Below are 56,613 nucleotides of genomic sequence, written 5' to 3' on the forward strand. Positions count from 1 at the left end.
CGCGTGCGGTCTTGCCGATCACGATCACCAGTTCGACTTCGTAGTCGAACTGCCTGTCGACCTTGCTCGGCAGCTTCACCGTCGAGCGATGGCCGGTCAGCGCGTTGTTGAACTTGTTGAAGAGCAGCGGCACCGGCGGAATCGCACTGCCGGTTTCGGCTGCGTGCTGGCGGTAGTTCAGGCCGACGCAGATGATCTTCTCCGGGTTGGGCACAGCCGGGCCGAACTTCGCCTTCGCCTCGCTGACCAGCACCGACTTGCCACGCGCGTCGCTGGTGGCCTTCTCGACCAGCTTCACCAGCGGCGCGCAGTCGGCACCCTCCATCACCTGGTGGATCGTCGTGGGCGCCTTGACGCGGAACAGTTCCGCCGCCTTCGCCACGTCGAGGATGCCCTTGCCGGTGCGCACGCCCAGGGTCATGCCGTCGCGGCCGGCCAGCGTGCAGAATGTCATGCCCTTCGGACCGACCTTGCGGGCAGTTGCGGTTTTCTTCACCGCAGCCTTCTTCACCACGGACTTGCTGGTACCGGTTGCTGATTTGTTCGCCATTACTGGTTTCTCCATGCTGGGACAGGCGCGATCGTAGCAGAGGCGGCGCGGCCTGCTGCGCCAGTCGTGGGCCGAGGGCTGCGGACGACCAAGGCGGGCGAGGCGCTCAATCCACCTTGGTACCCGACACCTGGATCACCTTGGCCCAGCGCGCAATGTCGCTTCGCACCAGCTGTTCGAACTGGGCCGGCGTGGTCGGGGCCGGTTCTGCGCCCTGCTGCAGCATGCGCTCGCGCACATCGGGTGCCTTCAGCATCTTCACGACTTCTGCGTTCAGCGCGGCGACGATGTCTTTCGGGGTGCCAGCCGGTGCGAACAGGCCGAACCACGATCCGGAATCGAATCCGGGCAGTGCCTGCTCGGCCACGGTGGACGTGTCGGGCAGCGCCACGGAGCGCTGCGCGGTGGTCACCGCGATCGCGCGTACCTTGCCCGACTTGATCATCGGCAGCGCCGAATTCATGTTGTCGGCCATCACCTGTACCTGGCCGCCGACCAGCGCGGCAAGGCCCGGTGCCCCGCCGGAGAATGGCACATGGACCATCTTGGTGCCGCTCATCATCTGGAACAGTTCCAGCCCGAGGTGGCCCGGCGTGCCGGTGCCGGCCGAACTGTAGTTGAGCGCGCCCGGCTTGCCCTTGGCATAGGCGATCAGTTCCTTGACATCCTTCACCGGCAGCGAGGGGTGGACCATCAGCGCCTGCGGCACGTTGGCCACCAGCGTGATCGGCGCGAAATCCTTCAGCGGCGAGTACGGAAGCTTCGGGTACAGGCTGGGCGCGATCGCATGCGAGGCGTTGGTACCCATCACCAGCGTGTAGCCATCCGGGTTCGACTTTGCGGCGATCGCCGCCCCGATCGTGCCGCCGGCACCGGGGCGGTTGTCGATGACCACCGTCTGCCCCCAGACCTCGGTCAGCCGCGCACCGGTGATCCGGGCAAGGATGTCGGTTGCGCCACCGGGCGCGAACGGCACCACCATCCGGATCGCACGGTTCGGATAGCCGCCCGGGCCGGAGGGTGCGGCCGCCATGACGGTTCCGGTGCCGGCGGCGAAGCCGACGGCGAGACCTTGGAAAACGAGGAAGCGCACGGCAGTGGCGGGCGATCGGGGGAACGACGGACGACGGATCATGCAAGGCTCCTGCACCAGTTACGACAGCGACAGTTACGACAGCGACGGCTACTACAGCAACCGGACCGGACCGTGCAACGGATCGGCTCAGCCCGGTGGCGGCAACTCGAACTCGGCACCATTGTAATCTTGCGGCAGGGTGCAGCGCCCCTGCACGAGCGCAGCCGCGTGCGCAGCGACGGCGGCGCCATGCGCCGCCTGCAACCGCAGCGCGATGACCAGCCGCACCACCGACGGGTCGGCGAGACCGACGCGCACATGGGTGCCCGCGGGAAAGCGTCCGGTACGCCAGTCGTCGACCGCGCGTGCGATGCCCCAGCCGCTGTCGGCGATCGCCGACGCGATGCAGACTTGCGGCTCACGCAGCGTCCAGTCTTCGACGTTGCCGATCAGCGCGGTGCCGCGCTCGCGGCAGGCATCGATCGCACCGGGACGGCCGCCATCGAGCATCGTGAACAGGATGTCCGCGCCTGCATCGAACATCGCACTGGCCCACCTATGGGCCAGCGCCGGCTCGTGCTGGTGGCCGCAGAAGGCGGTCAGCACCGGCATGCCGGGTGCCTCCGCCTGCACGCCGGCGACGAACGCCGCGCGCCCGAGCAGGCCGGGACGCACGCGCTCTCCCGACAGATGCGCCACGATCCCGGTTCGCGTCGCGCGCGCGGCGAGCACGCCGGCCAGGAACGCGGATTCCTCCTGCCTGACCTCGTAGCTGGCGACGTTCGCGCCGGTGACCGAGCCCTGGGTGACCGCGAAGCGCACGGCCGGATGCAGCGGCGCGAGGCGGGCGACCGGCGCATCGCCCTGCCCCCCGTGCACCACCACCAGCGGCGGCCCGTCGGCCAGCACGTCAGCGATCGCGGCAATGCGTTCCGGCACATCGAAGGCCTGCCGCCAGCAGGGGACGATCGCAATGCCCTCGGCGGCGAGCGGCTCGCGCAACCGATCGACCGCCGCGGCCGCCGAAGCATTGAAGCTGCCGCGCCCCGGCCATCCGAACATGAATACCGGTACCCGCTGCACCGGCTCGCCACAGGTACTCATTCAGTGCGAATCCCGGCAGCCTTCAGTACCGGCTGCCAGGCCCCCACTTCCGCCGCGACGAATGCCGCGAAGCCCACGGCAGTCATCGGCCGGCGCACGATGCCCAGTTCGTCCATGCGTGCGGACACCTGCGGCAGGCCGATCACTTCGCCCACCGTGCGGTGCAGTGCCTCGACCACCGGTGCCGGGATACCGGTCGGACCGGATAGCCCGAGCCAGTTCTCCGCCACCAGCGACGGGTAGCCGAGTTCTCCGACCGCGGGGATTTCCGGCGCCGCGCCGACCCGCTTAGCCGAGGTCACCGCCAGGATGCGCAGCGCCCCGCGCTGGGCATGCGGCAGGCTCTGCGGCAGGGTATCGAACGCGAGTGGAATCTGGTTGGCGAGCAGATCGACCAGCATCGGCGCCGCGCCCTTGTACGGCACATGGGTCATCGTCACCTTGAACTGCCGCTGGAACAGTTCGCCGACGACATGCCCGACCGAACCGGCGCCGCTCGACCCGTAGTTGAGCGTCCGGCCGCTGCGTGCAACCGCGACCAGATCGGCGACGTTCTTCACGCCGAGCGCATTGGACACCGCGATCACGTTCGGAACCGCACCGATCGATGCGATGTGCGTGAAACCCTTCACCGGGTCATAGCGCACGGACGGATAGATGAACGGCGACACCGAGAACGGGGCCGTGTTCGATAGCACTAGCGTATGGCCGTCCGGCTGGGCCTGCGCGGTGATCGTGGCGCCCAGCGTGCCGCCGGCACCGGGCCGGTTGTCGACCACCACCGTCTGCCCGACGCGCTCGGCCATCTGGCTCGAAATCAGCCGTGCGACAATGTCGCTGGCACCGCCGGGCGGGAAAGTCACCACGATGCGAATCGGGCGGGCCGGCCAGGGCGCGGCGGCATGCGCGAAGCTCAGTGCCGACGCTGCAAGGGTAGCGGCCAGGCTGGCGGAAAGACCGGCCACGCAGCCCCGGGACAACCAGAACCCATCCGCGCGAGCGGGGAGGAGCGAACGATGTACCGACTGTTTCATGGCGCCACCTTCCTTCTGTTTCTGTTCTGGTTCGCACTGGCCGGCAGCACGTTCGCGCAGGGCCAGGCACAGCCCAGACTGCCGACCCTGCCCCTCTCGATCGGCCGGCATACGCTGGTCGCCGAGGTGGCGGCGAGCCCGGATACCCGCGAACGCGGCCTGATGTTCCGATACGACCTCAAGGACAACGAAGGGATGCTGTTCGTGTTTCCCGCGGCGCAGCGGCAGTCCTTCTGGATGAAGAATACCCCGCTCCCGCTGTCGATCGCCTTCGTCGACGCAAAGGGTACGATCCTCAACATCCGCGACATGATGCCGTTCACGACCGACGGCCATCCGTCGGACGGCGAGGCTCTTTACGCACTCGAGATGAATCGCGGCTGGTTCGCGCAGCGGGGCATCAAGGCCGGCGACCGGATCCTGGGGCTGGACAAGGCAGGGAAGGGCCGTTGAGCCCGCCCTGGTGACGCGGCGGTGGCGCCGGTCTGCCGACCGCCACTGCCGCGCCTGTCACGCTCAGCTCGCGGTAAAGCGCAACCTGCGCTGGTCGATGCCGAAGCGGTCGCACAGCCAGTCGAGCATCAGTTCCTGGCCGATCGTCGGGTTGTCGTGCTGGCAATGCTCGGCGCCGGTCTCGTCCGCGGTGACCAGCCGCAGCGTCGCATCGATACCCTTCGACCGCGCGTAGTCGTACACGGTGCGCGCGTTCTCGACGCCGAGCACGTCGTGCCCGCCATGGATGACCAGGTAGGGACAGCGCATGGAATCGAGCACGCCTTCGAGCACGAACGCGCGCACGTACTCGGTCGCCTCGGCCATCGACCGGGTGCCGGTGATCCATTTCATGTGGCCCGCCAGCCCGTGGTCTTCCCCGCGCTCGCCGAACCGCTGGTGGACACTCCAGATGGCGTTGTGGGAAATCGCCGCGGCGAGGCGCGGCTCCTTCGCGCCGGCGCGGGCGGCATAGTAGCCACCGAGGCTGGAACCACTGACCGCGATGCGCGACGGGTCGATGTCGCTGCGCCCTTCCAGCCAGTCGATGCACTTGCCGACCGGCACTTCATAGTCGTGCCGGGTGCGCAGGCCGTGGCGGCGAAGCGCCCCACCCTGGCCCGGACCATCGACCAGCAGCACCGAGATGCCGCGCTGCAGGGCGCCGTGGCCGGTCATGAACCACAGTTCGTCCTTGAACGAGTCGATGCCCCCGAACGAGATCAGTACCGGCTGCTTCGCGGCACCGTGCGGCGAACGGATGAAGTAGGCCGGCAGCGGCTTGCCCGGCTCGTACGGGATGTCCACCACTTCGCCGGGCGGGTCGAGGTGGCGCAGGAACTGGTGCGAGCAGCGTTCGCCCTCGGTGAAGGTCTGCAGGCGGCGCGGATCCTCCCCCGCCAGCCAGAACTCGGCCTGCCGATAGTAGTTCGCCGCGCGCAGCCAGCAGTTCATCGCGGTGCGCACATGCCCGTTCGCAGCCGCCTCGTCGCCGCGCACATGGTTGCGCTTCGCGGTGATCGTCCACTCTGCGAACCAGCTCTCGGGGTCGAGCGGCTTGATCCGGCTCGCGGTCTGGAAGCATTCGCTGACCGCACCGCCGCCTTCCTGGGTCTCGCCGAGTCCGCGCCGGAACTGGTACGAAAACCAGAAGTCCTCCGGCCACTGGTGCCAGCCGAACGGTTCATAGTGAGGACCTGCCTTCATGCCTGCTGTGCTCATCGATCGCCTTTCACGGACAGTCGCAAGGGGAGCGCAAGCGTAACATCGTGCCTGACCGTTACCTGCCTCGGTCAGCCACCTCAGGCAGCCATATCAGGCAGCGACGAGGCTGCCCGCCTCGACCGCCACCAGCGCCTTCGCCTGGTTCATGTCGGAGGTGTATCCGGTCGCGTAGAGGCAGCAGGCCAGCTGGTTGATCAGCGGCATCGGCAGCGGCACCTTGCCGGCAAGCGCAGCCCGGATCCACTGCGCGGTGACCGCCGGGGCGGAGGACCGCGGCACGCTGCCGAGCGATCGCGTCGGTTCGGCCTCGGCCTCGAACAGCACGTTGCACATGCCCCCATCGTACAGTTCGATGCGCGGGCGCCGGTGCGGGTTGGCGAACGGCTCGCCACCCATGCCCTCGAGCAGCATCGCCACTTCACCGGACGCGAGGAAGTACTGCTGCAGCTTCGAGAGATAGCCGGGATGGCTGGCGCCGATCACGCGCAGGCAGCCATCGGGAAACGGCGACACCAGCTTGGCCATCAGGTGGGCGACGCTGCGCACGCCGAGCCGGGCCTGCAGGGACATCAGCGTCGCCAGCCCGGGGGCAAGCGCACCGCCAGGCATGAACGCGATGCCGCGCGTGGCGAGTTCCGCCTGCGCCTGTTCGGCACCGATGCTGGGCATGATGCCGAGTTCACGCAGCACGTACGCGGCCGACACGCTGCCCTCCCGGTTCAGCGTGCCGTGGATCAGCACGGGCACATTGAACCGTTGCAACAGCAGCGCCAGCAGCGGCAGCAGGTTGGGTTCTTCGCTGGAACCGCTGTAGCTCGGCAGCACCACCGGCAGCACCGACTCATGCACGCGCTCGAGCCGCACGACGCGCTGGGCCAGCGCACGGCCGAAGCCCAGCATTTCGCTCGCCGACTCGCCTTTCTGGTGCAGCATGGCGAGCATCGCGCCCAGTTCGAGTTCCGGCACGCCGCCATCGAGCATCGCAGCGAAGACCGTCTCGGCTTCCCAATCCGCCATGTCCCGTGGCAGGTCGGCTTCACCAGCCATCTGCTTCAAGCATTCGCTGTAGTTCATGTCGACCACTTCATCAGTCACTCCGAAAAGCCCGACGTGCTTCTCCTCCGGGTTCGTTTGCCCTGCTGCTTGCAAACCCCATGCCAAGGCACCGTCCTTGCCGTTGAAGGCGTCCATGCCGCGCGTGCTGCGCAGCGCGCTGCCGCGCTTCCCACGCGAAACGTCAAGGCACCATTCGATGCATGCCGGTGGTGCGGCCCGCGCCCACCGCGCCCGTTGACGGTGCGCCCGGTCAGCGAGGCAACAGCCGATCGTCGTTGTACCGCCCCTTCGAGTCAGGGGACGGTCAGAAGCGCTCCGGGCTGTACGGGGCAGGATCGATGCACGGTGGTCGTCCGGCGACCAGGTCGGCCATCAGCCGGCCAGTCGGCGCGCCGCCGCACAATCCGGTGTGACCATGACCGAAGGCAAAGTAGACATTGCCGAATTGCCGCGAGCGCCCGATAACCGGCAGCGAATCAGGGGTGCAGGGCCGATGGCCCATCCAGGTGCTCATGCCGTCCAGCCGCGCGCCCGGGTACATCCGCTTCGTATGGCGTACCAGCGCGTCGATGCGGGCCTGCGTCGGCGGCGCAGCGAGGCCGGCGATCTCGACCGTGCCGGCATTGCGCAGACCATCGACCATCGGCGTGGTGAAGAACTTGAATTCGCCGGACATCACGGGGGTCCGCGGCGAGATGCCGGGCTCCGGGAAGTGGACGTGGTAGCCACGCTGCGATTCCAGCGGCACATGCGTGCCGAGCCGGGCCGCCAGCCGTGCCGAGAACACACCGGCCGCCAGCACGACGCGGTCGACCGGAAGCGGGCCGCTGGTGGTCGCCAGTGCCGCCACCCGTCCTCCGGACAGGTCGAAGCCCGACACATCACGCTGCAGGTAATCGCCCCCGGACGCGATGAAATGGTCGAACAGCCGCCGGGTCAGCCACAGCGGATTCGCGACATGGCCCTGCTCTGGCAGCAGCACGCCGCGCACGTAGATCGGCGCCAGGTCGGGGTCGTGCTCGCGGATCTGCGCTGCGTCGAGTTCGATCACCTTCACACCGCGGTCGCGCCGCAGTTGCCATGCAAGCGCATCGGCCCGGTAGGCGGCATCGGTCTCGTACACCGCGATGTAGCCCGACTGGTTGATCAGGTCGGTGCAGCCGGCTGCGTGCGTCAGCGTACGGTATGCCTCGAAAGTGCCTCCCAGCAGCGGGCGCAGCGCATCGGCAATCTCCTCGACGCGTTCACGCCGGCTGGAACGGATGAAGCGCCACAGCCACGGCGCCGCCTGCGGCAGGTAACCCCATTTGACGGAAAGCGGGGCCGCCGGGTCGGTGAGCCACTGGGGCACCTTCTTCAGCACGCCCGGCATGCCGACCGGCACCACCGAGCCCGGACTGAGGATACCGGCGTTGCCCATCGACGTGAACTCGCCCGGGGGGCCACGATCGACCAGCGTGACCGCGTGGCCGTCGCGCCGCAGGTAGCTCGCCACCGCAACGCCGACGATGCCCGCGCCGATCACCGTGATACCCGGCACGCTCAATGAAGGTCTCCGGGCGCGCTGGCGACCCGATGGTCGTCCTCCGGCGCGATATCCGCGCCGCAACTCCAGCAGCAGCCGAAATTCGACGGGCTATCCTCGCCGCACGCGCCGCAATGAACGCTGCCGATGGCGGCTCGCCGTGCCGCGTGCGCAGCGACGACCGCGCGCGCGCGCGCGAGGTCTCGCTCGTCGGCGATCCAGACTTCCGGCCACGTCTCGCCGAACGGCAGGTCACCCATCGCGCCGACCGCGCTGGCGTTGAAGAGGTGCGTCTGGATCTGCACGTCGGCAAGCGCATCGGCGAGCAACCGTGCATCGACGATGTCGCCGGCCGAGTACACCCGCCTCACCTGGGCAGCCTGCACGATGCCACGGCCGGGACGGACATCAGGCGGCCACGGCAGTCGATGCCGTCCGTTGCAGGTCGAACGCCTCGGCGATCAGTTCATAAGAACGGCGCCGGGTGGCATAGTCGCCGGTAATGGTGAGGATCATCAGTTCATCGGCACAGAACGTGTCGGCCAGAGCCAGCATTTCGCGCCGAAGCCGCTGCGGAGAGCCGATCAGGGTACGGGCACGGTTGCGCGCAACCACGGCACGCTCGGGTGCGCTGTAGGCATAGCCGTCCGCCTCGGCCTGTGAGGGCACCGGCAGGTTGATGCCCTGCTGCATGCGCAGCCGGCGCAGGTCGATCGACCCGGCGAGGCGGTCGGCCTCGGCATCGGTCGGGGCACAGACCGCGAAAACGGTGAGCATCGCGTGCGGCGCGGCCTCGCGCGGCGACGCGCGATAACGTTCGCGGTAGGCGTTCATCACCGCCTCACCGCCATGCGCGCTGATGAAGTGCGCGAAAGAGAATCGCAGCCCGAGGTGCGCGGCCAGCGCACCGCTGTAATCGGAGGAACCGAGCAGCCAAACCTCCGGCGAGCCCTCGCCCGCAGGCTGGGCGGTGACGCGCGCGAACGGATGCTCGGCGGGCAGCGTGCGGTCCAGGAAACCGACCAGGTCGACCACCTGCTGCGGGAATTCCTCGGCGGTGGGATAGCGCCCGCCACCGACCGCGATCGCCGTGCGCTGGTCGCTGCCGGGCGCACGCCCGATGCCCAGGTCGATCCGCCCGGGGAACAACGCCTCGAGCATCCGGAACTGCTCGGCCACCTTCAGCGCGCTGTAGTAGGGCAGCAGCACCCCGCCAGTGCCGACGCGGATCGTCGAGGTCGCCGCCGCCACCCGCCCGACCAGTATCTCGGGGCAGGGATCGGCGAGCGCCTGGGTAGAATGATGTTCGGCCAGCCAGTATCGAGAATAGCCCAGCGACTCCGCCGCCCGGGCAAGAGCGATCGTCTCGGCAATGGCCTGCGCCGGCGTGCAGCCGCTGATGATCGGGGACTGGTCGAGGACGGAGAGCTTCATCTGCTCATTGTAATGCCAGCCCGTGCTGCCGAGGCCCGCCAGGCCCGGCGACCCGCGCAGCCACTGCGCCCGGCCATCCCGTCGGACACGCTCACGGCCGGCCGAGGTAAAGGTAGAAAGAGCTGTTGCCGTCGCGCGCCCGCCCCCACGCCAGGTACACCGGACCGAGCACGGTATCCATCGCGACGAACAGCGAGCCGGAGACGAGCAGGCCGGACGGCGACTCCGCGAACTGCGCCCCGCGAATCTTTCCGGCTTCGAGCGATGCACCGACATAGGCACCTTCGAGCAGCCCGCGCTTGATCAGCTGGTTGAGGTAGGTGACGCGCCCGTAGTCGAGCCCCTGGCCGAGCAGCTGCCCGGCACTATATCCCGACTGCTGCTGGAAGCCGCCCCATTGCACCAGGTCGTTCAGCGGCAGCGGCGAGCTGCCGACTGCCCCGCTGCTGCGCAGGCCCAGCTGGAAAGTATGTGCGCCGCCCGAGGCCGCACCGAGCAGGTCGACATCGAATCGCGTGTAGCCAGCATCGGCGCCGAGCGCGGTACGCGAGCCGAAAAGGTTCAGCGCCGCGCTGTAGCCACTGCGCGTGAAGCGCGCGCTGTCCAGCCGGTCGACCAGGACGCGGCCAGTGAACGCGCCTTCATTGAACGTGCTCAGCGACGGCGGCAGCAGGATCGCACCGGTGTCCACGGCCAGCCGCTTCTGCCCGGCCAGCACGCCGATCCGGGCTTCCGCGTGGCGGCTGAACTGGCTGCCGACGTCCAGCGCCACGCGCTCCACCGACTCGTCGAGGCGTCCGACGCGGATGTCGCCGCGGAACAGCGGCATCGGCCGCCGGATGACCTCCACCCGCGGCGCGACGAACAGCCACTGCTCGACGGTCAGCGGCTGGTAGAACTCGGACACGAAGCGGTTGTCGTGGCCCAGCTGGACATCGGTACGCCATTCCGCACCGAGCGCGTTGATCCATTCCCGACGGTAGCTGCCGAGCAGGTTGAAATAGCTTTCGCCCTGAAGATCGCTGGACAGGCCCAGGCCGAAGCGCAGGTACTGCGGCCCCCATGACCGCTCCGGCGCGCGGATCGACAGCACCCGCCGGCCGGGCTCGTCCAGCAGGCTGTAGCGGACGTGCTCGAACTCGCCCCGTCCGAACACGCGCCGCAGGTCGGCGTCGAGCACCGCCTGGTCGACCGGACGACCCACCTTGGTATCGAGCGCATTGGCGACCACCACCGGGTTCACGCGCGACAGGCCCTCGATCCGGATCTCGTCGATCGGCCGGCGGTCGACCAGCACCTGCGTCGACTGCGCCCTGCGCAGCGCGGCATAGGCCTGCGGCGACAGTGCCAGTTCCTGCAGGCGTGCCGCCGCAAGGCGTGCCGCAGCCACGCCGATCGGCACCGTCTTCTCCATGTTGTCGAAGTCGCCGGCCGAGTAGTCCCCGAGTTGGGGCTCGATCAATATGTCCTGCGGGCGCAGTTCCGCCAGCGAGGCGCGTACGTTCTGTTCGGTCAGGATGCCCAGCATCTGCACGCTGACACCCAGCAGCCCATCGAGCTGGTCCCGGCGCAGCAGCGGCGTGCCCAGGTTGACCGCGATCACGATGTCGGCACCCATCGCCCGAACGACATCGACCGGAAGGTTGCGCGTGAGTCCGCCGTCGATCAGCAGGCGCCCGCCGATCTCGGCCGGGGCGACCAGCCCCGGCACGGCCATGCTCGCCCGCATGGCACCGGCCAGTTCGCCGCTGGACAGCACCACGCGCTCGCCGTTCTCGATGTCGGTGGCGATCGCACGGAACGGGATCGGCAGCCGGTCGAACTGGTCGATGCCACGCGCCCGGACCAGGCGGCGAAGCACGGCTTCCAGGGCCACGCCGGACACCGCACCACGCGGCAGGCGCAGCGAACCGCCCCGGACGCCGAACTCGGGGCCGATGTACGGCGCGAAGTCGTCCCGGCGGCGCCGGATCGGCTGGTCGATACGATCCGGGCTGTCGACCATCAGCGCAGCGGTGCTCAGCTTGCCCAGCACCGCCTCCATCTCGGCCACTGGGGTGCCCGAGGCGTAGGCACCGCCGACGATCGAGCCCATGCTGGTGCCAGCGATGTAGTCGATCGGAATACGCAGTTCCTCCAGCACCTTCAGTACTCCGACATGCGCGGCCCCGCGTGCGCCGCCGCCGGAAAGCACCAGCCCGATCTTCGGGCGCGCCGCAACGGGTGCAACCGCTTCGGCTGCCTGCGGCGCGCCGGGCGCTGCGCCAGCCGGGGCCTGGGCGCTGGCGCCCGCCTGCAACGCGCACAGCAGGAATCCTGATGCCAGGCACGTCGCGAAACCCGACCGAGCCGCGCCGGGCCGCCTCATTCGCCGCCTCATTCGCCGTGTCCGCGCAGGCGGTCTGTCTCGCGCCGGTCGCGCTTGGTGGGCCGGCCGGTGCGCCCGGCCCATTCACCGGAGAGCATCGCCTTGCGGTCCGCGACCAGCGCGGCGCGGCGCGCGATGCTGTCGGGCGTTTCCGTGTAAAGGCTACGCGCGAGGTCGGCCGAGCCACGCTTGTCGGCGAGGGCGGTCACCTGCACCGACCAATCGTACTCACCGATCCGGATCTCGATCGCATCGCCCTGCTTCACGTCCTTGGCCGGCTTGACCCGGTCGCCGTTCATCCGGATTCGGCCACCGGCCACCGCATCCTGCGCCAGCGTACGGGTCTTGAAGAAGCGCGCGGCCCAGAGCCACTTGTCGATGCGCACACTCATCTGGGGTCCGTCGGAATACCGCAGGATGAATCGGAGGCGCGGAGCATAGCAAATCCGTGCGGTGCAGTAGCCAGCACCCGCGGTACGCGCTACAGTCTCGCGCTATGCGAGAGCAGACCAATCAGGGCCGGCCTCCGCCCGCCAGGGCCAAGCCTGCCGGTCGACAAGAGACCTTTCTGTCGCGAGCAGTGCGCCGGGCATGCCATCCATGAGTTGCCGCATGTTCCGCCGTCCCTCGGCATGGAAGCTGCCGCCCGCCCGTTGCGCGTGTCCGTGCCAATGACGCCCGCCACCCGCCGCACACTGCTCTGGCTGGCCTGCGCGGCCGTCGCCTCGCCTGCCCATGCCTGGCCGGACAAGCCGATCCGCATGGTTGCGGTGTCAGCCCCCGGCGGCAGCACCGACCTGCTGGCACGGCTGTACGCGTCGAGGCTCGGACCGCTGCTCGGCCAGCAGATCCTGATCGACAACCGCGCCGGCGGCGGCGGCATGATCGCCTCCGAACTGGTCGCACGCTCGCCTGCGGATGGCCACACGCTGCTGTTCACGCACACCAGCCATTCGGTGCTGCCGAGCATGCACAGCCGCCTGCCCTACGATCCGTTCGACGATTTCTCGCCGATCGGACTGGTCGCGCTGACGCACAGCGTGCTGCTGGTGGCCCCGGGCGTGCAGGCGCGGTCGGTGAAGGAGCTGATCGAGCAGGCACGCGCCCGGCCCGGACAGATGAACTACGGCGCCGGCTCGACCGGGGCCTCGGCGCACCTGGCCGGAGAACTGTTCAAGCTGATGGCCAAGGTCGACATCGTCCACGTGCCCTACAAGGGCACCGGTGCCCAGCTTGCAGCCCTGCTCGGCAACGAGATCCAGATGAGTTTCTCGACCGTGCCGGCGGCGATGCCGCACATCCAGGCCGGCCGCCTGCGTGCACTGGGCATCGGCAGCCCGAGCCGCGCAGCGGCGCTGCCGGACGTACCGACGGTCGCAGAAGCCGGTCTGCCGGGCTTCGACGTCAGCGCCTGGAACGGCGTGCTGGCGCCGGCGCGCACGCCGCCGGCGATCGTCAACCGCGTCAACCGAGAACTGGCCGAGATCGCGAAGCAGCCCGAAACGCGAGAGAAGGCAGCCGCCCAGGGCACGGACCTGGTCAGCGGCACGCCGCAGGAGTTCGCTGCCTACATCAAGTCGCAGATCGCCAAGTGGTCGAAGGTGGTCCGGGCGGCCGGCATACAGCCCGACTAGCGGCCCGCGCTCAGATCGGCGACTGCAGGGTCGCCGGCGACTGCAGTGCCGTGCGCACCCAGGATGCGAAGCGGTGGCAGTCGAACTCCTGCGGCATGAACACGCCCTGTTCGAACGGGCGTGCGCACAGGCCGCGCTGCTGCCATTCGCAGTTGCGCGCGTCCTGCCGGTTGGTGGTCCGCCACAGCGCCACATAGTGCTCCAGGTCGAACGCCGGGTCGGCCAGCGCCCGAGGCTCGAACAGCCAGTCGTAGACGATGCGCACCGAGCCCGGCCCGGTCGGGAACATCAGGTGCGAATTCACGTAGTCCGGATGCACGTTCAGGAACAGGTTCGGCGGCAGCAGCGCAGGGGTGTACAACGCGGCGCGCTGTGCCTCGTCGAGCCCTGCGAACGGTGGCACCCGTGCCGTGCCGTCGAGGGTGAGCGTGCGTGCGCCCGGCATGTACTCCGGCGCCGGCTCGGCGATCGGCCGCCCCCCGGCTTCGCGGCGAAGCCCCCAGGCGCCGCCGTCCCGGTAGGCAGGCACCACCCGGCACAACTCCGGATGCACCGGAGGGCAGTGGAAGCATTCGCAGAAGTTCTCGCACACCAGCTTCCAGTTCGCCTGCACGTCGACCACCAGGCGATGGCCGCTGACCAGGCCGTCGAGACGATGGTTCGCGAAGGACGACGGAAGCCAGCCCAGGGCGCCGGTCAGCGGCTGTACCGGTACATTGCCCAGGTGGACGAACACGAAGCCACCCCATTCATCGACGGCCACCGGGAACAGGCCGAAGACGGCAGGGTCGAAATCGGCGGTCGGCATCCGGCGCGGCGTCGCCTGCAGCCGGCCGTCGAGGTCGTAGGTCCACGCATGGTAGGGACAGACGATCCGCCCGCCGCGCAACCGCCCCTGCGCTTCGGTGCACAGGATCGATCCGCGATGGCGGCAGGTGTTGTGGAACGCCCGCCACTGGCCGCCGTCGTTGCGGGTCAGCAGGATCGACTGGTCGCCGAGGTCGACGACCCGGAAATCGCCCGATGCCGGCACCTCATCGCACCGGGCAACGGCGATCCAGCTGCCGTACCAGATCCGTTCGAGTTCCTGCCGGTAGTGCGCCTCGTCCCGGTACCACGCCGCCGGCAGGCCCGGTTCGATCGTCGACAGGGGCTCGCGGGCGGCTGCCGGACGCAGGGCAGGACGGGGAGCGGACTCGGGATGGCCGGACATGCCCAAAGTGTATGCGAACACGGGATTGGGCTATATTTCCCTCACCATGACGACATCCACCCCCCCCGCGAAACCCGGCCGCTGCGGCTACCACGACATCGGCGGGCTCACCGCCGGCGAGATCGATCCCGCCGAGGAACCGATCCAGTTCTGGCACAAGCAGAACGAGGCGATGCGCGGGCTGCTCGGCGACCCGGTGCGCCGCATGGTGACGGTCGACGAGATGCGCCGCGCGTTCGAGAGCTTCGGAGAGGCGAAGTACAACACCCTGTCCTTCTACGAACGCCGGCTCGAGGCGATGCTCGACATCCTCACCGAGAAGGGCCTGATCGACCGCGAGCAGTTCATGGCACGCGTCGATGCGGCCCTGAAGCAGCGCGCCGCCGCGTCCGCCGGATAAGGAAGCCAGCCGATGAACACGACCCCTGCCCCGGGCGCCGGCCAGCGGTTCTCCGCCGGAGACCGTGTCCGCGTGCTCGACCTGCCGAAGTCCGGGCATGTCCGCACCCCCTGGTACATCCGCGAGAAGGTCGGCATCGTCACCGAGTGGACGGGCAAGGTGCTCAACCCGGAAGACCTCGCTTACGGCCGCTGCGGCGGGCCGGCGGTGAACGGCTACCGCGTGGTGTTCGACCAGCGCCACATCTGGCCCGACTACCAGGGCCCTGAACACGACAAGCTGCACATCGAGGTCTACGAGCACTGGCTCGAGAAAGCGTGAACGACATGCCGCACGATCATCCGCACGGACACGATCACGACCACGGCCACGGCCACGGGCATCCGGAAGGCTTCGACCCGCATGCACCGGCACCCGATTTCGGCGATGAGCGCTCGCGCTGGTTCGAGGTCGCCTCCGACGTGATGCGCGACATGCTGATCGAGCAGAACGTCATCGCCGCGCGCGAAGTACGCAAGCAGATCGAGCTGATGGAGAGCAAGACCATCCAGCTCGGCGGCAGGCTGGTCGCCCGCGCCTGGGTCGACCCGGCGTTCCGCGAGACCCTGCTGAAGGACGGCAAGGCAGCGGCCGCCTCGCTCGGCATCCCGGTCACCGAGGCCTCGCTGACCGTGGTCGAAGACACCCCGGCGGTGCGCAACGTGATCGTCTGCACGCTGTGCTCATGCTACCCGCGCTCGCTGCTCGGCCAGCCGCCGGCCTGGTACCGCAACAAGGCCTACCGGTCGCGCGTGGTGCGCGAGCCGCGAAAGGTGCTGGCCGAGTTCGGCTCGGTCGTGCCCGACGACGTCGAGGTGCATGTGCACGATTCGAACGCAGACCTTCGTTTCATCGTGCTGCCGATGCGCCCGGCCGGCACCGAGCACCTGGACGAGGCGGAACTCGCCGCGATGGTCACCCGCGACAGCCTGATCGGCGTCGCGCCGCCTCGGGCGGCCTGAACCCGCGTCGCCGCCCCGGTTCGGTGCACCCGGGCGGCGACGGCGCACGACGGGGAAGCTCCCGGGCTACCACCGCGCGCGCCTGCGCGGAGCATCGGTCGTGGCACGGGACTTGCAGCGGGGGGTAATGATCCATTGCCCTTCGGCCTGCCCTTACCCGATGCCCCGACCGTTTCCAGAACCGCGGCCCGAATGCAGTTCCCGCCTGCTGCTGCGCCCTGGCCGCGCCGCCTGTGCGGCGCTGCTCCTCGCCGCCGCAGGGCATGCGTCAGCGTCCTACCCTGAACGCCCGCTGCGCTTCGTCATCCCGTTCCCGGCCGGCGGCGTGTCGGACATCATCGGCCGCTCGATCGCGGCGCGCCTGGGTGAATCGCTGAAGCAGACGGTGATCGTCGACAACCGGGTCGGCGCTGGCGGCACCATCGGCGCAGACGTGGTGTCGAAGGCGACGCCGGACGGCTACACCCTGCTGCTGGGCAGCCTGTCCACCCATGCGATCGCACCGCACGTGTTCCGCAAGCTGCCCTACGACCCGGTCACCGGCTTCGCGCCGGTCGGCACGGTGGTGGTGGCACCGAACCTCGTCGGTGCCAGCGTGAAGCTCGACGTGCGTTCGGTGAAGGACGTGATCGCGCTGGCAAAGGCGAAGCCGGGCAGCCTGAGCTATGCCTCGTCTGGCATCGGTGCGGTGTTCCACCTGTCGGGCGAACTGTTCAACCTGCTGGCCGGCATCGACACCGTGCATGTGCCGTTCAAGGGACTGGCCGCGGCCTACCCCGAGGTGGCCTCCGGGCAGATCGGGCTGGTCTACGACAGCGTGATCTCGGCGATGCCGCACATCAAGGCCGGGCGCGTCCGGCCGCTGGCGATGCTCGGCGCCCGCCGCAGTGCGCTGCTGCCCGACGTGCCGACGATGGCCGAGGCCGGCGTGCCCGGCTACGACGTGACGTTCTGGCAGGCGCTGTTCGCGCCGCCTGCCACGCCTGCGCCGCTGGTCGCGCGCATCAACGACGAGGTGAATCGCAGCCTGACGCTGCCGGAGGTGCGCGAGACCTTCGCCGCCCAGGGAGCCGAGGTGTTCCCGGGCAGCCCGACCCGGCTGGCGGCGCTGCTGAAGAGCGACATCGCACTGATGGGCAGGCTGGTCCGCCAGGCCAGGGTGCAGCCTGACTGAACCGCAGCACGGCGCCGCGGTGCATCCGCGGCGCACTCGACGATGGACACCAGGAGCAACCAACCGTGAAATCCAGGAATCATCCCGCAATGGCATCGAGCGCACTGATCGGCCGCCTCGCCGGCCTGGCGCTGGCGGCCGCCCTCCCGCATGCGTCCGCGCAGGATTTCCCGACCCGGCCGGTGCGCCTCGTCGTGCCGTTCGGTGCCGGCGGTGTGTCCGACATCATCGGCCGCACCCTGGCCGGCCGGATGCAGGAGAGCCTGGGGCAGCCGATCATCATCGACAACCGCGGCGGTGCCGGCGGCTCGATCGGCAGCGACATCGTCGCCAAGGCGCAGCCCGATGGCCACACCATCCTGCTTGGCAGCAACGGCACGCATGCCATCGTGCCCTACCTCTACAAGAAGCTGCCGTACGACCCGCTGAAGGACTTCACGCCGATCGGCATGGTCGCGATCACCCCGACCGTGCTGGCGGTGAACCCCGAACTGCCGGTGAAGTCGATCAAGGAACTGATCGCCTACGGCAAGGCGAAACCGGGCGCACTGTCGTTCGGCTCATCCGGCATCGGCAGCACGTCGCACCTGGCTGGCGAGATGCTCGGTGCACTCGGCGGCGTGTCGCTCACCCACGTGCCGTACAAGAGCGCATCGGCGGCCTATCCCGACGTGTTCGGTGGCCGGGTGCCGATGATCTTCGACAGCGTGCTGTCGATGACCCCGCACCTGAAGGCCGGCAAGCTGCGCCCGCTGGCGGTCACCACGCCGAAGCGGGTGGCTACCCTGCCCGACCTGCCGACGATGGCCGAAGCCGGGCTGCCCGGCTATGCGATCACGCTGTGGATCGCGGTGTTCGGGCCAGCCGGCATGCCGCCTGCGGTCACCGCGCGCCTGAACAAGGAGATCAACCGCGTGCTGATGCTGCCCGAGGTACGCGACCAGATGGCCGCACAGGGCTCGGAGGTTGCGCCCGGCGCGCCGGCCGACCTGCTGGCCGCAGTGAAGACAGACCTGAAGCGGATGGGCGAGATCGTCAAGACCGCGAAGATCCAGCCCGAATGAAGTCCACTGACCTCTTCGCAGTCGCTTTCACTTTCGGTGTCGCGGTCGCCGCGACGCTGTCCCCCGTGCTCGCACATGCGCAGGCCGATACCTTCCCCAACCGGCCGCTCCGCTTCATCGTGCCGTTCGCACCGGCCGGCGTGTCGGACATCGTCGCGCGCACCATCGGCGCCCGCCTCCAGGAGACGCTCGGCCAGCCGGTGATGTTCGACAATCGCGGCGGTGCCGGCGGCACCATCGGCACGGACCTTGTCGCCAGGGCGAACCCGGACGGTCACACGATCAGCATCGGCAACCTTTCCACGCACACCATCGCGCCGAGCGTGTATCGCAAGCTGCCCTACGATCCGCTGAAGGACTTTTCGCCGATCAGCATGGTCGCCACCGCGCCGAACGTGATGGCTGCTACCGCCGCACTGCCGGTCAAGTCGCTGAAGGACGTGATCGCGCTGTCGAAGACGCGTTCATTGTCATTCGCGTCCTCCGGCGTGGGTACGGTGTTCCACCTGGCGGGTGAGATGGTCAACACCATGGCCGGCATCGACATGGTCCATGTCCCCTACAAGGGCGTCGCTGCGGCCTACCCCGAGGTGATCGCGGGAAGCGTGCCGCTGATCTTCGACAGCCTGATTTCCGCCTCGGGCCACATCAAGGCCGGCCGCATCCGGCCGCTGGCGCAGACCGGCAGTGTCCGCTCGCCGGTGCTGCCCGACGTACCGACGATGGTCGAGGCCGGCCTGCCGGGCTTCGAACTGAATTTCTGGATCGGCATCTTCGCGCCCGCGAACACGCCTGCCTCCGTCGTTGGGCGCCTCAACACCGATACGCGCAGGGCATTGAATACGACGGAGGTGCGCGAGCAGTTCGCCGCCCAGGGCGCCGACGTGGTCGGCACCTCGCCGAAGGAACTGCAGGAACTGATCCGCAGCGGCATCCCGCGGATGGCAAAGCTGGTCAAGGCGGCGCGTATCGAGCCCGAGTGACGCTCGAGGTTGCACGCGGGACCGGAAAAGTAGTAGCTTCAGCACATATCGTATAGCCCCGCAAGAGGGTTCCCGGTGCAGGTCGGCGCCCGCCGCCCACCGGCTGCGAATGCCTGAGCGGGGAGAATAATGGCCGATCATCCGGTGTCCCAATCGTTCTCGCGCAGCAGGCCGGTTCGTGTGTTCGCCGCCGCCGTCCTCGTCTCGCTGGTGATCGCGGCCTGCGCGACCGGCGGCGGACGCAACGACCGCCTGTCACAGCTGCCGCCCCCGCCAAGCCCCGAGAACAATCCGACGACTCCGGCCAAGGTTGCACTCGGCAAGCAGTTGTTCTTCGACAGCCGGCTTTCCGGCAGCGGCCAGAACAGCTGCGAGTCCTGCCATTACCGCGACCTGGGATGGACCGATGCGAACCCGCTGTCGCGCCGGGACGATGGCGCGCTCAACACCCGGCACACGCCGACGCTGTACAACGTTGCCTACCTGAAGAGCTGGTACTGGGATGGCCGTTCGGCGACGCTGGAAGCACAGATCCTGGCGGCCTGGCGTAACCAGATGAGCGGCGACCCGGTCAAGGTGGCGGCGCAGCTGGCCAGCATTCCCGCCTACGCCGCGCAGTTCAGGCAGGTGTTCGATGCCGCACCCTCGGGCGACACCATCGTGCAAGCGCTCGCCGCGTATCTGCGCACCAAGAACAGCGGCGATTCCACCTGGGACCGGCACGAGAAGGGCGAACCCGCCGCCGTGTCGGCCGATGCAATCGCGGGCTTCAACGTGTTCATGGGCAAGGGCCGCTGCGCCGTCTGCCATACTCCGCCGCTCTACTCGGACAGCAGCTTCCACAACACCGGCCTCGAGGCTGGCAAGGCCAAGCCTGACCCCGGCCGCTTCGGAGTGACCAAGCAGCCGCAGGACATGTCGGCGTTCAAGACACCGACACTGCGCTCGGTTGCGATCTCCGGGCCCTACTTCCATGACGGCAGCGTGAGTTCGCTGGAGGCCGCGGTGCGCTACATGGCCAGTGGTGGCCGCGCCGATCCGAACAAGTCGCCGCTGTTGATCGATACCCAGTTGACCGACACGGAAGTGCGGCAGGTGGTGGCGTTCCTCCGTACGCTGACCAGCCATGAGCCGCTGGTGCGACCGGCGCTCCCGTAGCGCAGCGCCGCCGCAGCTTCAACCGGCCGGGCGTGGCTCGAACGCGATGCGCAGGGCCAGTGCCATCAGCACGCCGCCCATCACCCAGCGCTGCGCCGCCAGCCACGCCGGGTTGCGGGCGAACCAGCGCGCAATCGCTGCGGCCGTGCAGATCATCCAGACATCGAACAGTATGCTGATGACGATCTGCACTCCGCCCAGCGCGACCGACTGCAGCAGCACCGACCCGCGAGCCGGATCGACGAACTGCGGGAACAGCGCCAGGTAGAACATCGCGACCTTCGGGTTGAGCAGGTTGGTCAGGAAGCCCTTCACGAACAGCGCCCGCGGCGACTCCGCCGGCAAGGCGCGCGGCTCGAGCGGCGAGCGGGCGCCGGGCCGCACCGTGTCCCAGGCCATCCACAGGAGGTAGAGCGCGCCGGCGAACTTCACCGCATCGAAGGCGACCGGCACCGCGACCAGCAGCGCCGACAGGCCGACCGCCGCGCACAGCATGTGCACGACGAACCCGGCCAGCACGCCGGCCAGCGAGACCATGCCGGCCGCGCGCCCCTGGCAGATCGCCCGCGACAGCAGGTAGAGCATGTTCGGGCCGGGCGTCACCACCAGCACGACGCAGGCGGCGACGAACAGCAGCAGGTCGGGCAGCGGGATGGCAGGGATGGCTGGGATGGCGATCACGGGGATGGACACAGGCGACAGCCACGATACCCTACCGTGTCGCCGCGATGAAGCCGGCCGACGTACCCAGGGAGGAACACCGATGACCGCACCCGACACCCGCCGCCGCGTCGCCCTCGGAACGATGCTGGGCGCGCCGCTGGCACTGGCTGCCGCCGGTTCCAGCCTGCCGTCGAGCGCCGCGGCCGCCGAGGCCGCCACTGGCGCGAAGGCGCCGCGCGCCCGTGGCCCCGAGGTGTACATGGGCCTGGACCAGCGCGAACTCGACGACGCCTACGACCAGCGGGTCTGGGCGCCGAACCGCGACACGGTGACGCGGCGCATGGACAATACCTGCGACGAGGCACGCCGGCGCCTGGGCGAGCCGCTGCGCCGCGCCTACGGCGACAAGCCGGTCGAGGGCCTCGACCTCTTCCGCACCGACCGCCCGAACGCACCGATCCAGCTCTACATCCACGGCGGCGCCTGGCGCAGCAACACCGCACGCGACCATGCCTACCCGGCCGAGACGGTGGTTCGTGCCGGCGCGCACTTCATCGCGATCGACTTCGACAACGTGAACGGCACCGGCGGCAGCCTGTTTCCGATGGTCGACCAGGTGCGCCGCGCGATCGCATGGACATACCGCAATGCGAAGGGCTTCGGCGGCGACCCGGACCGGCTGTACGTGTCCGGCCGCTCCTCGGGCTCGCACCTGGGCGCCTGCGCGGCGATCACCGACTGGCAGGCCTTCGGCCTGCCCGCCGATGCAGTGAAGGGCTATGTACTCCAGAGCGGCATGTACGACCTGCGCGGCCCGCGGCTGTCACAGCGCAGCAGCTACGTGAAGTTCACCGACGCGATGGAACACGAGCTGTCGCCGCAGCGCCACCTCGCCCGCATCGGTGCGCCGCTGGTGGTGCTCTGGGGATCGGACGACTCGCCCGAGTTCCAGCGCCAGGGGCGGGACTTCACCGCGGCACTGCAGAAGGCCGGCAGGCCGGCACAGGGCATCCTGTGCACCGGCTACAACCACTACGAGATGGCCGAGAGCTTCGCCAACCCGTACGGGCCGGTCGGCCGCGCAGCGCTCGAACAGATGAAGCTCGCTCGCGCCTGAAGCGCGTCGCCCGGCCTATGCTTCGAGCCGGAACACGGTCGTCGTCTCGAGGTCTTCGCCGAACCAGGCGATGATCCGTGCATCGCGCTTGCCCAGGTACTCGGTGCGCCCGTCGACCTGGATCATCGGCACGTCGTGACCCGGCACCAGCACGCTGCCCTTCTTCTTCTGCCAGTAGCCCCAGATAGACTCGATCGAGGCCGCCGACTGCGCGGCGTTGAAGGTCATGTCGGTGCCGCGCGAGAGCATCTCGGCACGGTTCTTCGCGGCATCGCCGGTGAACACGATGTCGCGTTCGCGGCCGTGCAGCACGTAGACCATGCAGCCGGGCGTATGGCCGGGCGCGAGATGCGCGGTCATGCCGGGGAACACGGTGTCGCCGTCGGCTGCGGTGGCGAGCGTCGGCCAGGTCTTCAGCGCACGCACGTACAGCTCCGGCACCGGCGACTCGCCCCAGGGCTGCTCCGCTGCCCAGCCGAGTTCGTCCGCACCGATCACGATGCGCGCATTCGGGAACAGCGTGAAGTTCACCGAGTGGTCGTAGTGCGAATGGGTCAGGATCACGTCGGTGACATCGGCCGGCTTCACGCCATGGTCGGCCAGCCGCTCGCGCAGCAGGCGGCGCATGCCGAAGGACCCGGTATCGACCAGCGCCACGCGGCCTTCACCGCGGATCAGCACCACCGAACTCCAGCCCATGCCACCGTGGCAGACCGCCTTGCCGGGGAATCCCTGGACGACGATCTCGATGTCGTAATTGTCGAATTTCATGCCAGTTCCGTTCTTCCGTTCGAATATCCCTGCATGTGCCGCAAGGGTCAGGGAGAGGCGGGCTTGCAGTCGCCGAGCCGCTTGCCGCTCAGTTCGTTGTTCATCTGCATCGACTTGCCGTCCGCGCCGGTCATTACCAACGATGACTGCATCGCGTAGCTGTCGGCGGTGAGCGTGACCGATCCGTCGCCGGCCATCTTCACGCGGCCGGTGCATTCGAGCTTCCAGCGGGTGGTGCTGCCCTGGGTGCGCTGGTCGAACACCTTGCACTGCTCGGAGCCCGGCGGCCGGCTGGCCCTGGCCTGCAGGTCCTGTATCTCCTGGGCGCTGATGCATTTCTTGAGCACGATCGGCGGCATCGGCTTGGCTCCGGGAACGTCCGCGCGGACGGTCATCTCCCACAGGCCTTCGCGGAAGTTGCCGGCGATCGGCGGCACGGCGGCCTCGGCCGGCACGGCCGCCGTGGCCAGCAGCCACAGTACGCCTGCGCCCGCGGCAACCACCGCAGCCCGTACCGCGCACATCGGGGGAACTTCGCCTGTCCTGCTCATCGTCGGGCTCCTGTGGCATCGCCGCATCGGGTCGTCGCGTCCGAACGTTCAGCCAAGCAGCGCCATCGCGCTGCGTCCGTGGATCCATTCCCGTTCCTCGTCGCTCAGGCGCGGAACCCGCTCGAGGCTGGCGATCGGATCGAAATCGGCCATGTCGAACGGGCAGTCGGTGCCGATCACGACACGGTCGGCACCCATCGTGTCGATCAGGTGCCGCACCGACTGCGGCAGGTGCGCCAGCGAGTCGTACCAGAAACGGCGCCGGTACTCGGTCGGGGGGTGCGCGATGTGCTGCTGCGCCTCGGCGCGCACCTCGAAGCCATGGTCGAAGCGGCCGATCTGGTAGGGCACGAAGCCGCCGGCATGGGGCAGCACGATCTTCAGGCCCGGGCAGTCGTCGAGTGCGCCACTGAAGATGAGGTGCGCCACCATGATCGTGGTGTCGAGCGGATAGCCGATGAAATTGCGCAGGTAGTAGTCGTCCATGCCGCCCTTCGCCACGCACTGGTAGGGATGCGTGAAGAGCGACATGCCGAGCTGCTCGATGGTGCGCAGCACCGGACGGAACTTCATCGAAGCCAGCAGTTCGCCCTCGATCGAGGTGCCGGTCTCGACCATCCGGAAGCCGTATTCCTTCTTCGTGCGTTCGAGCTCCGCGATCGCCGCATCGGGATCCTGCATCGGCAGCGTCGCCATCCCCTGCAGCCGGGACGGATGGCTGGCGACCATCTGCGCGATGCCCTCGTTCACCAGCTGCGCTGCCGCCAGGCCGGCGTCGGCCGGCAGCCAGTAGCAATAGGCGGGCGGCCCGGCGGAGATGACCGATACGTCGAGGCCGAGCCGGTCCATCTTCTCGACCTTCGCATCGGCATCGTGGAACGCGACATCGAGCGGTACCGCGTGGCTGCCGCGCACGATGAAGCGCCGCTCGCCGCGCTGCTCCACGGTCGCATGGAAGCGCGCCGGATCGGCCTCGATGGCGTCGAGGAACGGCTGCGGGATCACATGGGAATGCAGGTCGATGCGCTGCGCCATCGGGATGGGTCCGGTCGTGAGTGTCGCCCGCATTATCCCCGGATCGGCGCGGTGCCGGCGCGTACGGCGCTCGACCGTACGCGCCGGCCTTCGTCAGCCGGACTCGCCGAGCAGCGTGTATGCCGTCCTGCAGCAGATCTGCTCACGCTCCTGCGGCGTGAGCCGGGGCACCGCGTCGAGGTTGGCGATCGGCGTCTCGTCGCCCATGTCGTACGGCGAGTCGGTCCCGAGCACGCAATGGTCGGCGCCGACGCTGTCGATCAGGTGCCGGGTCGACTGCGGGTTGTGGGTCAGGCAGTCGAAGTAGAACTTCTTGAAGTGGTCGACCGGCGAGGTGGTCGACAGCGCACGCGCTTCCGGGCGCACCGAGTGGCCGTGGCGGAAGCGGCCGATCTGGTAGGGCACGTAGCCGCCACCGTGCGCGAGCAGGAAGCGCAGCTTCGGCACCTCGTCGAGGGCGCCACTGAACATCATGTTGGCGGTGAAGATGGTGGTCTCGAGCGGGTTGCCGATCATGTTGATCAGGTAGTACTTGTCGAGGCCCATGTCGGTGCACCACCAGTTCGGATGCACGAACACGAACACGCCGAGCTGCTCGGCGGTCTTGAACAGCGGCCGGTACTTCGGATCGGCCAGCTGCTGGTTGTTCACCATCGCCTGCATCTCGACCGCCTTGAACTTGTACTCGCGTACCGCGCGCTCGAGTTCGGCGATCGACGCATCGACGTCCTGCAGCGGCAGGCTCGCCATGCCGCGCAGCCGGTCGGGCCGCTTCGCCACCATCGCGGCAATGCCGTCGTTGTGCAGCTTTGCGATCTTCAGGCCGATCTCCGGCTTCGTCCAGTAATAGAACGTCGGCGGCGCAGCCGAGATCATCGAGATGTCGATGCCCTTCTTCTCCATCGCCTCGACCTTGGCGTCGGCGTCGTAGTACTCCGGCACCAGCGGGAAGCTGTTCTCCTTGCGCACCACGCGGCGCTTGTCGCCCTCGCCTTCGATGCGGGTCTCGAAGGTCGCCTGGTCGGCGATTACGGCATCGATGACCCCCTGCGGGATCACGTGGTTGTGCAGGTCGATTCGTTTCATCGAAGCTCCATCGGTATCGGTACGGTCGGTGCCGGGGTTCGCATGCAGGCCGGCGAGCGCGGAGTATAAGGGGCCGGCCCGCGCAGCCGTGCCAGTTTATACTGGCCACAGGCATACCCGAACCGCAAGCCGGAGGAGCAATACCAATGAGCAACACCCACCAAACGATGCTGGTCGTCGGCGGCGGCATCATGGGCGCAGGCATCGCCACGTCCTTCGCGTCGGCCGGCTGGACCGTGCACGTGATGAGCCCGTCGAAGAAGACCCGCGACGGCCTGCCCGCCAGCATCCGCACCGGCCTGTCGAAGCTGCAGGTCGACGAGTCGCTGGCCGACAAGGTCGGCATCCACGAATCGCTCGATACGGTGCCCTGGCCTGCGCTCGCGCTGGTCGTCGAATCGGTGACCGAAGACCTGCCGCTGAAACAGCGGCTGTTCCCCGACATCGCGGCGCGCAGCACGCCGCAGACCATCCTCGCCACCAACACGTCCAGCTTCCCGATCGGCGACATCGCGAAGGCGGTGCCGGAAGCCGACCGCGCACGCGTCGCCGGCCTGCACTACTTCATGCCGGCGCACCTGGTGCCGCTGGTCGAGATCGTGCGTTCCGAATTCACGGCCGACTGGGTCGTCGACCGGCTCGAGGGCTGGATGCGCGATGCGCGCAAGGCACCGATCCGGGTGAACAAGGACATCTGCGGCTTCATCGGCAACCGCCTGCAGGCGGCGCTGATCCGCGAGGCGCTCTACCTCGTGGAATCGGGCGTGACCACCGCGCAGGGCATCGACGACGCGGTGCGCTTCGGTTTCGGCTTCCGCTTCCTCGCCTGCGGCCCCATGAAGCAGAAAGAGTTCTCGGGCTGGGACACCAATCTCGCGGCCGGAAACGTGATCTACCCGACGCTGTGCAACAACGCGAAGCACGGGGACATGCTGCACGGGATGGTTGCCGCCGGCCACATCGGCATGAAGACGAAGCAGGGCTTCTGGGAATACACCGACGAGAAGATCGCGGCCGAGAAGGCCGCGTACGAGAAGAAGCTGCGCCAGGCATTCGAACTGCTGCAGTCGGAACTCGGCGGCTGAATCCCGGGCCGGATCTCGCGCCCGATCGCAGCGCGTAACGCGGATACCGACGGCGCGGTACCCGCGTTGCGTCCCGCGGCGATTACTTCGCCGCGATGACCATGATCTCGATCAGGGTCGTCGGGTTGCCGAGGCCGACCTGCACGGTCGCGCGCGAGGGCAGGTTGTTCGGATCGACCCAGGCGAGCCAGGCCTCGTCCATGCCGGGCTTGTTGCGCATGTCGGAGATGTAGCAGGTGGCGGAAAGGATCTTCGACTTGTTCGTGCCACAGAGCGCGAGCGCACGGTCGATGTCGGCCAGCACCTGTTCGGTCTGCCCCTTGGTGTCGAGGGTCTCGTCGGATGCGACCATGCCGGCGAGATAGCACACGCCGTTGTACTCGACGGCGTCGCTGAGTTTCGGGCCGGAAGGATGACGGACGATCGTGCTCATGGGTGGACTCCTTGGTTGGCGGAACGGCGGAGCTTAGCGAGTGCATCCGGCGTGCGCAAATCAGCGGTAGCGCAGCACCTCGGTCAACCCGACCGGAGAGGCCTGGTTGCCCCAGGAGGTGCGCACATGCGTCACCACCGCCGCCACCTGCTCGTCGGTCAGCAGGTGCGAGAACGGCGGCATGCCGTAGGGCCTCGGGTTGCCGCTGGTGGAGGGCAGGAACCCGCCCGACAGCACCACGCGGATCACGTTCGCCGGATTGGCCATCAGCAGGGCCCGGTTGCCGGCCAGCGGCGGAAATGTACCCGTGCTGCCGCGGCCGTCGTCGCCATGGCAGTCCGCACAATGATCGGCGTAGATCGCCGCACCCAGGCTGGCGATGCGCGGTGCGACCGGCGCCGGGGCCGGTGCCGCTGCTGACGGTACCGGTGCCGGTGCCGCAGGCAGCGAACGCAGGAACGTGGCCATCGCCGCCAGGTCTTCGCGCGACAGATGCTGCGTGCTGCGATGGACGACCTCCGCCATCGGCCCGAGCACCGACGCGTGGCCGTTGACGCCGTCGCGCAGCAGCCGCACGACGTCCTGCTCCGACCATCGGGCCACGCCGCCCTCGGTGTCGGAGGCGAGCGACGGGGCATACCAGCGCTGCATCGGCACGAGGCCGCCCGACCACTCGAGCGCGGTGTCGGTCGCGCCCCAGGCATTGCGCGGCGCGTGGCAGGCGCTGCAGTGGCCCAGCCCGCGGACGAGGTAGGCACCCCGGTTCCATCCCGCGTCGCGCGCTGGATCGTCGCGCCACGGCTCGGGCCGGAAATACAGGGCGCGCCAGACCGCAAGTGCTGCCTGCGAGTCGTACGGAAAGCGCAATGCATGCGACGGATTGGGCTGCTCGACCGGCGGCAACGTGCGCAGGAACGCGAAGATCGCATCGGCATCGGCGCGGGTGATGCGGGTGTAGTGAGCGTACGGAAACGCCGGATAGAGCAGCCGCCCATCCCTGGAGCGCCCGTTGTGGAGCGCGCGCCAGAAATGCGAGGCGTTCCAGTCGCCCAGCCCGGTCGCGGGATCGGGCGTGAGATTGCCGGCATACACCACGCCGAACGGGGTCTCGATGCCACGGCCACCCGCCCACTCGGCACCACCGCGTGCGGTATGGCAGCCGGCGCAGTTGCCGGCACGCGCAAGGTAGGCGCCGCGTTCGACCAGGGCAGCCTGCGCGACCCGGTCGACCTGCGGTGCCACCCCGGGCTCGACCGGGTCCTCGCCGCGCAGGTTCAACGCCACGACCAGTGCAGCGGCCGTCCCGGCCAGCGCCAGCAGGCCGGTGACCACACGCAGCCACAGTGCAAGCCTGCCAGCCCGTCGGTGACCATCGATGACACGGCTCACGGAATGCTCCCGCACCGCAGCGGCAGTGGTGCGGCCGGCGCGCCTGCAGGCCGCCCCCCCGACGGCACCGGCTGCGCAGACAGCCACGCGGCGGCAGCCGCGACATCCTCGCCGGTCATGCGGGACGCGATCTGCGCCATGCAGTCGGGCTCGGCCGCGCGCCGCTGTTTCGACTGCCACGCCCCGACCTGCCCGGCGATGTAGTCGCGCGGCAGACCCAGCAGGCCCGGCATTGCCGGCAGCACGCCGGTCAGCGCTTCGCCATGGCACGCCGTGCAGGCCGGCAACCGGCGCGCCGGATCGCCTTCACGGACCAGCCGTTCGCCGCGGGCGAGTTGCGCGGCATCGACCTTCGCAGCTGCCGGCGGGGGATAAGGCAGCGCCTGACGTGAAAACCAGGTCGCGATCTCCAGCAGGTAGGCGTCGGACAGATGCTGCACCAGGTAGCCCATCGCCGCATTGGAACGGCGTCCTTCCCGGAAGTGGAGCAGCTGGTTGTACAGATAGCCTGCAGGCTTGCCGGCGATCCTCGGGAAGTAGCCCTCTGCGGTGGCCCGCCCCTCCTGGCCATGGCAGGGTGTGCAGGCCTGCATCCGGCGTGCCATCGGATCGCGCGCGGCTGCCGTGTCCTGCGCCAGGGCAACCGGCACGCATGCTGGCAGCGCGCACGCAAACACGACCCGCGCCAGCCATCGGCGCAGCGCAGCCCCCGCGACCCTAGAGTGTCGGCTGGCCCCGGAAGTGGTCGTACCGGTCCATCGATTCGATGCCCAGTTCGAGCATACGGTTTCCCTGTAGCACACGCAGCGGCACCTTCACCCCGGGCTTGCCATAGGCCCAGAGCCGTTGGTAGAGATCGGCCTGGCCGGCGAGTTCCTGGCCGGCCAGTGCGGTGATGATATCGCCCCGACGCAATCCTGCCTTCTGCGCGGGGCTTTCCGGAGTCACCCGGGTGACGACGATACGCCCCTGCACTTCCTGGGTGTGCACGCCGAGCCAGGGACGGGCATCGGAGCGCCGGCCGTTCGCGATCAGGTCGCCGAGGATCGGCCGCAGTGCGTTGATCGGGATGAACATGTTGCCCGGGAAGTTCGCCCTCGGCTGCACCGCATCGGCAACGAACAGCGAGCCGATGCCGAGCAGGCGCCCATCGCGGCCGATCAGCGCCGCACCGGCGAAATCGCCGCGCGGCGGCGCAGTGAAGATCGCATCGTCGAGGATGTACTCCCAGTAGCCGGTGAAGGTCCGGCGCGACGCCACGTAGGCCACGTCAGCCGCCACCGCACTGGCGACCAGCACCGCTTCGGTCGCCTCGAGGGCAGCGGAGTCGCCAAGTTCCACCGGCCGCACCGCGAGCGGCGTGCTGGTGCGGATCAGCGCGAGGCCGGTCGGCTGGTCGAAGGCAACCAGCGACGCCGGCACGCTCTTGCCCTCGCCGGTGAAGACCTCGATCCGCGAAGCCTCGACCACGATGTAGCCGATGGTGAGGATGAGGCCGCTGCTGTCGATCACCACCCCGGTGCCTTCGCGGTCGGGACCGAGCAGTTCCATCGAAGTGGCATCGCGCAATGCCTTCATTCGGATACGGACCACTGCGCCCACCGCCTCGCGCAGCCGGGCGGCTGCCGCGGACGCATCGGCGGAGACGGCGGCAGCCGGTTCCGCGGGCGGCGACTTGCCTTGCGCCCGCGCCTGCGGCACCCCTGTGGGCATCGCCACGACGAGCGCCAGCAGCACGCCGGTGAACAGGCGTCCGATGCGCACCGCTACCGGAGACGGGACCCACGCCGTGAGCCGACACCGACCTCCCGGTATGGTCTCGGCATCGAGACTGCGGCCTGGGCTGCGTGGCGGCGGCAATGCGTCATCCATCGGGGCTCTCCACGGCAGTTGCAAACGACCGGAGTGTGACACGAAGCCCGCCCTCCGCCGATGAGCTGCCCTCTGTTCCAGCCAAAGCCGGCGCGTCATATCCTTATTCGATTTCATGCGTTCCAACCGGCGCTCCGAGCCGCGATAATGCGCACCCCAGCCGTGCAGCCATGGCTGGGCCGGAGCCCGCCCGCATTGCCGCGTCCTTGCACCGCATTGCCCGTCCGGGCTGCAACGAACCAGGAGCCTCGATGATGGCATTTCCCCGGAGTATCGCAGGTGCGCTGCTGCTCGCAGCAGCCGCGGCAGGCAGTGCCGCCGCGCAGACCCCGTCGGAGCGTCAGGTACGCGGATGGGCGGCGAGCTGTGCCGCCTGCCACAACACGGAAGGCCGTTCCGTCGGCGGCTTCCCTGCCCTGGCTGGCCGCAATGCCGACGACACCTACCGCGCGCTGATCGAGTTCCAGTCGGGGCAGCGTCCGGCCGCGACGATCATGCACCAGCACGCCCGCGGCTACACGACAGACGAGCTGCGACGCATTGCCGAGTGGTTCGCGAACGTGAAACCCGCCCGCTAGGCCGACACCGGAGTCCCCGCATGAGCGTCAATCGCAGAACCTTCATCAAGGCCGGTGCCGCCGGTGTCGGCCTCGCACTTAGTGGCTGTGCCGCAATCCCTGATCGCCCCCTGGCACGCGTGGTCGTGATCGGCGGGGGCTATGGCGGCGCCACCGCCGCCAAGTACCTCCGGCTCTGGGAGCCGCGGCTCGACGTTACGCTGGTCGAGCGCAACGAGGCGTTCGTGTCGTGCCCGATCAGCAACCTGGTCCTGGCCGGCACCGAGAAGATCGAGAACCTGACCGTCCGCTACGACGGCTTGCGCAAGTACGGCGTGCGAGTCATCCGCGACGACGCGACTGCGATCGACTACGACAAGCGCGTCGTACGCCTCGCGCGCGGCGATGCGCTGCCCTGGGACCGGCTGATCGTCGCCCCCGGCATCGACTTCCAGTACGAACAGATCCCGGGGCTGGACAACGCAGCGGCACAGTCGCGGGTGCTGCACGCCTGGAAGGCCGGCCCGCAGACAGTCGCCCTGCGTCGCCAGCTCGAAGCGATGCCCGACGGCGGCGTGTTCGCGATCTCGATCCCGCGCTCCCCGTACCGCTGCCCGCCCGGGCCCTACGAGCGTGCGTCGGTGGTCGCAGACTACTTCCGTCAGTACAAGCCGAAGTCGAAGGTGCTGGTGCTCGATGCGAACGCCGACATCGTGTCCAAGCCGGCTCTGTTCCGCGGCGTCTGGGAGGAGCGCTACAAAGGCATCGTCGAGTACCGTCCGAACAGCGAACTGGTCGAGTTCGACGCGAAAGCCAACGTGGCGCGCATGCAGGTCGAAGACGTGAAGGCCAGCCTGTTCAACATCATCCCGCCGCAGCGCGCCGGCAACATCGCCAGCGAGCTGATCACCGTCAATCGGCAGTGGTGCGGGGTCGAGTTCCTCGGCTTCGAATCGCTGAAGATTCCGGGCGTACACGTCATCGGCGATGCGACGGCGCCGGCGCCGGCGATGCCCAAGTCGGGCTTCATGGCGAACAACCATGCGAAGGTCGCTGCCGACGCGGTGATCGCGAAACTGACCGGTCAGCCGGTGAATACGGATCCGATCATCGCGAACACCTGCTACAGCTTCCTCACCACGACCGAGGCGGTGCATGTAGCGTCGGTCCACAAGTACGACCGCGACCAGAAGACGCTAGTGGTCGTGAAGGGGTCGGGCGGCCTGTCGCCCGGGCGCACGGCACTGGAGGGCGCGTACGCGTACGCATGGGCGCGCAACATCTGGGCAGACGCGCTGGGCTGACAGGGTGGTGCGGGGACGCTGGCAGCGGGTGGCTGCCGCGACGAGCCGGGCTGTGGACACAGACAGCGGGTGGCTTCCGCGACGGCCAGCGCGGGGCCGCGGACACCGGGCTGCCGACTCCGTTCATGTCCCCCGGCGCCGGGCGCGGCTGCGCCCGGCGCCTCCTCCTTTGCTTCACTCCGTCGGCAACCCGATGCCCGCGTCCTTGCCAGCGCAGCGCAGTGCCAGGCGGAGTCGGTGCCCTGCGACAGCAGCCGCCTGACATACGCCGGGGTCCACGCCCGGACTCTGGCCCTGGCACCGCCACGATCTCCACACGGCACCTCCGCGGCGCGAGGTGATGGGGCACCCTGCGGAGCGAGGTAAAGGAGGAGACTCCGGGCGGTCTACCGCCCGGAGTCGGGGGACACGAGCGCAGCAGGGTGCCCCGTCGCCTCGAGCCTGCACCAGCCCGACCGGAACGGCACAGACACAGACACGCGCCCGCCGGACATCGACGCGCGCACCGCCAGCCCCACCGTCAGGCCGCAGGTTCGGCGACCTCGGCCTTCGCGTGCTTCGCGTCGGGATGGTCCTCGAACTCGAGGGTAACCTTCTCGTCCGCATCGATGCCGACCGTCACCTTCCCACCGTCCACGAGCCGGCCGAACAGCAGCTCGTCGGCCAGCGCCTTGCGGATGGTGTCCTGGATCAGCCGCGCCATCGGACGCGCACCCATCAGAGGGTCGAAGCCCTTCTTCGCCAGATGCTCCTTCAGCGGCTGGGTGAAACTGATGTCCACCTTCTTCTCGGCGAGCTGGCCTTCGAGCTGCATCAGGAACTTGTCCACCACCTTCATGATGATGTCTTCGGTGAGCGCGCCGAACGAGATGATCGCGTCGAGCCGGTTACGGAACTCGGGCGTGAACAGGCGCTTGATATCGCCCATCTCGTCGCCGCTCTGCTTGCTGTTGGTGAACCCGATCGAGGTCTTGGTGAGCGCCTCGGCGCCGGCATTGGTGGTCATCACCAGCACGACGTTGCGGAAATCGGCCTTGCGCCCGTTGTTGTCGGTCAGCGTCCCGTGGTCCATCACCTGCAGCAGGATGTTGAACACGTCGGTGTGCGCCTTCTCGATCTCGTCGAGCAGCAGCACGGCATACGGCTGCTTGGTGATCGCCTCGGTCAGAAGGCCACCCTGGTCGAAGCCGACATAACCGGGCGGTGCGCCGATCAGGCGCGACACCGAGTGCCGCTCCATGTACTCGGACATGTCGAAGCGGATCAGTTCGACGCCCATCGTGTAGGCGAGCTGGCGCGCGACCTCGGTCTTGCCGACACCGGTCGGCCCGCTGAACAGGAAGCAGCCGATCGGCTTCTGCGGGTTGCCCAGACCGGCACGCGCCATCTTGATGGCGGTTGCCAGCGCATCGATCGCCTTGTCCTGCCCGAACACGGTCGCGCGCAGGTCGCGGTCGAGGTTCTTCAGCGCGGTGCGATCGTCCGACGACACGTTGCGCGGCGGGATGCGCGCGATCTTGGCGACGATGTCCTCGATCTCGTGCTTTCCGATCACCTTGCGCTGGCGGGTCTTGGGCAGCACCCGCTGGGCAGCGCCCGCCTCGTCGATCACGTCGATCGCCTTGTCAGGCAGGTGCCGGTCGTTGATGAAGCGAGCCGACAGCTCTGCCGCCGAACTCAACGCCGCCGCGGTGTACTTCACGCCGTGGTGCGACTCGAACCGGCTCTTCAGCCCGCGCAGGATCTCGACCGTTTCCGACACGCTGGGCTCGACCACGTCGATCTTCTGGAACCGGCGCGACAGCGCATGGTCTTTCTCGAACACGCCGCGGTACTCGGCATAGGTGGTCGCGCCGATGCACTTGAGCTGCCCCTGGGCGAGCGCTGGCTTGAGCAGGTTGGACGCGTCGAGCGTACCGCCGGATGCCGCCCCTGCACCGATCAGGGTGTGGATCTCGTCGATGAACAGCACGGCATCAGGATTGTCGAGCAGTTGCTTCAGCACCGCCTTGAGACGCTGCTCGAAGTCGCCACGGTACTTCGTGCCGGCCAGCAGCGCGCCCATGTCGAGCGAATAGACCTGGGACTTGCGCAGGATGTCGGGAACATCGCCTTCGACGATGCGGCGCGCCAGACCTTCGGCGATCGCGGTCTTGCCGACGCCGGCCTCGCCGACCAGCAGCGGGTTGTTCTTGCGCCGGCGGCAGAGTGTCTGGATCACCCGCTCGACCTCGCGGTCGCGACCGATCAGCGGATCGATCTTGCCCGCGAGCGACAGCTGGTTCAGGTTGACCGTGTAAGCCTCGAGCGCACCGCCGCCCTGCTGTTCCTGTTCGGTCTCGGCCTCGGCATCGGCCTTGGCCGGCTGCGGCGTCTGCGGCACCTTGCTGATGCCGTGGGAGATGAAGTTGACCACGTCGAGCCGGTTCACGCCGCGCTGGTGCAGAAAGTACACGGCATGCGAGTCTTTCTCGCCGAAGATGGCGACCAGCACGTTCGCGCCGGTGACCTCCTTCTTGCCGGAGGACTGCACATGCAGGATCGCGCGCTGGATCACGCGCTGGAAGCCGAGCGTCGGCTGGGTATCGACGTTCTCGCCGTTGACCACCGGGGTGTGCTCGGCCACGAATTCAGCCAGCGTCTTGCGCAGGTCTTCGATATCGACGACGCAGGCCTTGAGCACTTCGGAGGCCGACGGGTTGTCGAGCAGCGCGAGCAGGAGGTGCTCTACCGTGATGAATTCATGGCGTTTCTGCCGCGCCTCCATGAAGGCCATGTGGAGGCTGACTTCCAGTTCCTGAGCGATCATCTAGGTTTCTTCCATCACGCACTTCAGAGGGTGCTGGTGCTTGCGCGCGAACGCCAGCACTTGTTCCACTTTCGACTCGGCGAGATCCCGGGGGTAGACGCCGCAGACGCCCATGCCTTCGCGATGCACCTTCAGCATCACCTGGGTCGCCTGCTCACGGGTCATCGTGAAGATCGACTGCAGCACGGCGACAACGAAATCCATGGGGGTGTAATCGTCATTCAGCAGCAACACCTTGAACATCGGAGGTGGCTTTACACGACTTTTCTTCGCTTCGAGGACGGTTCCGCCCGAACCCTGGACTGCCATCGCCTTCGTCGCCATTGCCGTCGTCGCCACCCTCGCTGCCCTTGCTGCCTTCGTTACCGTTGCGACCACCGGGATCGCTCCGGGTTCCTGTTCATGCTTCCACACTCATGCGCCCTTCCGTGTGCCATTGTGGGCATTATGGTGAAAACTGCAAGGGCCTGCCGGCCTGTTCCCTGCAAATACAGAGTGCCACGGCGTCCGCTTGACGGCACCGACGCAACGAGCGTAAAAAAGCGATTGTCTGGCGGTCGTTGAACGGGGAGACCGGACTAGCCATGTCCACTTCACGGGACTGCGTCTCCGTGTGCCTGCTTCAACTGCAGATGAGGGCGCCAGATGTCAGAGCAAGGGCTTCGCCTTCAATCGACGCAGAACGGATGAGGACGTTACGTCATGGCAACTGGCACGGTTAAGTGGTTCAACGACTCCAAGGGCTACGGGTTCATCACGCCCGACGACGGCACTGAAGACCTGTTCGCGCATTTTTCCGCGATCACCATGAACGGTTTCAAGACGCTGAAAGAGGGCGAGAAGGTCTCGTTCGACGTCACCCAGGGCCAGAAGGGCAAGCAGGCCTCGAACATCCAGCGCGCCGGCTGAGGTCGGCAGCCTGATCCGGCCGACGAGGCCGGGTTCGATGTTCCCGGGCTGAAGCTTCTTTCCGGGCGTCAGGAGCCATGGTTCGGCCTCCTCGCCGGTCTGAGGGCGCGCTCGCTTTCCGCGCAAGCCGTCAGGATTCGTGTCCGACCAGGTCACGCCAGGAGCGAGTCAGCCGCTGGGTGAGCAGGCTGCACAGTTCCCAGATCCTACCGCACACCATTGAAGCGTATAGTCTTTTAGGCCTTCAATGCAGTATGCCCGGCAATCTGCGGGTGGTACAAGGCTCCACACGGAATGCTGACAGTCGGGTACACTCTTGCGCGCCACACGTTGCTGTGGGGCGGGCAGATCCGGACGATGCATCTCGTGTCAACCGATCCGGGAGAGTGCCGTTAATGTGTTTGCCGAAGTACTTCGGCATTTCTGATTTCCAACCTCTAGAGGAAATACCATGAAAAAAATGATCGCTGCTGTCCTGGCCGGCCTGTTCGCTGCTGTTACCGCCTCGTCGATCGTCGTTGCCGCTGAGCCGAAGAAAGACGACGCGAAGAAGACCGAGAAAAAAGCCGAGAAGAAGTAATTCTTCCCGCGAGCTTTCTCGCTTGAAAAGCGGGCCTTCGGGCCCGTTTTTCTTTTGTGCGGTGGGGTCAGGTCTTGAGTTTTGCAGCTGCGATGCAAAACTCAAGACCTGACCCCACCGCGATTACAATCGGCAGATGTCTGAAGAAATCTGGAAACCGAATGTCGTCGTCGCCGCGATCGCCGAGCGTGACGGCCGCTTCCTGCTGATCGAGGAAGAGACCAGCAGCGGGCTGCGCCTGAACCAGCCCGCCGGCCACTGGGATCCGGGCGAGACCCTGTTCGACGCAGTCACGCGCGAGACGCTCGAAGAATCGGCCTACCACTTCCGGCCGACTGCGCTGGTCGGTATCTACAGCCTGCCGATGGGCGGGAGCGGGATCACCTACCTGCGTTTCGCCTTCGCTGGCGAGATCATCGGCCATGAGCCGGACCGCGCGCTGGACACCGGCATCGTGCGCGCGTTGTGGCAGACGCCGGAAGAAATCCGCGAAGGCCGTGAACGCCACCGCAGCCCGCTTCTGCTCGACTGCGTGGAAGACTACCTTGCGGGGCGGCGCTTCCCCCTCGAGATGCTCAGGCACTACGGCTGAGACCACACCGCCAGCCCCGCTGAAAGGCACCGAAGCATGAAAGGCAAGACCGTGGTGGTCGGCATGTCCGGCGGCGTCGACTCGTCGGTGGCCGCGCTGCTGCTCAAGCGGCAGGGCTGGCACGTCGTCGGCGTGTTCATGAAGAACTGGGAAGACGACGACACCGACGAGTACTGCAGTTCGCGCGAAGACCTCGTCGACGCGGTTTCGGTGGCCGACCGGATAGGCATCGAGATCGATCAGGTGAACTTCGCCACCGAATACAAGGACAGGGTCTTCTCGACGTTCCTGGCCGAGTACCAGGCGGGTCGCACGCCTAACCCGGACGTGCTGTGCAATGCCGAGATCAAGTTCCGCGCGTTCCTCGACCACGCGATCGGGCTCGGTGCGGACATGATCGCCACCGGCCACTATGCGCAGGCGCGCGAACGCGACGGACTGTTCCAGTTGCTGAAGGCCGAGGACGGCACCAAGGACCAGAGCTATTTCCTGCACCGGCTGAACCAGTCGCAGCTGTCGCGTACGCTGTTCCCGCTGGGCCAGCTGCCCAAGCGGGAAGTGCGCGAGATCGCGCGGCGCGAAGGGCTGCCGGTCGCCGAAAAGAAGGACAGCACCGGCATCTGCTTCATCGGCGAGCGGCCGTTCCGCGAATTCCTGAACCGCTACCTGCCGAAGACGCCTGGCGAGATGCAGACACTCGACGGCACCGTGGTCGGCGAGCATATCGGCCTGATGTACTACACGATCGGCCAGCGCCAGGGGCTCGGCATCGGCGGTCGCGCCGACGGCAGCGCCGGCGACGCCTGGTACGTCGCGCGCAAGGACCTCGCGCGCAACATCCTGCAGGTCGTGCAGGGGCACGACCATCCGGCCCTGCTCGCCGATCGCCTGGCCGCGATCGACGCGAGCTGGGTGTCCGGTCAGCCGCCGCATGTCGACTGGGTGTACGCGGCGAAGACCCGTTACCGGCAGGCCGATACCGCATGCGTGCTGCCGGTGGTCGCAGGCAGCGGCTTCGAGGTCTCGTTTGCCGAGCCGCAGTGGGCGGTGACGCCCGGGCAGTCGGTGGTGGTCTACGAGTCGAAGGTCTGCCTCGGGGGCGGCATCATCGCCTGACGCCCGGTCACTCGGGCTTGAGCCCGGCGGCCCTGACCACCCTGCCCCAGCGCGCCGCCTCGGCCTTGATGAACTCGACGAACTGCTCTGGCGTGCCGCCGGTGGCCTCCGCGCCCTGGTCGGCGAGACGGGTCCGTACCGCCGGCTCCTGCAGCGCCTTCACCAGCGACTGGTTCAGGCGCGCAACCACCGCAGCCGGCGTCTTCACCGGCACCACGACGCCGTACCAGTTGTCGGCCAGTACCCCGGGCATCCCGGTTTCCGCCGTGGTCGGCACCTCCGGCAGGAGCGGATGACGGCGGCTGCTGGCCAGCACCAGCGGCCGCAACTTTCCGCCCTTGACCTGCGGCAACAGGATCGGCAGATCCGCGAACAGGATCTGCACATGGCCGGCCATCACATCGATCACCGCCGGCGCAGCACCCTTGAAGGGGACGTGGGTGATGTCGATGCCGGCAGCGGCCTTGAACTGCTCGCCAGCCAGGTGCGGCATGCTGCCGGTGCTGGTCGATGCAAACGTGATCTGGCCCGGCCGCTTGCGTGCGAGCGCCACCAGTTCCTTCGCGCTGGCGACCGGCAGCGCCGGATGCGCGACGAGCAGTTCCGGCACCGACACCACATGGGACACCGGCACGAAGTCGACCAGGGTCTCGAACGGCATCTTCAACTGCAGGTGCTGCTGGATGACCAGCGCGCCAGCGCTCGACAGATACAGCGCATGGCCGTCGGCCGGCGAACGCAGCACGAACTCCGCCGCGATCAATCCGTTCGCGCCGGCCCGGTTGTCCACCAGTACGGGCTGGCCCCACTGCTTCGACAGCGGCTCGGCGAGCGTGCGCGCGAAGAAGTCGGCAGGACCGCCCGGCGGAAAGCCGATCACCAGCCGCACCGGGCGCGACGGGAAGTCCTGCGCGCCAGCCAGGCCTGCAGCCATGGCCAGCGCCAGCATCGTTGCAGGCCACACAGCCGCCGCTGCGGCGCGCGACAGCGCGGGCGATCGGGCGCGGCCTGCACATGTGTGCGCCAAGGAAGGGCGATTCAGGGTCATCCGGTCTCCTCTCGGTGCGGGGCGGGGCCGGGCGGTACGGGGCGCCGTGCGCCCTGCCGACTTCCGCTCGATTTGTAGGTATTCTCCGCCCCGACGGTACGCTTATTGCTCGAATCGATCCACCGTCCGTCCCTTCCGGAGCTCCGCGTGCATTCCCTTCCTTCCCGCCCCGTCCGCCCGGGCTTCGTCCCCGGCTCTGCGGCGATCGCCGCCGCGACCGCCCCCTTCCTGCTGCCTGCACTGCTGATGACCGTGCCGGCCGCCCCCGCGTCCGCGCAGGCGTGGCCGACCCGGCCGATCCGGCTGATCGCCCCGTTTCCGCCCGCCGGTGCGGTCGACCTGGTCGGCCGTCCGGTCGCGCTGCGGCTGCAGGAGACGCTCGGCCAGCAGATCGTGTTCGAGAACCGGCCCGGTGCCGGCGGCAACATCGGCGCGGAAGCGGTGGCCAAGGCGCCTGCCGACGGCTACTCGCTGCTGATGGCCGCGGTCACCACGCACTCGATCAGCGCGACGCTGTACCAGAAGCTCAACTACGACCTGCAGAAGGACCTCGCGCCGATTTCGCTCGCCGCGAACTCCCCGCATGTCCTGATCGCCCATCCGTCGCTGCCGGTGAAGACCGTGCAGGACGTGATCGCGCTCGCACGGGCGCGCCCCGGCCAGCTGAGCTGGGCCTCCCAGGGCAACGGTACCCTGTCGCACCTCGAGCAGGAACTGCTGCGCGCGACGGCGAAGATCGACATCGTGCATGTGCCCTACAAGGGCAGTTCACCAGCACTGGCCGACCTGTTCGGCGGCCAGGTCGTGCTGCTGTTCGACAGCGTGCCGGCGGTGCTGCACCACATCCGCGGCGGCAAGCTGCGCGCGCTCGCGGTCGCCACCTCGCGCCGCTCGAACGTGCTGCCCGACGTGCCCACCGTCGCCGAATCGGGACTGAAGGGTTACGCCGCCGAGAACTGGTTCGGCATGATGGCCCCGGCGGGCGTATCGAAGGAGATCATCACCCGGCTCAACGGCGAGATGGTCAAGGCGCTCGCCCTGCCCGACCTGCGCAAACGGCTGATGGACATCGGCTTCGAACCGCGCTCGAGCACGCCGGAGGAGATGCGCGCGATCATCGCCTCCGAGATCGCGCTGTGGGCGAAGGTGATCCGCGACTCCGGCGCGAAGATCGAGTGAGCGTCGCTGTCCTGCGCGAAGATTCGGTCGCCGCGGCCGCCTCGGTCGACGAGCGGCGGCTCTGGGACAGGCTCGCCGCGATGGCGCAGATCGGTGCGATTCCCGGCCAGGGCGTGAACCGCCCTGCGCTGTCACCGGAAGACATCGAGTCGCGCGCGCTGCTGCTGTCGTGGGCACGTACGCTCGGGCTCGGGGTGAGCGTCGATGCCATCGGCAACCTGTTCCTGCGCCGCGCGGGGCTGGACCCCTCCGCCCCGCCGGTGATGACCGGCAGCCACATGGATACCCAGCCCAAGGGTGGCCGCTTCGACGGCATCTACGGCGTGCTCGCCGGGCTGGAAGCCCTCGAGGCGATGGACGCGGCGGGCGTGCGTACCCGGGCGCCGATCGAAGTCGTTGCCTGGACGAACGAGGAAGGCGGCCGCTTCCCGCCCTGCACGATGGGCTCGATGGTGTTCGCGGGCGCACGCACCGTCGAGGACTTCGCCGAGGTGCGCGACAACGCCGGCATACGCCTCGCTGATGCGCTCGCGCAGACGCTCGCCGCCACGCCCGACGCCGCGCGTCGCCCGGTGGCTGGTCCGGTCGCCGCCTATGTCGAGGCACACATCGAGCAGGGGCCGCTGCTCGAGTCGGCCGCGCTGCAGGTCGGCGCGGTCACCGGCATCCAGGGCATGCGCTGGTTCAATGTCGAGGTGTCGGGCGAGAGCGCGCATGCCGGCACCGCGCCGGTATCGCTGCGCCGCGACGCATTACGCGAAGCGGTGGCGATGATCTCGGCGCTGCGCGAACTGACCGCCGACCCGTCCGACGTCACGCGCTTTACCGTCGGCCGCATGCTGGTCACGCCCAATTCGCCGAACTCGGTGCCGAGCCATGTCCTGTTCTCGGTGGACATCCGCCACCCTGACCGCGCGACGATCGCCCGCCTCGGCGATACCGTGGAGCCGACCTGCCGCGCCCACGCCCGCGCCTGCACGGTCACCGTGACGCCGACGCTGCATGACGACCCCACCGTCTTCGATCCCGCGATCGTCGGCCTGGTCGAGGCCGCGTCCGGCGCGCTCGGGCTGCCGTCGATGCGCCTGCCATCGGGCGCGAGCCATGACGCGATGTACCTCAGCCGGCTATGCCCCACCGGGATGATCTTCGTTCCGTGCGAACGCGGCGTCAGCCACAACGAGGCGGAGAACGCGACGCCGTCCGACCTCGCAGCGGGTGCGCGCGTGCTGGTGGCGACGCTGGCCGAACTGGCCAACCGATGAGCGCAGGCGCCGGACAGGCAATCGTCGGCATCGACATCGGCGGCACCTTCACCGACCTGGTATGCGTGCTGCCCGACGGCACGCTGAAGCTCGCCAAGCTGCGCAGCACGCCGTCGAACCCTGCGCGCGCGGTGCTCGATGCGGTGGCGCACCTGCGCGACGCATGGGGCGTCGACCCGGCCTCGATCGGCCGCTTCGTGCATGGCACGACGGTCGCGACCAATGCCGTGATCGAGCGCAAGGGCGCGCGCATCGGCTTCCTTGCCAGCGAAGGCTTCCGCGACCTGCTCGAGATCGGCCGCGGCAACCGGCGCGAGATCTACGACACCGTGCTCAAGCCGCAGGCGCCGGTGTTCCTCGCGCCGCGCCACCTGCGGCGCGACGTGCCGGCCCGGCTCGATGCGCGTGGCCAGGTGGTGCAGACGCTCGACGAGGCCGCACTGCTCGCCGCCGTCGACGAACTGGTGGCACTGGACGTGCGTGCGATCGCGATCGTGTTCCTGTTCTCCTTCCTCGATCCGTCGCAGGAGCGGCGGGCGCGCGAACTGATCCTCCGGAAGCATCCCGGTCTCGCGGTGTCGCTGTCCTCCGAGGTCGATCCGGCCTTCCGCGAGTACGAGCGCGCCTGTGTCACCGCCTTCGATGCCTACGTGAAGCCGGTGCTCGACCAGTACCTGTCGCAGATGGAACAGGGGCTCGAAGCCGCAGGCGTGCCCGCCCGGCTGCAGATCATGCAGTCGCGCGGCGGCGTCAGTTCGGCCGGGGTCGCCCGCGCGCGCCCGGTGCGGCTGTTCCTGTCCGGCCCGGCGGCCGGGGCGATCGGCGGTGCGATGACCGGCCGCGCGGTGGGCCGGCGCGACCTGATCTCGGTGGACATCGGCGGCACCAGCTGCGACATCGCACTGGCGGCCGACGGCGTGCCGCTGTTGCGCTCCGAAGGCTCGATCGAAGGCCACCCGGTGCGGGTCGCGATGGTCGACGTGAACGCGATCGGCGCCGGCGGTGGCAGCCTGGCCTGGCTCGACGGCGCCGGCACGCTGCGCGTGGGCCCGCACTCGGCCGGGGCCGACCCCGGCCCCGCCTGCTATGCCCGGGGCGGCACCGAACCCACGGTGACCGACGCCTCGCTCGCGCTGGGCTGGCTCGACCCGGCCAACTTCGCCGGCGGCACGGTCGCGCTCGATGTCGACTGCGCGCGTGCCGCGATCGACGCGCGCATCGCGCAGCCGCTCGGCCTGGATGTCGAACGCGCGGCGCTGGGCATCCATCGCGTGGTCAACGCGCAGATGGCCGAAGGCATCCGCCTCGCCTCGATCCACCGCGGTATCGACCCGCGCGGATTCAGCCTGGTCGCGCTCGGCGGCGGTGGCGGCCTGCATGCCTGTGCGCTGGCCGAAGAACTCGACATCGCCGAGGTGCTGGTGCCCCGCCATCCCGGCGTGCTGTCGGCGATCGGCCTGCTGGCCGCGCCGGTCGAGCACGAGGCGCTGGTGGCCTGCGCGCGCCCGATCGCCGGGGCCGACCCGGCGGAGATCCTCGCGCGGCTGTCCGCGCTCGATGCCGACTGCGCGGCCGCGATGCGCGAGGAAGGCCATGCGCAGGCCTATGCGCACGACGCGGCCGACGCAGCGGGTCCGCGGATGACGATCCGCCACCTCGCCGACGTGTGCTTCATCGGCCAGTCGAGCTATGTATCGGTGCCACTTGCCTCGGACGATCCGGCGACCATGCTGCCGCGGCTCTACGAAGACTTCCTGCATGCGCATGAACGCATCTACGGCCACAGCTCGCGCGAACCGGCACGCATCGTGAACCTGCGCAGCGTGCACGGGATCGAGGCGGGCTTCGTACAAGAAGCGGGCGGCCTGCCTGTCGGCCGTCCCCACCAGGCAGGCAGCCAACCACGCCGCACGCGCAGCATCCGCCTGCCCGGCACCCAGGCAGCGGTCGAGGCCCGCATCATCGACCGCACCGGCCTGGCGCCCGGCGAACGGTTCACCGGGCCGGCGCTGATCGAGCAGATCGACACCACCACGCTGGTGCCCACCGGCTGGACGGGCGAGGTCGCGTCGAGCGGCGAACTGATCCTCCGGAGGCAGGCGACATGACCCAGGTCACCGATCCCGTCCTGCTGGAGGTGATCCGCTATCGGCTCGAGAGCATCGTCGAGGAGATGCAGTGGAGCCTGATCCGCGGCTCGTTCTCGCCGGTGGTGAAGGAGGCGCTCGACGCCTCGTGCAGCCTGTTCGACGCGCACGGCACGGTGATCGCGCAGTCGCGATCGAACCCCAGCCACCTCGGCTCGCTGGTGTTCTCGGTGCGCAGCATCCTCGCGCAGTACCCGGTGTCGGCGATGGCAGACGGCGACGTCTACATCATGAACGACCCCTACCTCGGCGGCACCCACCTGCCCGACATCGCACTGGTGATGCCGCTGGTGGTCGACGGGCGCGTGGTCGCGATGAGCGCCTCGATGGCGCACCAGGTCGATGTCGGCGGCATCATGGCCGGGTCGGTACCCACGCATGCGACCGAGATCTTCCATGAAGGCCTGCGCCTGCCGGCGCTGCGCCTGGCCCATCGCGGCGTGATCGACGACGGCCTGCTGCGCCTGATCCGGCAGAACGTACGGCTGCCCGACACGCTGCAGGGCGACCTCAACGCCCAGCTCGCCGCCGGCAAGATCGCGCTGCGCCGGCTGGCCGAGACCGGTGCCCGCTACGGCTGGCCGCAGCTCACCGGGCTCTTCGCCGAGCTGCTCGACCGCTCCGAGGCGATGACGCGCCAGGCGCTGGCTGCATTGCCTGCCGGCACGTACCACTATGTCGACTTCCTCGACAACGACGGCATCGACCTCGACCGGCGCATCCGCATCGAAGTCGCGGTGACCCTCGACGGCAAGGGCAATGTCGCGTTCGATTTCGAAGGCACCAGCCCGCAGGTGCGCGGCCCGCTCAACATCGTGCCCTCGGGCGTGCACTCGGCGGCGTTCTACGGGGTGCGCGCGATCACCGACCCGGCGATCCCGACCAATGGCGGCTGCTTCCGTCCGGTCACGGTGAAGCTGCCACCGCGCAGCCTGGTGAACCCGGATGCCCCGGCACCGGTCAATGGCCGCACGCCGGTGATGAAGCGGATCGCCTCCTGCATCGTCGGCGCGCTGGCGCAGGTGCTGCCGGAACGTTTCCCCGCGGCATCGGCCGCATCGGTGCTGGTGCTCGCGTTCGGCGGCGAATGGCCGCGCGAGCCTGGCGGCGCGGACGCCAACGGTGCCGGAGCGCCGCCAGGCCGCCGCTTCGTGGTCACCGACCTGATCAACGGCGGCAGCGGCGCGGCGCTCGGACACGACGGCATCGACGGCATCGCGACCGACATGACCAACGGCATGAGCCTCGCCGCCGAGGTGCTGGAACTCGAAGCACCGATCCGGCTGCTGCGCTGCGCGATCCGTCCCGACTCCGGTGGCATCGGCCGCTTCCGCGGTGGCTGCGGCCTGGAGCGCGAATACCTCGTGCTGCACGGCCCGGTATCCATCTCGCACCGGGGCGAACGCCATTATGCGCAGGCCCCGGGCCTGGCCGGCGGAGGCGATGGCGCACTGGCGACCTCCGAGATCGTGCGCACCGATGGCCGGATCGAAACCGTGCCCTCCAAGGGCATGCTCGTGCTGCAGGCGGGAGACCGGCTGCGCGTGTTCACCCCGGGTGGCGGCGGCTACGGCCCGGCAGACGAGCGCAGCGCCGACGCGATGGCCGAGGACCTGCGCAGCGGCAAGGTCGGCGCGGGTACCCGCTGAGCAGGCCAGACATGCGCCGCGGAAACGCCGCCGCGCATGGCCAGATGGGATCAGCCGCGCGCAGCCCGGAACATCGCCCGCACCTCGGCTGCAGTCGCCGTCTCTCGCCCCTGGGCGCGGGCGATGGCGGCTGCACGTTTCACCAGTTCGACATTGCCCACGGCGGCCGCGCCCGGCACCGGCACCACGTCTTCCAGGCCGGCACGCAGGTGCCCGCCCATGCCCACGGCGACGGCTGCGACCTCGGCGGCGAATGCACCGCCTTTCGCACACCACCACAGCGCGCCCGCCGGTGCCGTGGCGGCGAACGATCGCAGCCTCGCTTCCGCGTCCTCGCGCGTGGCGGGTTCGCCGAGGATGAAGCCCAGGCACAGCGGATCGGAGAACACGCCGTCGCGATGCATCGCGCCGACCGCCTCGAACATCTCCACCGTGGACCCGTCGATGCTCGGCACCACCCCGCGCAGCTTCATCGCGGCCGCCATCTGGTGCACCTCTTCCGGCTGCGTCGCGACATTGCGCATCGGCAGTGAAGCCATCTCGGGTTCGAGCACCAGCGGCCTGAGGGCCTCGTCGACGGTGAAGCCCTTCGCGCCGATCGACAGCTGGATCACCACGTCGGTGCGCTCGCGGATGCGTTCGATGATCTCGCGATAGACCTCGGGATCCTGGGTCGACCGGCCGTCGGGCCCGCGCGCATGCAGGTGCGCGACCGATGCGCCCGCCTCCACGCAGGCGGCGACGTCCTCGGCGATCTCGCGCGGCGACAGCGGGACCGCGGGATGGTCTGCCTTCATGTAGCGCGAACCGGTGGGTGCAACCATCACGACGGTCTTCGCTTCGCCCTTGCCTTGCACGCTCGGCCTCCTCGTTCGTGGCTGCGGACCACGTTTGCTAAGATTGTACGCCCGGCCAGAGAGCCGGCTGGAGGAGTGATCGATGAAAGACATAGCGCAGGACATCGGCATCGGCTTTGCCGCCCTGGCGATAGGCGCATGGCCAGCGGCGGCACAGGCGCAGGCGCAGGCATGGCCGGCCAAACCGCTGCGTATCGTGGTGCCCTTCGCACCCGGCGGTTCCACCGACATCGTCGCGCGCGCACTGGGGGCACGCGCCGCCGAGGGCCTGGGCCAGACGGTGACGATAGAGAACCGCGCGGGTGCCGGCGGGAACATCGGCGCCGAGGTCGCGGCACGCGCCGCGCCGGACGGCTACACGCTGTTCATGGGGCATGTCGGCACGCTGGCGATCAATCCTGCGCTCTATCGCAAGCTCCCCTACGATCCGATCCGCGATTTCGCCCCGATCACGCTGGCCATCGCGAGCCCGCTGATGCTGGTGGTGCATCCTTCGCTCCCCGCCAAGAGCCTGAAGGACGTGCTCGCGCTCGCGCGCTCGCGCCCCGGCCAGTTGACCTACTCCTCGGCCGGCAGCGGTAGCGCGTCGCACCTCGCCGGCGCGCTCCTCGACAGCCTCGGCAAGGTCGAGGTCCTGCATGTCCCCTACAAGGGCACCGGTCCGGCGACGATGGCAGTGGTCGGCGGCGAAGTGTCGATGATGTTCAGCGGCCAGGGCACGTCATGGCCGCTGGTCAACACCGGAAAACTGCGGGCCATCGCGCACACCGGCTCGAAGCCGATCCCGAACGCACCGAAGCTCGCCTCGATGAACGAGAGCCTGCCAGGCTACGAAGTGATCAACTGGCATGGCGTGCTCGCCCCGGCCGGCACGCCGGGCGAGATCATCCGCCGCCTGCATGCCGAGTTCGTGAAGGCACTCGGGTCGCCCGAGGTTCGCTCGCGCCTGACCGAGGACGGTTTCCAGGTGGTCGGCAACACGCCGGACGAGTTCGCGCGATTCATCGCGTCCGAGAAGGACAAGTGGGCGAAGGTGATCGTCGGCGCGAAGATTCCCCAGGAATGAACACCGCCTGCATCCAGGAGCGCGCACACCCGTGGGCATGACGGCAGTCGAGAAGGTACTCGCACGGGCGAGCGGCACCACTACCGTGGAACCGTGGGATGTGGTCTACCCGCAGCCCGAACTCGTCTTCGTGCACGATGGCCATGTCGAGGGCGCGCGGCGCGAACTCGATGCGCTGGGCATCGACCGGATCACGCACCCGGAACGCGTCGTCTTCGCCACCGACCACGAGGTGCTCTACCTGAGCCCGCGCGCGGCGGCGCGCGGCACGGCGATCCGCAGGACCGCGCACGACTGGCAGGTCGGGCGCTTCTACGACGTCGGCAAGGGCGGCCACGGGCACATCTTCCCGATGGAGGACGGCCTGGTGACCCCTGGCATGTTCGTGTTCGCGAGCGACATGCACTGCTCGAACTTCGGTGCGATCGGCGCGGTGCCGGTGCGCGCCGGTCCGGAGGTGGTGAGCGTGCTCGCCATGGGCACGCTCTGGACGACGGTGCCGCCGTCGGTGAAGGTGACGCTCACCGGGCGCCTGCAGCACGGGGTGTCCTGCCGCGATGCAGGCTTCCGGATCACGCACGCGCTGCTCAACGGGCCGGATGCGATCGACATCGACTACCGCTACCTCGAACTGGCGGGAGACGCGCTCGACACACTCGATGTGCATGAACGGGTCGCGCTGTGCAACACACCGACCGAGGCCGGCGTGGCGGGTGTGTTCGTGCCGCCGTCGGCACGCATCCTCGATTGGTGCCGGCAACGCGCCAGGGCACCGTTCGAGCCGGTGTTCAGCGACCCGGATGCGCGCTTCGAGGCCGGGTTCGCGTTCGACCTCTCCACCCTCGGCCCCCAGGTAGCGCTGCCGGGCAGCCCCTCCAATGCAGCCGACCTCGCCGAGGTGGCCGGGCTGCCGGTGCAGCATGCCTACATCGGGGCGTGCGGCTCGGGCATGTACGAAGACTTCGCGGTCGCCGCCGGCATCCTGAAGGGTCGACGGGTGGCCTCGGGCACGCGCCTGTTCGTCGTGCCAGGCACCGTCCAATGCGCCCGGAAGATGTCCGAACAAGGGCTCACCGACGTGTTCATCGAAGCCGGGGCCCTGGTGCTGCCAGCCGGCTGCGGACCATGCGCGGGCGGCAACATGGGATTGATGGATTCCGGCGAGGTGTCGATCTCGACCGCCGCGACCAATCACGCGGGCCGGATGGGGCCCAAGGATTCGAAGTGCTACCTCGGCAGTCCGGCCACCGTCGCGGCCTCGGCCATCGCCGGCGCGATCGCCGACCCGCGCCACTACCTGCAGGCGGCGCGATGAACCCCACCGAATGGCATTACCGCGGCACCTGCCATCGATTCGGCGACGATGTCGAGCACGACGCACAGATGATCTCGTTCGACTACGTGATCCGGCGCGTGATGGATCCCGAGGTGCTGATCCCGCACCTGTTCGAGAGCAGCCGCCCCGACTTCCACCAGCACGCGAAACCCGGCGACCTGGTGATCGCCGGGCGCAACTTCGGCAAGGGCAAGGCACACATCCAGGCCTATGTAGCGATGAAGGCGATGGGGCTCGCACTCGCCTGCGAATCGATGCCCTACAACACCTACCGCGCGCTGATCGGCCTTGGCTTCACCTTCATGACCGGTTGCACCGGCATCGCCGCGATGGTCGACGACGGCGACGAGGTCGAGATCGATTTCCGCAGTGGTGCGTTCTGCAACCACTCGCGCGGCACCAGCCATGCATTCAAGCCCCTGCCCGAACGCGCGCTGGAGATCATCCGTCAGGGCGGCACGCAGGGCGTGCTCAGGGCATGGTGGGCGGCGCAGCAGCCCGCGGCGCAGGGCGGCGGCTGATCGTGGCTGGCGGCGCCGGCGAGCCGGGCGCCCCCGCGGGCCGGCCCTGCGGTCGCGTGCTACGATCCTGCCCCCATGGGTGGCCACATCGCGGCGCGCCCGGATCTGCGAGCCGAACATGTCGAACGCCTCTCCTGCCTCCGCTTCCCAGACCGCCGCGTCGGCCGATGCACTGTCTGCCCTGACGGCGCTGACGGCCCTGACCGCAGTGTCGCCGCTGGACGGACGCTACGCCGCCAGGCTGAAGCAGCTGCAGTCGCATTTTTCCGAGTACGCGCTGATCCGCAACCGCGTGCTGGTCGAGATCGAATGGCTGAAGGCACTGGCAGCCGAGCCGCACTTCACCGAGGTCGAGCCGTTCCCCCCCGAAGCCATCGCGGCGCTCGACGAAGCGGCACGTAGCTTCTCGGTGGCCGATGCCAAGGCGGTGAAGGACATCGAGGCCCGCACCAACCACGACGTGAAGGCAGTCGAGTACTGGCTGTGCGAGCGCTTTGCCGGTTATCCGGCGATCGCGAAGGCCGCTGGCTTCATCCACTTCGCCTGCACCTCGGAGGACATCAACAACCTGTCCTATGCACTGATGGTGCGCGGTGCGCGCGAAGACGTGATGCTGCCGATGCTCAACCGGCTCGCCTGCCGACTGCGCGATCTCGCCCATGAGCACGCCGACCTGCCGATGCTCTCGCGCACCCACGGCCAGCCCGCCTCGCCGACCACGCTCGGCAAGGAGATGGCGAACTTTGCCTGGCGGCTGCGCACCGCGCGCGACCGCATCATCCATATCCGCGTCACCGGCAAGATCAACGGCGCGGTGGGCAACTACAACGCGCACCGGGTTGCCTACCCCGACTTCGACTGGGAGAAGTTCGCCCACGACTTCGTCGAACGGCTGGGCCTGGAGTTGAACCCCTACACCACGCAGATCGAACCGCACGATGCGCTGGCGGAACTGCTCGATGCCTTCGCCCGCGCGAACACCATCCTGGTCGACCTGAACCGTGACATCTGGGGCTACATCTCGCTTGGCTACTTCACCCAGAAGGTCAAGGAAGGCGAAGTGGGCTCGTCGACCATGCCGCACAAGGTGAACCCGATCGACTTCGAGAACTCCGAAGGCAACCTCGGCATCGCGAACGCGATGCTGCGCCACCTGTCGGAGAAGCTGCCGGTCTCGCGCTGGCAGCGCGACCTCACCGACTCGACCGCGCTGCGCAACCTCGGCGTGGCCTTCGGCCACACCCTGCTGGCCTTCGACTCCTGCCTGCGCGGCCTGAACAAGCTGGCTGCGAACCCGGCGGCACTCGCCCGCGACCTCGACGATGCCTGGGAAGTGCTGGCCGAGCCGATCCAGACGGTGATGCGCCGCTACGGGCTACCCGAGCCCTACGAACAGCTGAAGGCGCTCACCCGGGGCAAGGGCCACATGACGGAGGCCGACCTGCGCGGCTTCGTGCGCACGCTGGCGCTGCCCGAAGACGCGAAGGCGCGGCTCCTTGCGCTGACCCCGTCGTCCTACATCGGCAAGGCAGCGGAACTCGCCCGGCTGGTCTGAACGACACCCTCAGGCCGACGACGGCGCCTTGCCCGTCCGCGCCCGCATCACCTCGATGATCGCGGGCAGGATGGACAGGAAGATGATCGCCAGGATCACCAGCGTCAGGTTGTCCTTGATCAAGGGAATGTTTCCGAACAGGAACCCGGCGTAGCTCAGCGAGACGACCCAAAGCACGCCGCCGCTGACGTTGTACAGCGCGAAGCGCGGGTACGGCATCTTCGCCACCCCGGCGATGAACGGCGCATAGGTGCGCACGATCGGGATGAAGCGCGCGATGATGATGGTCTTGCCGCCGTAGCGATCGTAGAACGACTGGGTCTTCTGCAGGTACTCGGCCTTGAAGAAACGCTCGCCCCGCCACGGCTCGCCCCGGAACACCTTCGGCCCGGCCCAGCGGCCGATGTGGTAGTTGACGGCGTCGCCCAGGATGGCGGCCACGATCAGCAGCCCCACCATCAGGTGCACGTTCATGCCGCCGGCCGCGGCGATGGCGCCGGCGACGAACAGCAGGGAGTCCCCGGGCAGGAATGGCGTGACGACCAGCCCGGTCTCGCAGAAGATGATCAGGAACAGCACCGCGTAGATCCAGGCGCCGTAGTGCTCGACCACCCACGCCAGGTAGTCGTCCAGGTGCAGCAGGATGTCGAAGACCTGCAGCCCGAGCGCGATCAGGGTGTCCATCGCCAGCGCCAGGCGGTCAGACCTGCGCGTCCTGCGGCTTCTTCTCGGGCTTGATGAAGTCCTCGCGGGAAATACCCAGCCACATGGTGACCGCACTCGCCACGAAGATCGACGAGTAGATGCCGACCACGATGCCGATGGTCAGCGCCAGCGCAAAGAAGTACAGCACGTCGCCGCCGAAGAAGAGCATCGCCAGCACCATCAGCATGGTCGAGCCGCCGGTGAGGATGGTACGCGACAGGGTCGCGGTGATGGCGTCGTCCATGATCTCGGGCACCGTGGCGCGGCGCATCTTGCGGAAGTTCTCGCGGATGCGGTCGAACACCACCACGGTGTCATTCACGGAATAGCCGAGCACCGCCAGCACCGCGGCCAACGCGGTCAGGTCAAAGTTCCACTGGAAGATCGCGAACATGCCGAAGATGATCAAAACGTCGTGCGCGGTCGCCGTAATGGCCCCGACGGCGAACTTCCACTCGAAGCGTACCGCCAGGTAACCCATGATGCCCAGCGTGACCACGATCAGTGCCAGCAGGCCGTCGTAGAGCAGTTCGCTGCCCACCTGCGGGCCGACGAACTCGACCCGCTTCATCTCGACCTTCGGCTCGCGCTCGCGCAGGGCCTTGAGCACCACCTCGGAGACCTGCGCGCTGGTCGCCTCCGGCTTCACCGGGATGCGGATCAGCACGTCGCGCGCGGTGCCGAAGTTCTGCACGATCGCGTCCGACATGTTCACGGTCGTGAGCTTTTCGCGAACCGTGTTCACCTCGATCGGCTCGGGATAGGTGACCTCGATCACCGTGCCCCCGGTGAAGTCGATGCCGAGGTTCAGGCCGCGGAAGGCCAGGCCGGCGACGGCAATGAGCACCGCTATCACCGATATGGAGAACCACGGCTTTGCGTTCGCCATGAACGGCAGCGCGCGGGTGACCTTGTAGACTTCAAACATGGTGGTTCCTGGTGTCCGTTCGCGACTAGACGGAGAGGCTCTCGACCTTGCGCTGCCGGCCGTAGCTGAGGTTGACCAGTGCACGCGAGACCAGCACCGCGCTGAACATGGTGGTGAAGATGCCGATGCACAGCGTGACCGCGAAGCCGCGGATCGGCCCCGACCCGAGCCAGAACAGCGCGAAGCCGGCGATCAGCGTGGTGATGTTGGCGTCCAGGATGGTGTCGAACGCGCGGTCGTAGCCGGCATGGATCGCCGCCTGCGGCGTGGAGCCGTTGCGCAGTTCCTCGCGTATGCGCTCGTTGATCAGCACGTTGGCATCGATCGCCATGCCCAGGGTGAGCGCGATGCCTGCGATGCCGGGCAGCGTCAGCGTCGCCTGCAAGATCGAGAGGATCGCCACCAGCAGCAGCATGTTCGCCAGCAGCGCGACCACGGAGATCACGCCGAAGAACCGGTAGTAGATGCACATGAACACCGTGACCAGCAGCATGCCGACCAGCGTCGAGTTCACGCCCTTGGCGATATTGTCCGCACCCAGGCTCGGGCCGACGGTGCGCTCTTCGATGATCTCCATCGGCGCGGCCAGCGCGCCGGCGCGCAGCAGCAGCGCCGTGTCGCGCGCCTCGGCCGTGGTCATCCGGCCGCTGATCTGCACGCGGCCGCCACCGATCTCGGTGCGGATCACCGGAGCGGTGACCACCTCGGCCTTGCCCTTCTCGATCAGCAGGATGGCCATGCGCTTGTTCACGTTCTCGCGCGTCACCTGCTGGAAGATTCGCGAGCCCTGGCCGTCGAGCGTGATGTGTACCGCTGGCTCGCCAGTCTGGCCGTCGAAGCCGGGCTGGGCATCGGTGATGCGCTCGCCGGTCAGCACCGCCGTGCGCCGCACGAGCAATCCGCCGCCGTTACGCTCGGTGAAGTACTCGGTGCCGAACGGCGGGTTGCCGGCGGCACCCGCCTGGAGGCTCGACACGTCGCTCAGGTCTTCGGCGACCATCCGTACCTCGAGCGCCGCGGTGCGCCCGAGCAGCTCTTTCGCCTTGGCGGTGTCCTGCACGCCGGGCAACTGCACGACGATGCGGTCGGCACCCTGCTGCTGGATCACCGGTTCGGCGACGCCGAGTTCGTTCACGCGATTGCGCAGCGTGGTGACGTTCTGCTGGAGCGCGAACTCCTGGGAGCGCTTGATCGCCTCGGGACGCACCGACGCCACCAGCCGGAACTCGCCGCCCTCCTCCACCTCGCGCAGCGACAGGTCGGGCGAAGCCTTGGTGATCGCCACCGAAGCCTTCTCGCGCGACGCCGCGTCACGGAAGCGCACCACCACGTTCATGCCCTCGCGCGTGATGCCCGCCGAGGCGAGCTTCTGTTCGCGCAGCGTGGTGCGCAGCTCGTTCACGTAGCCCTCGACCTTCTTGTTGAGGGCTGCCTTCATGTCGATCTGCAGCAGGAAGTGCACGCCGCCGCGCAGGTCGAGACCGAGATACATCGGCAACGCCCGCAGGCTGGTGAGCCAGGCCGGCGAATTCGACACCAGGTTCAGTGCGACGATGTAGCCGTCGCCCACGGCCTTCTCCACGATGTCTTTCGCCCGCAGCTGGATGTCGGTGTCGGCAAATCGCATGCGCAGGCTGCCACCGTCGAGAACGGAGGCCACCGGCGCGATGTTCGCCGCCGTCAGTGCCTCGGATGCACGCGTCTGCAGCGCAATGTCGGCCTTCAGCGTCGCGCGCACCGGCGAGACCTGCAGCGCAGGCACCTCGCCGAAGAAATTCGGCAGCGTGTAGATCGTCGAGACGATCATCGCGACGGCGATGATCACGTACTTCCACAACGGGTAGCGATTCATGCTCGGTGTTCCTTGCCGCGGGCGATGAGGGTGCGGACGGTGGTACGGACGGGAAGCAGCCAGCCCGGCGGAGGTGGCCAACGCCACCGCCGCCCGGCTCAGGCAAGCCCCGGTGGGACGTCAGCCGTCTTGCGCTGCCTTGATCGTGCCCTTCGGAAGCACCGTCTGCACGGCCGGCTTCTGCATGAGGATCTCCACGCCCGGGGCGATTTCGATCGTCAGGTAGTTCTCGCCGACCTTGGTGATACGGCCGAGTTCTCCGCCACCGGTGACGATCTCGTCGCCCTTGGCGAGCGCGGCCACCATGGTGCGATGCTCCTTGGCCCGCTTGAGCTGGGGCCGGATCAGCAGGAAGTACAGAACCACGAACATCAGGATGATCGGCATCAGGCTCAGGATATCCATCTGGCCGGTACCGGCGGCGCCTTGCGCCCACGCGTTGCTGATCAACACCCTTGGAACTCCTCTGTTGTGATGACGGCCGGCCCTGCCGGTTCGTAAGCCGTTGATTTTATCATTGTTCGTTGCTGCTCAACGGGTCGTCGGCCGGACTTTCCGGGCGGCTGGCAGCCGCCCCGCCCCACTCGAAGCGGTCCAGCGTACCGGCGGCGATGGCCGCGCGCAGTTCGCGCAGCAGCACCTGGTAGGCATGCAGGTTGTGCAACGTGTTCAGGTGCGCCCCGAGAATCTCGTTCGCACGTTGCAGATGATGCAGATAGGCCCGGGTGAAGTTGCGGCAGGTGTAGCAGTCGCAGCTCTCGTCCACCGGGCGCAGGTCGCGCTGGTACTGCGCATTGCGCAGCTTGACCGTGCCCTGCCGCGTGTAGAGCCAGCCATTGCGCGCATTGCGCGTGGGCAGCACGCAGTCGAACATGTCGACGCCGCGGCGCACCGCCTCGATGATGTCCGACGGGGTACCGACGCCCATCAGGTAGCGCGGCCGGTCCGCCGGCAGTTTCGGCGCCACATGACGCAGGATGCGCATCATGTCCTCCTTCGGCTCGCCGACCGACAGCCCGCCGATCGCATAGCCGTCGAAGTCGAGCCGGGCCAGCGCGTCGAGCGAGCGGTCGCGCAGGTGCTCATGCATGCCGCCCTGGACGATGCCGAACAGGGCATTGGTGTTGCCAAGCACCTCACGGTGTTCGCGCCGGCAGCGTTCCGCCCAGCGCAGCGACATCTCCATCGACAGCGCCGCCTGCGCCTCGGTGGCCGGAAAGGCGGTGCAGTCGTCGAAGCACATGACGATGTCGGAGTTGAGCACCTTCTGTATCTGCATCGACACTTCCGGGGTGAGGAAGCAGGGGTCGCCGTTGACCGGCGAGCGGAACTTCACGCCCTCCTCCGTGATCTTGCGCATCTCGCCCAGGCTGTAGACCTGGAAGCCGCCGGAGTCGGTCAGGATCGGCCCACGCCACTGCATGAAGCCGTGCAGCCCGCCATGGTCGGCGATCACGTCCAGCCCGGGCCGCAGCCACAGGTGGAAGGTGTTGCTGAGCACGATCTGCGCACCGATCTCGACGATCTCGCGCGGCGCCATGGCCTTGACCGTGCCGTAGGTACCCACCGGCATGAAGGCCGGGGTGTCGACCGCGCCATGCGGCAGCGTCAGGCGCCCCAGCCGGGCTGCGCCGTCGGTTGCCCGCACCTCGAAAGTCAGGCCCATGGGGCGTGCCCCGTATGCCGTGCCGCCACTGCCATCGCTGCCATCGCTGCATCCATCGATCGGTCCATCCGTTCAGTGATCCACGCGCAGGCGCGGGACGCTCGGCTCATGGTCCCGGGGTGTAACACAGCGGCAGAAATCACGCCTGCGTCAGTCCGTTCAAGCCAATCGCACGTCCGGGCGACGCGCGCGACAACAGCATCGCATCGCCGTAGCTGAAGAAACGGTAGCGCTGCTCGACGGCATGCCGGTAGGCCTGGCGGATCGGCTCGACACCCGAGAACGCCGACACCAGCATCAGCAGCGTCGACCTGGGCAGGTGGAAGTTGGTGATCATCCGGTCGACCACCCGGAAGCGGAACCCCGGCGTGATGAACAGATCGGTCTCGCCGCTCGACGCCGAGAGCGTCCCGTCGGGCGAACGCGAGGCGACCGTCTCGAGCGTGCGCACGACCGTCGTGCCGACGGCCACCACCCGCCC

General features: G+C 68.3%; 55 protein-coding genes (2 of these 55 only partly in view). 24 read left to right on the forward strand and 31 right to left on the reverse strand.

The genetic code is table 11. The features are described from left to right. The 4 genes from ING98_03240 to ING98_03255 form a co-directional block, all read right to left on the reverse strand. On the reverse strand, positions 1-454 hold the 5' portion of the coding sequence (locus ING98_03240; GenBank protein MCA3100862.1) for a fumarylacetoacetate hydrolase family protein. 431 nt of this gene lie to the left of the window's left edge; the window shows 454 of its 885 coding nt (coding positions 1-454); it begins with the start codon at positions 452-454; the stop codon falls past the left edge of the window. A gap of 202 nt (positions 455-656) precedes the next feature. After that, entirely contained in the window at positions 657-1,685 is a 1,029-nt protein-coding gene (locus ING98_03245; protein MCA3100863.1) for a tripartite tricarboxylate transporter substrate binding protein, read from the reverse strand. 87 nt (positions 1,686-1,772) lie between these two features. Further along, positions 1,773-2,729, reverse strand: coding sequence for a BMP family ABC transporter substrate-binding protein (locus ING98_03250; GenBank protein MCA3100864.1), 957 nt, complete (start codon positions 2,727-2,729; stop codon positions 1,773-1,775). Next, positions 2,726-3,763 carry a tripartite tricarboxylate transporter substrate binding protein gene (locus tag ING98_03255; GenBank protein ID MCA3100865.1) on the reverse strand — a complete coding sequence of 346 codons (1,038 nt, stop codon included), beginning with the start codon at positions 3,761-3,763 and terminating at the stop codon, positions 2,726-2,728. Before ING98_03255 ends, ING98_03250 begins: the two co-directional genes overlap by 4 nt. On the opposite strand from ING98_03255, the gene ING98_03260 reads away from it, so the two are divergent. Next, a complete protein-coding gene (locus tag ING98_03260; protein ID MCA3100866.1) occupies positions 3,746-4,216 on the forward strand; it encodes a DUF192 domain-containing protein in 471 nt (156 codons plus the stop codon). The genes ING98_03255 and ING98_03260 overlap by 18 nt on opposite strands. A 63-nt stretch (positions 4,217-4,279) precedes the next feature. On the opposite strand, the gene ING98_03265 is transcribed toward ING98_03260, so the two are convergent. The 7 genes from ING98_03265 to ING98_03295 form a co-directional block, all read right to left on the reverse strand. After that, entirely contained in the window at positions 4,280-5,476 is a 1,197-nt protein-coding gene (locus ING98_03265; protein MCA3100867.1) for a prolyl oligopeptidase family serine peptidase, read from the reverse strand. Between the two features lie 93 nt (positions 5,477-5,569). Beyond that, a complete protein-coding gene (ybiB, locus tag ING98_03270) occupies positions 5,570-6,553 on the reverse strand; it encodes a DNA-binding protein YbiB (GenBank protein MCA3100868.1) in 984 nt (327 codons plus the stop codon). Between the two features lie 286 nt (positions 6,554-6,839). After that, the gene (locus tag ING98_03275; protein MCA3100869.1) at positions 6,840-8,081 is read right to left on the reverse strand and encodes an FAD-dependent oxidoreductase; all 1,242 of its coding nucleotides are present in this window, start codon (positions 8,079-8,081) and stop codon (positions 6,840-6,842) included. Beyond that, complete coding sequence (locus ING98_03280) at positions 8,078-8,431, reverse strand: DUF2007 domain-containing protein (protein ID MCA3100870.1); 354 nt, start codon at positions 8,429-8,431, stop codon at positions 8,078-8,080. The genes ING98_03275 and ING98_03280 overlap by 4 nt, the downstream gene beginning before the upstream one ends. A gap of 37 nt (positions 8,432-8,468) precedes the next feature. Next, complete coding sequence (locus ING98_03285; GenBank protein MCA3100871.1) at positions 8,469-9,494, reverse strand: LLM class flavin-dependent oxidoreductase; 1,026 nt, start codon at positions 9,492-9,494, stop codon at positions 8,469-8,471. A 91-nt stretch (positions 9,495-9,585) separates the two neighbouring features. Beyond that, positions 9,586-11,862, reverse strand: coding sequence for a patatin-like phospholipase family protein (locus ING98_03290; GenBank protein MCA3100872.1), 2,277 nt, complete (start codon positions 11,860-11,862; stop codon positions 9,586-9,588). Between the two features lie 8 nt (positions 11,863-11,870). After that, positions 11,871-12,254 carry an RNA-binding S4 domain-containing protein gene (locus ING98_03295; protein MCA3100873.1) on the reverse strand — a complete coding sequence of 128 codons (384 nt, stop codon included), beginning with the start codon at positions 12,252-12,254 and terminating at the stop codon, positions 11,871-11,873. A gap of 240 nt (positions 12,255-12,494) precedes the next feature. Between ING98_03295 and ING98_03300 the strand changes: the two genes are divergently transcribed. Continuing rightward, positions 12,495-13,496, forward strand: coding sequence for a tripartite tricarboxylate transporter substrate binding protein (locus ING98_03300; GenBank protein ID MCA3100874.1), 1,002 nt, complete (start codon positions 12,495-12,497; stop codon positions 13,494-13,496). Between the two features lie 10 nt (positions 13,497-13,506). On the opposite strand, the gene ING98_03305 is transcribed toward ING98_03300, so the two are convergent. Continuing rightward, complete coding sequence (locus ING98_03305; GenBank protein ID MCA3100875.1) at positions 13,507-14,709, reverse strand: aromatic ring-hydroxylating dioxygenase subunit alpha; 1,203 nt, start codon at positions 14,707-14,709, stop codon at positions 13,507-13,509. A 46-nt stretch (positions 14,710-14,755) separates the two neighbouring features. On the opposite strand from ING98_03305, the gene ING98_03310 reads away from it, so the two are divergent. The 7 genes from ING98_03310 (at position 14,756) to ING98_03340 (ending at position 20,489) form a co-directional block, all read left to right on the forward strand. Then, complete coding sequence (locus tag ING98_03310) at positions 14,756-15,109, forward strand: nitrile hydratase subunit beta (GenBank protein ID MCA3100876.1); 354 nt, start codon at positions 14,756-14,758, stop codon at positions 15,107-15,109. A gap of 12 nt (positions 15,110-15,121) precedes the next feature. Next, complete coding sequence (locus ING98_03315; protein MCA3100877.1) at positions 15,122-15,430, forward strand: nitrile hydratase subunit beta; 309 nt, start codon at positions 15,122-15,124, stop codon at positions 15,428-15,430. Between the two features lie 5 nt (positions 15,431-15,435). Next, positions 15,436-16,110, forward strand: a complete 675-nt coding sequence (locus tag ING98_03320) for a nitrile hydratase subunit alpha (GenBank protein MCA3100878.1) — start codon at positions 15,436-15,438, stop codon at positions 16,108-16,110. 160 nt (positions 16,111-16,270) lie between these two features. Beyond that, on the forward strand, positions 16,271-17,284 hold the full coding sequence (locus tag ING98_03325; protein MCA3100879.1) for a tripartite tricarboxylate transporter substrate binding protein: 1,014 nt from the start codon (positions 16,271-16,273) through the stop codon (positions 17,282-17,284). 89 nt (positions 17,285-17,373) lie between these two features. Continuing rightward, complete coding sequence (locus ING98_03330) at positions 17,374-18,348, forward strand: tripartite tricarboxylate transporter substrate binding protein (protein ID MCA3100880.1); 975 nt, start codon at positions 17,374-17,376, stop codon at positions 18,346-18,348. Further along, on the forward strand, positions 18,345-19,331 hold the full coding sequence (locus tag ING98_03335) for a tripartite tricarboxylate transporter substrate binding protein (GenBank protein ID MCA3100881.1): 987 nt from the start codon (positions 18,345-18,347) through the stop codon (positions 19,329-19,331). The genes ING98_03330 and ING98_03335 overlap by 4 nt, the downstream gene beginning before the upstream one ends. A 129-nt stretch (positions 19,332-19,460) precedes the next feature. Beyond that, a complete protein-coding gene (locus ING98_03340) occupies positions 19,461-20,489 on the forward strand; it encodes a c-type cytochrome (GenBank protein ID MCA3100882.1) in 1,029 nt (342 codons plus the stop codon). Between the two features lie 18 nt (positions 20,490-20,507). Here the strand turns inward: ING98_03340 and ING98_03345 are convergent, their stop codons facing one another. After that, positions 20,508-21,413 carry a LysE family translocator gene (locus tag ING98_03345; GenBank protein MCA3100883.1) on the reverse strand — a complete coding sequence of 302 codons (906 nt, stop codon included), beginning with the start codon at positions 21,411-21,413 and terminating at the stop codon, positions 20,508-20,510. Here ING98_03345 and ING98_03350 point away from each other — a divergent pair. Beyond that, on the forward strand, positions 21,412-22,269 hold the full coding sequence (locus ING98_03350) for an alpha/beta hydrolase (GenBank protein ID MCA3100884.1): 858 nt from the start codon (positions 21,412-21,414) through the stop codon (positions 22,267-22,269). The genes ING98_03345 and ING98_03350 overlap by 2 nt on opposite strands. A 15-nt stretch (positions 22,270-22,284) precedes the next feature. Here ING98_03350 and ING98_03355 read toward each other — a convergent pair whose 3' ends face one another. The 4 genes from ING98_03355 to ING98_03370 all read right to left on the reverse strand — a co-directional run bounded on the left by ING98_03355 (position 22,285) and on the right by ING98_03370 (position 25,712). Next, the gene (locus ING98_03355) at positions 22,285-23,040 is read right to left on the reverse strand and encodes an MBL fold metallo-hydrolase (protein MCA3100885.1); all 756 of its coding nucleotides are present in this window, start codon (positions 23,038-23,040) and stop codon (positions 22,285-22,287) included. A gap of 47 nt (positions 23,041-23,087) precedes the next feature. Beyond that, positions 23,088-23,591: a DUF3617 family protein gene (locus tag ING98_03360; protein ID MCA3100886.1), complete on the reverse strand. Its 504-nt coding sequence runs from the start codon at positions 23,589-23,591 to the stop codon at positions 23,088-23,090. Positions 23,592-23,639: 48 nt separating this feature from the next. Further along, on the reverse strand, positions 23,640-24,626 hold the full coding sequence (locus tag ING98_03365) for an amidohydrolase (GenBank protein MCA3100887.1): 987 nt from the start codon (positions 24,624-24,626) through the stop codon (positions 23,640-23,642). 93 nt (positions 24,627-24,719) lie between these two features. Next, positions 24,720-25,712, reverse strand: coding sequence for an amidohydrolase (locus ING98_03370; protein ID MCA3100888.1), 993 nt, complete (start codon positions 25,710-25,712; stop codon positions 24,720-24,722). A gap of 146 nt (positions 25,713-25,858) precedes the next feature. Between ING98_03370 and ING98_03375 the strand changes: the two genes are divergently transcribed. Next, the gene (locus tag ING98_03375; GenBank protein ID MCA3100889.1) at positions 25,859-26,797 is read left to right on the forward strand and encodes a 3-hydroxyacyl-CoA dehydrogenase; all 939 of its coding nucleotides are present in this window, start codon (positions 25,859-25,861) and stop codon (positions 26,795-26,797) included. An 82-nt stretch (positions 26,798-26,879) separates the two neighbouring features. On the opposite strand, the gene ING98_03380 is transcribed toward ING98_03375, so the two are convergent. From ING98_03380 to ING98_03395, 4 genes are all read right to left on the reverse strand, one after another. Continuing rightward, positions 26,880-27,230: a RidA family protein gene (locus ING98_03380; protein MCA3100890.1), complete on the reverse strand. Its 351-nt coding sequence runs from the start codon at positions 27,228-27,230 to the stop codon at positions 26,880-26,882. Between the two features lie 60 nt (positions 27,231-27,290). Next, entirely contained in the window at positions 27,291-28,568 is a 1,278-nt protein-coding gene (locus ING98_03385; protein MCA3100891.1) for a cytochrome c, read from the reverse strand. Positions 28,569-28,615: 47 nt separating this feature from the next. Continuing rightward, positions 28,616-29,224, reverse strand: coding sequence for a cytochrome c4 (locus ING98_03390; protein ID MCA3100892.1), 609 nt, complete (start codon positions 29,222-29,224; stop codon positions 28,616-28,618). A 112-nt stretch (positions 29,225-29,336) separates the two neighbouring features. Further along, positions 29,337-30,491: a serine protease gene (locus tag ING98_03395; GenBank protein ID MCA3100893.1), complete on the reverse strand. Its 1,155-nt coding sequence runs from the start codon at positions 30,489-30,491 to the stop codon at positions 29,337-29,339. 254 nt (positions 30,492-30,745) lie between these two features. Here ING98_03395 and ING98_03400 point away from each other — a divergent pair, with 254 nt between their 5' ends. Continuing rightward, positions 30,746-31,069: a c-type cytochrome gene (locus tag ING98_03400; protein MCA3100894.1), complete on the forward strand. Its 324-nt coding sequence runs from the start codon at positions 30,746-30,748 to the stop codon at positions 31,067-31,069. Positions 31,070-31,089: 20 nt separating this feature from the next. After that, positions 31,090-32,352: an FAD-dependent oxidoreductase gene (locus ING98_03405; GenBank protein MCA3100895.1), complete on the forward strand. Its 1,263-nt coding sequence runs from the start codon at positions 31,090-31,092 to the stop codon at positions 32,350-32,352. 520 nt (positions 32,353-32,872) lie between these two features. Here the strand turns inward: ING98_03405 and clpA are convergent. Both clpA and clpS read right to left on the reverse strand, forming a co-directional pair. After that, positions 32,873-35,161 (reverse strand): ATP-dependent Clp protease ATP-binding subunit ClpA, encoded by a 2,289-nt coding sequence (gene clpA, locus ING98_03410; protein ID MCA3100896.1) that lies wholly within the window; start codon positions 35,159-35,161, stop codon positions 32,873-32,875. Further along, a complete protein-coding gene (clpS, locus tag ING98_03415) occupies positions 35,162-35,470 on the reverse strand; it encodes an ATP-dependent Clp protease adapter ClpS (protein ID MCA3100897.1) in 309 nt (102 codons plus the stop codon). It lies immediately after the preceding gene. A gap of 393 nt (positions 35,471-35,863) precedes the next feature. Between clpS and ING98_03420 the strand changes: the two genes are divergently transcribed. The 3 genes from ING98_03420 (at position 35,864) to mnmA (ending at position 38,358) form a co-directional block, all read left to right on the forward strand. Beyond that, positions 35,864-36,070, forward strand: a complete 207-nt coding sequence (locus ING98_03420) for a cold-shock protein (protein ID MCA3100898.1) — start codon at positions 35,864-35,866, stop codon at positions 36,068-36,070. A 716-nt stretch (positions 36,071-36,786) separates the two neighbouring features. Then, positions 36,787-37,242: an NUDIX hydrolase gene (locus ING98_03425; protein MCA3100899.1), complete on the forward strand. Its 456-nt coding sequence runs from the start codon at positions 36,787-36,789 to the stop codon at positions 37,240-37,242. Between the two features lie 36 nt (positions 37,243-37,278). Further along, the gene (gene mnmA, locus ING98_03430) at positions 37,279-38,358 is read left to right on the forward strand and encodes a tRNA 2-thiouridine(34) synthase MnmA (GenBank protein ID MCA3100900.1); all 1,080 of its coding nucleotides are present in this window, start codon (positions 37,279-37,281) and stop codon (positions 38,356-38,358) included. Between the two features lie 7 nt (positions 38,359-38,365). Here the strand turns inward: mnmA and ING98_03435 are convergent, their stop codons facing one another. After that, on the reverse strand, positions 38,366-39,406 hold the full coding sequence (locus ING98_03435; protein ID MCA3100901.1) for a tripartite tricarboxylate transporter substrate binding protein: 1,041 nt from the start codon (positions 39,404-39,406) through the stop codon (positions 38,366-38,368). A gap of 147 nt (positions 39,407-39,553) precedes the next feature. On the opposite strand from ING98_03435, the gene ING98_03440 reads away from it, so the two are divergent. The 4 genes from ING98_03440 to ING98_03455 are packed head-to-tail and all read left to right on the forward strand — an operon-like array spanning position 39,554 to position 45,646. Then, the gene (locus ING98_03440) at positions 39,554-40,585 is read left to right on the forward strand and encodes a tripartite tricarboxylate transporter substrate binding protein (GenBank protein ID MCA3100902.1); all 1,032 of its coding nucleotides are present in this window, start codon (positions 39,554-39,556) and stop codon (positions 40,583-40,585) included. Positions 40,586-40,596: 11 nt separating this feature from the next. Then, on the forward strand, positions 40,597-41,850 hold the full coding sequence (locus ING98_03445) for a M20 family metallo-hydrolase (protein MCA3100903.1): 1,254 nt from the start codon (positions 40,597-40,599) through the stop codon (positions 41,848-41,850). After that, positions 41,847-43,958, forward strand: a complete 2,112-nt coding sequence (locus ING98_03450; GenBank protein ID MCA3100904.1) for a hydantoinase/oxoprolinase family protein — start codon at positions 41,847-41,849, stop codon at positions 43,956-43,958. The genes ING98_03445 and ING98_03450 overlap by 4 nt, the downstream gene beginning before the upstream one ends. Beyond that, positions 43,955-45,646 (forward strand): hydantoinase B/oxoprolinase family protein, encoded by a 1,692-nt coding sequence (locus tag ING98_03455; GenBank protein MCA3100905.1) that lies wholly within the window; start codon positions 43,955-43,957, stop codon positions 45,644-45,646. Before ING98_03450 ends, ING98_03455 begins: the two co-directional genes overlap by 4 nt. A 50-nt stretch (positions 45,647-45,696) precedes the next feature. On the opposite strand, the gene ING98_03460 is transcribed toward ING98_03455, so the two are convergent. After that, complete coding sequence (locus tag ING98_03460) at positions 45,697-46,503, reverse strand: 3-keto-5-aminohexanoate cleavage protein (protein MCA3100906.1); 807 nt, start codon at positions 46,501-46,503, stop codon at positions 45,697-45,699. A gap of 82 nt (positions 46,504-46,585) precedes the next feature. Between ING98_03460 and ING98_03465 the strand changes: the two genes are divergently transcribed. From ING98_03465 to purB, 4 genes are all read left to right on the forward strand, one after another. Beyond that, positions 46,586-47,569 carry a tripartite tricarboxylate transporter substrate binding protein gene (locus ING98_03465; GenBank protein ID MCA3100907.1) on the forward strand — a complete coding sequence of 328 codons (984 nt, stop codon included), beginning with the start codon at positions 46,586-46,588 and terminating at the stop codon, positions 47,567-47,569. 31 nt (positions 47,570-47,600) lie between these two features. Then, entirely contained in the window at positions 47,601-48,884 is a 1,284-nt protein-coding gene (locus ING98_03470; protein MCA3100908.1) for a 3-isopropylmalate dehydratase, read from the forward strand. Next, positions 48,881-49,426 carry a hypothetical protein gene (locus ING98_03475; protein ID MCA3100909.1) on the forward strand — a complete coding sequence of 182 codons (546 nt, stop codon included), beginning with the start codon at positions 48,881-48,883 and terminating at the stop codon, positions 49,424-49,426. Before ING98_03470 ends, ING98_03475 begins: the two co-directional genes overlap by 4 nt. Positions 49,427-49,544: 118 nt before the next feature. After that, the gene (gene purB, locus ING98_03480; GenBank protein MCA3100910.1) at positions 49,545-50,981 is read left to right on the forward strand and encodes an adenylosuccinate lyase; all 1,437 of its coding nucleotides are present in this window, start codon (positions 49,545-49,547) and stop codon (positions 50,979-50,981) included. Positions 50,982-50,990: 9 nt separating this feature from the next. On the opposite strand, the gene ING98_03485 is transcribed toward purB, so the two are convergent. The 6 genes from ING98_03485 to queA all read right to left on the reverse strand — a co-directional run. Next, on the reverse strand, positions 50,991-51,665 hold the full coding sequence (locus ING98_03485; GenBank protein MCA3100911.1) for a DedA family protein: 675 nt from the start codon (positions 51,663-51,665) through the stop codon (positions 50,991-50,993). Between the two features lie 16 nt (positions 51,666-51,681). Then, complete coding sequence (secF, locus tag ING98_03490; GenBank protein MCA3100912.1) at positions 51,682-52,614, reverse strand: protein translocase subunit SecF; 933 nt, start codon at positions 52,612-52,614, stop codon at positions 51,682-51,684. A gap of 25 nt (positions 52,615-52,639) precedes the next feature. Next, on the reverse strand, positions 52,640-54,466 hold the full coding sequence (secD, locus tag ING98_03495; protein MCA3100913.1) for a protein translocase subunit SecD: 1,827 nt from the start codon (positions 54,464-54,466) through the stop codon (positions 52,640-52,642). A gap of 120 nt (positions 54,467-54,586) precedes the next feature. Next, positions 54,587-54,919: a preprotein translocase subunit YajC gene (yajC, locus tag ING98_03500; GenBank protein ID MCA3100914.1), complete on the reverse strand. Its 333-nt coding sequence runs from the start codon at positions 54,917-54,919 to the stop codon at positions 54,587-54,589. Positions 54,920-54,980: 61 nt separating this feature from the next. Then, entirely contained in the window at positions 54,981-56,132 is a 1,152-nt protein-coding gene (tgt, locus tag ING98_03505) for a tRNA guanosine(34) transglycosylase Tgt (protein ID MCA3100915.1), read from the reverse strand. 139 nt (positions 56,133-56,271) lie between these two features. Further along, positions 56,272-56,613, reverse strand: partial view of a tRNA preQ1(34) S-adenosylmethionine ribosyltransferase-isomerase QueA gene (queA, locus tag ING98_03510; protein MCA3100916.1) — the 3' portion only. Its footprint extends 744 nt past the window's final position; only the last 342 of its 1,086 coding nucleotides appear in the window; its start codon lies beyond the right edge, outside the window; the stop codon is at positions 56,272-56,274.

This window comes from Rhodocyclaceae bacterium (assembly GCA_020248265.1).
In the GTDB taxonomy this organism is placed as follows: domain Bacteria; phylum Pseudomonadota; class Gammaproteobacteria; order Burkholderiales; family CAIKXV01; genus CAIKXV01.

Excerpts from the sequence above, each read along its gene's own strand:
- ING98_03375 (MCA3100889.1), top strand. The coding sequence starts at position 25,859 with ATGAGCAACACCCACCAAACGATGCTGGTCGTCGGCGGCGGCATCATG.
- ING98_03245 (MCA3100863.1), bottom strand. The coding sequence starts at position 1,685 with ATGATCCGTCGTCCGTCGTTCCCCCGATCGCCCGCCACTGCCGTGCGC.
- tgt (MCA3100915.1), bottom strand. The coding sequence starts at position 56,132 with ATGGGCCTGACTTTCGAGGTGCGGGCAACCGACGGCGCAGCCCGGCTG.
- ING98_03450 (MCA3100904.1), top strand. The coding sequence starts at position 41,847 with ATGAGCGCAGGCGCCGGACAGGCAATCGTCGGCATCGACATCGGCGGC.
- clpA (MCA3100896.1), bottom strand. The coding sequence starts at position 35,161 with ATGATCGCTCAGGAACTGGAAGTCAGCCTCCACATGGCCTTCATGGAG.
- ING98_03370 (MCA3100888.1), bottom strand. The coding sequence starts at position 25,712 with ATGAAACGAATCGACCTGCACAACCACGTGATCCCGCAGGGGGTCATC.
- secF (MCA3100912.1), bottom strand. The coding sequence starts at position 52,614 with ATGTTTGAAGTCTACAAGGTCACCCGCGCGCTGCCGTTCATGGCGAAC.
- ING98_03255 (MCA3100865.1), bottom strand. The coding sequence starts at position 3,763 with ATGAAACAGTCGGTACATCGTTCGCTCCTCCCCGCTCGCGCGGATGGG.
- ING98_03290 (MCA3100872.1), bottom strand. The coding sequence starts at position 11,862 with ATGAGGCGGCCCGGCGCGGCTCGGTCGGGTTTCGCGACGTGCCTGGCA.
- ING98_03425 (MCA3100899.1), top strand. The coding sequence starts at position 36,787 with ATGTCTGAAGAAATCTGGAAACCGAATGTCGTCGTCGCCGCGATCGCC.
- ING98_03390 (MCA3100892.1), bottom strand. The coding sequence starts at position 29,224 with ATGGCACGCCGGATGCAGGCCTGCACACCCTGCCATGGCCAGGAGGGG.
- ING98_03330 (MCA3100880.1), top strand. The coding sequence starts at position 17,374 with ATGGCATCGAGCGCACTGATCGGCCGCCTCGCCGGCCTGGCGCTGGCG.
- purB (MCA3100910.1), top strand. The coding sequence starts at position 49,545 with ATGTCGAACGCCTCTCCTGCCTCCGCTTCCCAGACCGCCGCGTCGGCC.
- ING98_03335 (MCA3100881.1), top strand. The coding sequence starts at position 18,345 with ATGAAGTCCACTGACCTCTTCGCAGTCGCTTTCACTTTCGGTGTCGCG.
- ING98_03260 (MCA3100866.1), top strand. The coding sequence starts at position 3,746 with ATGTACCGACTGTTTCATGGCGCCACCTTCCTTCTGTTTCTGTTCTGG.
- ING98_03345 (MCA3100883.1), bottom strand. The coding sequence starts at position 21,413 with ATGTACACCTCGGGGCCACGGGCGCGCGGCGCCTTCGCGCCAGTGGCG.
- ING98_03340 (MCA3100882.1), top strand. The coding sequence starts at position 19,461 with ATGGCCGATCATCCGGTGTCCCAATCGTTCTCGCGCAGCAGGCCGGTT.
- ING98_03310 (MCA3100876.1), top strand. The coding sequence starts at position 14,756 with ATGACGACATCCACCCCCCCCGCGAAACCCGGCCGCTGCGGCTACCAC.
- ING98_03365 (MCA3100887.1), bottom strand. The coding sequence starts at position 24,626 with ATGGCGCAGCGCATCGACCTGCATTCCCATGTGATCCCGCAGCCGTTC.
- ING98_03250 (MCA3100864.1), bottom strand. The coding sequence starts at position 2,729 with ATGAGTACCTGTGGCGAGCCGGTGCAGCGGGTACCGGTATTCATGTTC.
- ING98_03380 (MCA3100890.1), bottom strand. The coding sequence starts at position 27,230 with ATGAGCACGATCGTCCGTCATCCTTCCGGCCCGAAACTCAGCGACGCC.
- ING98_03360 (MCA3100886.1), bottom strand. The coding sequence starts at position 23,591 with ATGAGCAGGACAGGCGAAGTTCCCCCGATGTGCGCGGTACGGGCTGCG.
- ING98_03320 (MCA3100878.1), top strand. The coding sequence starts at position 15,436 with ATGCCGCACGATCATCCGCACGGACACGATCACGACCACGGCCACGGC.
- ING98_03465 (MCA3100907.1), top strand. The coding sequence starts at position 46,586 with ATGAAAGACATAGCGCAGGACATCGGCATCGGCTTTGCCGCCCTGGCG.
- ING98_03285 (MCA3100871.1), bottom strand. The coding sequence starts at position 9,494 with ATGAAGCTCTCCGTCCTCGACCAGTCCCCGATCATCAGCGGCTGCACG.
- ING98_03300 (MCA3100874.1), top strand. The coding sequence starts at position 12,495 with ATGGAAGCTGCCGCCCGCCCGTTGCGCGTGTCCGTGCCAATGACGCCC.
- ING98_03265 (MCA3100867.1), bottom strand. The coding sequence starts at position 5,476 with ATGAGCACAGCAGGCATGAAGGCAGGTCCTCACTATGAACCGTTCGGC.
- ING98_03305 (MCA3100875.1), bottom strand. The coding sequence starts at position 14,709 with ATGTCCGGCCATCCCGAGTCCGCTCCCCGTCCTGCCCTGCGTCCGGCA.
- ING98_03355 (MCA3100885.1), bottom strand. The coding sequence starts at position 23,040 with ATGAAATTCGACAATTACGACATCGAGATCGTCGTCCAGGGATTCCCC.
- ING98_03325 (MCA3100879.1), top strand. The coding sequence starts at position 16,271 with ATGCCCCGACCGTTTCCAGAACCGCGGCCCGAATGCAGTTCCCGCCTG.
- ING98_03485 (MCA3100911.1), bottom strand. The coding sequence starts at position 51,665 with ATGGACACCCTGATCGCGCTCGGGCTGCAGGTCTTCGACATCCTGCTG.
- ING98_03315 (MCA3100877.1), top strand. The coding sequence starts at position 15,122 with ATGAACACGACCCCTGCCCCGGGCGCCGGCCAGCGGTTCTCCGCCGGA.
- ING98_03400 (MCA3100894.1), top strand. The coding sequence starts at position 30,746 with ATGGCATTTCCCCGGAGTATCGCAGGTGCGCTGCTGCTCGCAGCAGCC.
- ING98_03350 (MCA3100884.1), top strand. The coding sequence starts at position 21,412 with ATGGGCCTGGACCAGCGCGAACTCGACGACGCCTACGACCAGCGGGTC.
- ybiB (MCA3100868.1), bottom strand. The coding sequence starts at position 6,553 with ATGAACTACAGCGAATGCTTGAAGCAGATGGCTGGTGAAGCCGACCTG.
- ING98_03455 (MCA3100905.1), top strand. The coding sequence starts at position 43,955 with ATGACCCAGGTCACCGATCCCGTCCTGCTGGAGGTGATCCGCTATCGG.
- ING98_03475 (MCA3100909.1), top strand. The coding sequence starts at position 48,881 with ATGAACCCCACCGAATGGCATTACCGCGGCACCTGCCATCGATTCGGC.
- secD (MCA3100913.1), bottom strand. The coding sequence starts at position 54,466 with ATGAATCGCTACCCGTTGTGGAAGTACGTGATCATCGCCGTCGCGATG.
- ING98_03395 (MCA3100893.1), bottom strand. The coding sequence starts at position 30,491 with ATGGATGACGCATTGCCGCCGCCACGCAGCCCAGGCCGCAGTCTCGAT.
- ING98_03405 (MCA3100895.1), top strand. The coding sequence starts at position 31,090 with ATGAGCGTCAATCGCAGAACCTTCATCAAGGCCGGTGCCGCCGGTGTC.
- clpS (MCA3100897.1), bottom strand. The coding sequence starts at position 35,470 with ATGGCAGTCCAGGGTTCGGGCGGAACCGTCCTCGAAGCGAAGAAAAGT.
- mnmA (MCA3100900.1), top strand. The coding sequence starts at position 37,279 with ATGAAAGGCAAGACCGTGGTGGTCGGCATGTCCGGCGGCGTCGACTCG.
- ING98_03435 (MCA3100901.1), bottom strand. The coding sequence starts at position 39,406 with ATGACCCTGAATCGCCCTTCCTTGGCGCACACATGTGCAGGCCGCGCC.
- ING98_03420 (MCA3100898.1), top strand. The coding sequence starts at position 35,864 with ATGGCAACTGGCACGGTTAAGTGGTTCAACGACTCCAAGGGCTACGGG.
- ING98_03295 (MCA3100873.1), bottom strand. The coding sequence starts at position 12,254 with ATGAGTGTGCGCATCGACAAGTGGCTCTGGGCCGCGCGCTTCTTCAAG.